Annotated in this window: 51 protein-coding genes (1 of these 51 running past the window's edge); 12 read left to right on the top strand and 39 right to left on the bottom strand. The window is 45.8% G+C overall.

Features of this window, described 5'->3' with window-relative positions:
• Window positions 1-48: 48 nt before the first annotated feature.
• The 10 genes from OXN25_22270 to OXN25_22315 form a co-directional block, all read right to left on the bottom strand.
• On the bottom strand, window positions 49-1,179 hold the full coding sequence (locus OXN25_22270) for a glycosyltransferase (protein MDE0427589.1): 1,131 nt from the start codon (window positions 1,177-1,179) through the stop codon (window positions 49-51).
• Window positions 1,180-1,197: 18 nt separating this feature from the next.
• A complete protein-coding gene (locus OXN25_22275; protein MDE0427590.1) occupies window positions 1,198-2,250 on the bottom strand; it encodes a glycosyltransferase in 1,053 nt (350 codons plus the stop codon).
• A gap of 7 nt (window positions 2,251-2,257) precedes the next feature.
• Entirely contained in the window at window positions 2,258-3,790 is a 1,533-nt protein-coding gene (locus OXN25_22280; protein ID MDE0427591.1) for a nucleotidyltransferase family protein, read from the bottom strand.
• 91 nt (window positions 3,791-3,881) lie between these two features.
• Window positions 3,882-4,688, bottom strand: coding sequence for a CYTH domain-containing protein (locus tag OXN25_22285; GenBank protein ID MDE0427592.1), 807 nt, complete (start codon window positions 4,686-4,688; stop codon window positions 3,882-3,884).
• A gap of 145 nt (window positions 4,689-4,833) precedes the next feature.
• Window positions 4,834-5,499, bottom strand: a complete 666-nt coding sequence (locus OXN25_22290; GenBank protein MDE0427593.1) for a hypothetical protein — start codon at window positions 5,497-5,499, stop codon at window positions 4,834-4,836.
• A gap of 181 nt (window positions 5,500-5,680) precedes the next feature.
• Window positions 5,681-6,766: a sigma-54 dependent transcriptional regulator gene (locus OXN25_22295; GenBank protein MDE0427594.1), complete on the bottom strand. Its 1,086-nt coding sequence runs from the start codon at window positions 6,764-6,766 to the stop codon at window positions 5,681-5,683.
• 309 nt (window positions 6,767-7,075) lie between these two features.
• Window positions 7,076-9,034 carry a hypothetical protein gene (locus OXN25_22300; protein ID MDE0427595.1) on the bottom strand — a complete coding sequence of 653 codons (1,959 nt, stop codon included), beginning with the start codon at window positions 9,032-9,034 and terminating at the stop codon, window positions 7,076-7,078.
• 687 nt (window positions 9,035-9,721) lie between these two features.
• Window positions 9,722-9,961: a hypothetical protein gene (locus OXN25_22305; GenBank protein ID MDE0427596.1), complete on the bottom strand. Its 240-nt coding sequence runs from the start codon at window positions 9,959-9,961 to the stop codon at window positions 9,722-9,724.
• 15 nt (window positions 9,962-9,976) lie between these two features.
• Window positions 9,977-10,756, bottom strand: a complete 780-nt coding sequence (locus OXN25_22310) for a hypothetical protein (GenBank protein MDE0427597.1) — start codon at window positions 10,754-10,756, stop codon at window positions 9,977-9,979.
• A gap of 78 nt (window positions 10,757-10,834) precedes the next feature.
• Window positions 10,835-11,092 (bottom strand): hypothetical protein, encoded by a 258-nt coding sequence (locus OXN25_22315; protein MDE0427598.1) that lies wholly within the window; start codon window positions 11,090-11,092, stop codon window positions 10,835-10,837.
• Between the two features lie 917 nt (window positions 11,093-12,009).
• On the opposite strand from OXN25_22315, the gene OXN25_22320 reads away from it, so the two are divergent.
• Complete coding sequence (locus OXN25_22320) at window positions 12,010-14,949, top strand: sigma-70 family RNA polymerase sigma factor (GenBank protein ID MDE0427599.1); 2,940 nt, start codon at window positions 12,010-12,012, stop codon at window positions 14,947-14,949.
• Here OXN25_22320 and OXN25_22325 read toward each other — a convergent pair.
• The 18 genes from OXN25_22325 to OXN25_22410 all read right to left on the bottom strand — a co-directional run bounded on the left by OXN25_22325 (window position 14,946) and on the right by OXN25_22410 (window position 31,826).
• Window positions 14,946-15,623, bottom strand: coding sequence for a sugar phosphate nucleotidyltransferase (locus OXN25_22325; protein MDE0427600.1), 678 nt, complete (start codon window positions 15,621-15,623; stop codon window positions 14,946-14,948). The two genes, OXN25_22320 and OXN25_22325, sit on opposite strands and share 4 nt — an antisense overlap.
• Before the next feature lie 98 nt (window positions 15,624-15,721).
• Window positions 15,722-15,952: a hypothetical protein gene (locus tag OXN25_22330; protein MDE0427601.1), complete on the bottom strand. Its 231-nt coding sequence runs from the start codon at window positions 15,950-15,952 to the stop codon at window positions 15,722-15,724.
• A 37-nt stretch (window positions 15,953-15,989) separates the two neighbouring features.
• Complete coding sequence (locus OXN25_22335) at window positions 15,990-17,840, bottom strand: multiheme c-type cytochrome (protein MDE0427602.1); 1,851 nt, start codon at window positions 17,838-17,840, stop codon at window positions 15,990-15,992.
• Between the two features lie 2 nt (window positions 17,841-17,842).
• On the bottom strand, window positions 17,843-18,991 hold the full coding sequence (locus tag OXN25_22340; protein ID MDE0427603.1) for a hypothetical protein: 1,149 nt from the start codon (window positions 18,989-18,991) through the stop codon (window positions 17,843-17,845).
• Window positions 18,992-19,337: 346 nt separating this feature from the next.
• The gene (locus OXN25_22345) at window positions 19,338-19,604 is read right to left on the bottom strand and encodes a hypothetical protein (GenBank protein ID MDE0427604.1); all 267 of its coding nucleotides are present in this window, start codon (window positions 19,602-19,604) and stop codon (window positions 19,338-19,340) included.
• 233 nt (window positions 19,605-19,837) lie between these two features.
• A complete protein-coding gene (locus tag OXN25_22350; GenBank protein ID MDE0427605.1) occupies window positions 19,838-20,647 on the bottom strand; it encodes a hypothetical protein in 810 nt (269 codons plus the stop codon).
• A 354-nt stretch (window positions 20,648-21,001) separates the two neighbouring features.
• Window positions 21,002-21,598, bottom strand: a complete 597-nt coding sequence (locus tag OXN25_22355; protein MDE0427606.1) for a DPP IV N-terminal domain-containing protein — start codon at window positions 21,596-21,598, stop codon at window positions 21,002-21,004.
• A gap of 150 nt (window positions 21,599-21,748) precedes the next feature.
• Entirely contained in the window at window positions 21,749-22,720 is a 972-nt protein-coding gene (locus tag OXN25_22360) for a DPP IV N-terminal domain-containing protein (GenBank protein ID MDE0427607.1), read from the bottom strand.
• An 88-nt stretch (window positions 22,721-22,808) separates the two neighbouring features.
• Window positions 22,809-23,735, bottom strand: a complete 927-nt coding sequence (locus OXN25_22365) for a hypothetical protein (GenBank protein ID MDE0427608.1) — start codon at window positions 23,733-23,735, stop codon at window positions 22,809-22,811.
• Between the two features lie 13 nt (window positions 23,736-23,748).
• Window positions 23,749-23,997 carry a hypothetical protein gene (locus OXN25_22370; GenBank protein MDE0427609.1) on the bottom strand — a complete coding sequence of 83 codons (249 nt, stop codon included), beginning with the start codon at window positions 23,995-23,997 and terminating at the stop codon, window positions 23,749-23,751.
• A 157-nt stretch (window positions 23,998-24,154) separates the two neighbouring features.
• Window positions 24,155-25,123: a DUF5050 domain-containing protein gene (locus OXN25_22375; GenBank protein MDE0427610.1), complete on the bottom strand. Its 969-nt coding sequence runs from the start codon at window positions 25,121-25,123 to the stop codon at window positions 24,155-24,157.
• Between the two features lie 149 nt (window positions 25,124-25,272).
• The gene (locus OXN25_22380; protein MDE0427611.1) at window positions 25,273-25,545 is read right to left on the bottom strand and encodes a hypothetical protein; all 273 of its coding nucleotides are present in this window, start codon (window positions 25,543-25,545) and stop codon (window positions 25,273-25,275) included.
• A 141-nt stretch (window positions 25,546-25,686) separates the two neighbouring features.
• Entirely contained in the window at window positions 25,687-26,622 is a 936-nt protein-coding gene (locus OXN25_22385) for a hypothetical protein (protein MDE0427612.1), read from the bottom strand.
• Window positions 26,623-26,713: 91 nt separating this feature from the next.
• Window positions 26,714-26,983, bottom strand: coding sequence for a hypothetical protein (locus tag OXN25_22390; protein MDE0427613.1), 270 nt, complete (start codon window positions 26,981-26,983; stop codon window positions 26,714-26,716).
• Window positions 26,984-27,058: 75 nt separating this feature from the next.
• Complete coding sequence (locus OXN25_22395; protein MDE0427614.1) at window positions 27,059-28,705, bottom strand: glycosyltransferase; 1,647 nt, start codon at window positions 28,703-28,705, stop codon at window positions 27,059-27,061.
• 9 nt (window positions 28,706-28,714) lie between these two features.
• Window positions 28,715-30,424 carry a glycosyltransferase family 4 protein gene (locus OXN25_22400; GenBank protein ID MDE0427615.1) on the bottom strand — a complete coding sequence of 570 codons (1,710 nt, stop codon included), beginning with the start codon at window positions 30,422-30,424 and terminating at the stop codon, window positions 28,715-28,717.
• Window positions 30,425-30,675: 251 nt separating this feature from the next.
• On the bottom strand, window positions 30,676-30,960 hold the full coding sequence (locus OXN25_22405) for a thermonuclease family protein (protein MDE0427616.1): 285 nt from the start codon (window positions 30,958-30,960) through the stop codon (window positions 30,676-30,678).
• A gap of 341 nt (window positions 30,961-31,301) precedes the next feature.
• Window positions 31,302-31,826, bottom strand: a complete 525-nt coding sequence (locus tag OXN25_22410; protein MDE0427617.1) for a hypothetical protein — start codon at window positions 31,824-31,826, stop codon at window positions 31,302-31,304.
• A gap of 129 nt (window positions 31,827-31,955) precedes the next feature.
• On the opposite strand from OXN25_22410, the gene OXN25_22415 reads away from it, so the two are divergent.
• Window positions 31,956-32,900: a D-2-hydroxyacid dehydrogenase gene (locus OXN25_22415; GenBank protein MDE0427618.1), complete on the top strand. Its 945-nt coding sequence runs from the start codon at window positions 31,956-31,958 to the stop codon at window positions 32,898-32,900.
• Window positions 32,901-32,983: 83 nt separating this feature from the next.
• Here the strand turns inward: OXN25_22415 and OXN25_22420 are convergent, their stop codons facing one another.
• From OXN25_22420 to OXN25_22435, 4 genes are read right to left on the bottom strand one after another with little or no spacing between them, the layout of a single operon-like run.
• The gene (locus OXN25_22420; GenBank protein ID MDE0427619.1) at window positions 32,984-33,997 is read right to left on the bottom strand and encodes an NADP-dependent oxidoreductase; all 1,014 of its coding nucleotides are present in this window, start codon (window positions 33,995-33,997) and stop codon (window positions 32,984-32,986) included.
• A gap of 26 nt (window positions 33,998-34,023) precedes the next feature.
• A complete protein-coding gene (locus OXN25_22425; GenBank protein MDE0427620.1) occupies window positions 34,024-34,749 on the bottom strand; it encodes a phytanoyl-CoA dioxygenase family protein in 726 nt (241 codons plus the stop codon).
• Between the two features lie 48 nt (window positions 34,750-34,797).
• Window positions 34,798-35,835 (bottom strand): alcohol dehydrogenase catalytic domain-containing protein, encoded by a 1,038-nt coding sequence (locus OXN25_22430; protein MDE0427621.1) that lies wholly within the window; start codon window positions 35,833-35,835, stop codon window positions 34,798-34,800.
• Window positions 35,832-37,607, bottom strand: coding sequence for a long-chain fatty acid--CoA ligase (locus OXN25_22435; protein MDE0427622.1), 1,776 nt, complete (start codon window positions 37,605-37,607; stop codon window positions 35,832-35,834). The genes OXN25_22430 and OXN25_22435 overlap by 4 nt, the downstream gene beginning before the upstream one ends.
• A gap of 304 nt (window positions 37,608-37,911) precedes the next feature.
• On the opposite strand from OXN25_22435, the gene OXN25_22440 reads away from it, so the two are divergent.
• The 8 genes from OXN25_22440 (at window position 37,912) to OXN25_22475 (ending at window position 50,428) form a co-directional block, all read left to right on the top strand.
• The gene (locus tag OXN25_22440; protein ID MDE0427623.1) at window positions 37,912-40,707 is read left to right on the top strand and encodes a TonB-dependent receptor; all 2,796 of its coding nucleotides are present in this window, start codon (window positions 37,912-37,914) and stop codon (window positions 40,705-40,707) included.
• Window positions 40,708-40,831: 124 nt separating this feature from the next.
• The gene (locus tag OXN25_22445) at window positions 40,832-41,395 is read left to right on the top strand and encodes a c-type cytochrome (GenBank protein MDE0427624.1); all 564 of its coding nucleotides are present in this window, start codon (window positions 40,832-40,834) and stop codon (window positions 41,393-41,395) included.
• Between the two features lie 69 nt (window positions 41,396-41,464).
• Window positions 41,465-42,535, top strand: coding sequence for a Gfo/Idh/MocA family oxidoreductase (locus OXN25_22450; protein ID MDE0427625.1), 1,071 nt, complete (start codon window positions 41,465-41,467; stop codon window positions 42,533-42,535).
• Between the two features lie 3 nt (window positions 42,536-42,538).
• Window positions 42,539-43,264 carry a phytanoyl-CoA dioxygenase family protein gene (locus OXN25_22455; GenBank protein MDE0427626.1) on the top strand — a complete coding sequence of 242 codons (726 nt, stop codon included), beginning with the start codon at window positions 42,539-42,541 and terminating at the stop codon, window positions 43,262-43,264.
• A gap of 43 nt (window positions 43,265-43,307) precedes the next feature.
• On the top strand, window positions 43,308-44,162 hold the full coding sequence (locus OXN25_22460) for a sugar phosphate isomerase/epimerase (GenBank protein MDE0427627.1): 855 nt from the start codon (window positions 43,308-43,310) through the stop codon (window positions 44,160-44,162).
• A 33-nt stretch (window positions 44,163-44,195) separates the two neighbouring features.
• Entirely contained in the window at window positions 44,196-45,002 is an 807-nt protein-coding gene (locus OXN25_22465; GenBank protein MDE0427628.1) for an RraA family protein, read from the top strand.
• Window positions 45,003-45,391: 389 nt separating this feature from the next.
• Window positions 45,392-49,057, top strand: a complete 3,666-nt coding sequence (locus OXN25_22470) for a hypothetical protein (protein MDE0427629.1) — start codon at window positions 45,392-45,394, stop codon at window positions 49,055-49,057.
• Window positions 49,058-49,321: 264 nt separating this feature from the next.
• A complete protein-coding gene (locus tag OXN25_22475; protein ID MDE0427630.1) occupies window positions 49,322-50,428 on the top strand; it encodes an Rpn family recombination-promoting nuclease/putative transposase in 1,107 nt (368 codons plus the stop codon).
• A 16-nt stretch (window positions 50,429-50,444) separates the two neighbouring features.
• On the opposite strand, the gene OXN25_22480 is transcribed toward OXN25_22475, so the two are convergent.
• The 7 genes from OXN25_22480 to OXN25_22510 form a co-directional block, all read right to left on the bottom strand.
• Window positions 50,445-51,221 carry a methyltransferase domain-containing protein gene (locus tag OXN25_22480; protein ID MDE0427631.1) on the bottom strand — a complete coding sequence of 259 codons (777 nt, stop codon included), beginning with the start codon at window positions 51,219-51,221 and terminating at the stop codon, window positions 50,445-50,447.
• Between the two features lie 39 nt (window positions 51,222-51,260).
• The gene (locus OXN25_22485) at window positions 51,261-52,364 is read right to left on the bottom strand and encodes a Zn-dependent alcohol dehydrogenase (protein ID MDE0427632.1); all 1,104 of its coding nucleotides are present in this window, start codon (window positions 52,362-52,364) and stop codon (window positions 51,261-51,263) included.
• A gap of 28 nt (window positions 52,365-52,392) precedes the next feature.
• Window positions 52,393-53,193 (bottom strand): TIM barrel protein, encoded by an 801-nt coding sequence (locus tag OXN25_22490; GenBank protein ID MDE0427633.1) that lies wholly within the window; start codon window positions 53,191-53,193, stop codon window positions 52,393-52,395.
• Window positions 53,194-53,256: 63 nt separating this feature from the next.
• Complete coding sequence (locus tag OXN25_22495; GenBank protein ID MDE0427634.1) at window positions 53,257-54,111, bottom strand: hypothetical protein; 855 nt, start codon at window positions 54,109-54,111, stop codon at window positions 53,257-53,259.
• A 36-nt stretch (window positions 54,112-54,147) separates the two neighbouring features.
• Window positions 54,148-54,960 carry a PfkB family carbohydrate kinase gene (locus OXN25_22500; protein MDE0427635.1) on the bottom strand — a complete coding sequence of 271 codons (813 nt, stop codon included), beginning with the start codon at window positions 54,958-54,960 and terminating at the stop codon, window positions 54,148-54,150.
• 44 nt (window positions 54,961-55,004) lie between these two features.
• Window positions 55,005-55,337, bottom strand: a complete 333-nt coding sequence (locus tag OXN25_22505) for an L-rhamnose mutarotase (GenBank protein MDE0427636.1) — start codon at window positions 55,335-55,337, stop codon at window positions 55,005-55,007.
• Complete coding sequence (locus OXN25_22510; GenBank protein MDE0427637.1) at window positions 55,334-55,756, bottom strand: NUDIX hydrolase; 423 nt, start codon at window positions 55,754-55,756, stop codon at window positions 55,334-55,336. The genes OXN25_22505 and OXN25_22510 overlap by 4 nt, the downstream gene beginning before the upstream one ends.
• Window positions 55,757-56,037: 281 nt before the next feature.
• Between OXN25_22510 and OXN25_22515 the strand changes: the two genes are divergently transcribed.
• Both OXN25_22515 and OXN25_22520 read left to right on the top strand, forming a co-directional pair.
• Window positions 56,038-57,120, top strand: a complete 1,083-nt coding sequence (locus tag OXN25_22515) for a VWA domain-containing protein (GenBank protein ID MDE0427638.1) — start codon at window positions 56,038-56,040, stop codon at window positions 57,118-57,120.
• A 38-nt stretch (window positions 57,121-57,158) separates the two neighbouring features.
• Window positions 57,159-57,671: the 5' portion of a hypothetical protein gene (locus OXN25_22520; GenBank protein ID MDE0427639.1), read on the top strand. Its footprint extends 1,029 nt past the window's final position; only the first 513 of its 1,542 coding nucleotides appear in the window; its start codon is at window positions 57,159-57,161; the stop codon falls past the right edge of the window.

Here is a 57,671-nt window from a genome sequence, read left to right on the forward strand (position 1 = left end):
CGCTCTTAGGCAACGCTTTTAGTAGTCGGACCACAACTTTGATAAATGTCAGTTAATATATTTCAAAGCAAAGAAAAGTGCCTTTTCGTACTTTTTGTCTTCCAATGCCTTCTCTGCAAGGGAGGGCAATTGCCAGAATTCTTGCCGGAGTGCCAAATTAAAACCCCGCGTTTCGAGCCGGTGCTTTAGAAGGTCTTTATAATCTGAGAGAAGTTGACAACCTGGAACCGTCTCGGCTAACCCACAGTAATCTTGGACGATTGCACTATAGTCAACAATGTTGAGACCGTCATAAGTTTTTCGCCAATAAAGGAAGACTGCAACGTCTGGATGCTTTTTGCAGAAGTATTGATAGTTTATCAGTTCGCTTTCGCGTGCTTGGACAAAGTTTCTTGAATGAAACTGGTGGTAACTTATTGCGTCTCGACAGAGCTTATATTCGATTCCGTGTTTATAAAGGCGGTAACCCATTTCGTAATCTTCAATACCCCAGCCTATGAAATTTTCATCGAATAAACCGAGTTCAAGTAAATGGCTTTTGCCTACAGAAACATTGCACGTAACAAAGAAAATCCAAGGAATAAAGAACCCTTTTAAATCTTCTCCATATATCCTACTTATTCTTTCAAAATTGACATCCATCCCGTAGGAAAGGCGAGTCACTTGATTGAAATCAGAATTGATGTCTTCTGCTGCAATCAAAGGATCTTCTGACCGTAGATCGGATAGGTTTTCTTGCTTTGGAAACGACTTTTGCAAATAGGAAAGAATCGCCCGTGGTCTCAGCGCGTCTGGGACAAATGAGAAAACATGTGCGTGGTAACCCCCAACAACCAGATTCCGATTTTGCTGGTGTGGCCTCAGATGGCTCTCAACGAACTGTGAAGGAACTATTTGGTCGTCGTCGATAAAAATGATTGTCTCCCCTTTCGCCCTTAGGATTCCTGCATTTCTCGCGGCGGAACGTCCAGCGTTCTTCTGCTTGACATATACATGCTGAAAGGGAAAGCGTGTGGATGTAGAAAAAAGTTCATGAGTCCCGTCCGTCGAACCGTCATCAATGATAACTACTTCAAAGCTTTCATGTGGATACGTCTGATGGATAAGGGATGTTAGTGTTAACTCCAGAAACTTTTTTTTATTATATGTTGGTATAATAAGGCTTGCATCTAATGTCATTGAAAGCTCCTTTATGTTTTAACCATCGTTAGTTCTTCTGTACTCAATGTCCCAACCGTAAGATTCACACTCGTGTTTGACTAAGTTATAATAATCATCTGCTATGAACTTTGCGATCTCGAGCAATTCATAATATTGACAAACTAACGCATTGTAAGTCAATATATCCACTTGGGATGTACTTAAACGCCAATGGAGGTAGACTTCAACATCAGGATGCTTTTGGCAAAAGTGGGTATAATTCTTTACTTTGCTTACCACACGATCTTCCGTCACGTTATCCCAATGTATTAGTCGGTAAACAAAGGATGCTTTGTCAAGCACGAAATTGAGTCTTTGCTTATATAAGCGATATCCGAATTCAAAGTCTTCTAATCCCCACCCCTTAAAACTCTCATCGAATCCACCGATCTCTACGCAGTGGTGCTTGCTCACGGAGAAATTTGCTGTTGTCAATAACAACCATGGAAGGCGGAATCCATTCAGTTGAGGGGTGTGAATTTCATAAGTCCTTTCCCATCGATCTCTTTCACCGGCATAAGATAAGTGGGCGAGTTTGTCAAATCCATCAGAAAAGTCTTGAGGATGGATTAACATTGTGCCAACGGGAATGCTTCTTAAGTGACGCAAAGCCTCTTGGCGGCTTAACGTTTCTATCAAGAGCCCCTTACGAGGAGAGTCATCTGGGAGCATCTGAGAAAAAGTTAAATATTTGTATCCCAGAACGACAGAATTGTCCCCCTTTTGATGATTTTCCATGTGACTTTCTATGAAAGTTGGGGTCGGAATGCAGTCATCATCAATAAAGATAATCGTTTTGCCGGATGCCTTCTCTATGCCACGATTCCTCGCGCCCGAATACCCTTGGTTTTCCTGATGTGTATAGTTAATTTGATAAGGCACCTTGAGAGACGAAACAAGCGTCTCTGTCCCATCCGTTGAACCATCGTTGATAACAACAACCTCGTACTTTTCTAGAGGATAGGTTTGGAATCCGAGTGCTGTTAAAGTGATCTCAAGAAAATCTTTTTTATTATAGGTTGGAATTACAACACTTACATCAACAGCCATATCCACCTCACTTTATAGAAACACTGCCTATTGAATGAAATACTTCAACGCGTTTCGCTTGAATTGCCCCTGCTTGCTTCAATTGAGCAGTCACTTCACAAGCCACTCGTTGCATATCTTTTAATACCATTTCACCAATATCCCCATTGTAGGCACTTTGCGTATAAAAACCTTCGGGGGTCAGAATAAGTTCATCAGGATGACCGTTGTTCCAGACAATGGTCTCATCGCTGATGCGTTCTACTGAAACTCCCGATTTTAAGGCAAATTGCTCGACTTCCGGAAGATGAATTTTCTCAAGATGCCAACACACTTCATCCGTCGTTGTCTCAATAGGAATAATAACCATGCGTCGATTGGAACGCAAGGACTGAATTTCGCGTGCATCCCATAGCCGATAAGGACGCCCGCTTTGGAATAGGAAATACAATCCAGAAATTGCCTCTCTGAGAGCCGTGAAGGGACCAACTCGGTCCCGATAATAATCGTACAAGAAAGAAGCCTGCAAAAAACGTCCAGCAATCAATTGCCGACCTCCATGAAAATCTGGATTTTCTCTTCCCGTAGAAAATAACATCTTTGAGGTTAGACTCCCCAACCTTTTTGGTTTCAACCTTGATTGGACTCCACTGGGTAATTTGACCTCATAGTCCAGCTGCAGTTTTGCCAATAAACCACAGAAAATTGCTTGGAGTGAATTTTTTTTCAAAGAATGAAATAAGTAGCTCCAATCTAAGTTATCGCCAGCATTTTCTAAACAAGCACTCATATCGTTTAAATCTTTCAATTTCGCGTAGCCGTGACGACTGATGTGTGAGCAGATGATAAGAAGGCAATCCTCTAGCGAAGGCATCAAGACTTCTCGACTACCAACCTTCAGAGAAAGTGCTCGCTTCCATATATCCAAATCAAGAAGTCCATCACCACATCCTGGAAATGCCCCTAGATGTAAATCAAAAGGATAAATTTTTAAATTTCCATCTAGTTCAAGCATCTCGGCGATTCCCAAGATGCCCTTTGGACGCGTTACTGAATACGGATAACTCTCCAAACGGATGCGCTTGGGACGATACCCAACCTGCTTAAAAGCATCAATGACTTCCCATACAACATCTCCGAGAACCACCAAATCTATATCAAACATAGGTCGAAAAGAACCCACCGGATACAAATCTTTAAAACACGCTCCTTTAACAACCATAAAACTGTCTGCGATCCCTTCAGCTGTCCCCGCAAATAACTCCAAATCTGCGAATAACTTCTTTTGATACTCTTTCATTTTTTCTAAGCCTGACCGCGCTTGGACAAGGAAAGCATTGAAACAAGAAATTTCAAATCCGCGAGTTTTAAGGATTTGGAGATTGTGATAAATTTGCGGAGTAACTCCATGAGTTCTAGCAACATTCAACAGATCCATGGCATCAAAATGTCTAACCCCCTGAAGGAGATTTTCCATCTGCTGTATATCCTTTTCCGAGAGAAACAATTTTCCAAGGCATCTTACAAGTTTACTCTGCAAGGTTTCAGAATCTAGTAACATAGATTTTCTCCAAACATCTTTCGTCCATGCCAGTATCGCCCCCAAGACGAACGACCGACAACCCCTGCTTTAAACCACTTGAATATTTACTTCAATCATTTACTCTGTTTGGCTCAAGACAGTCCACTATCTTGTCATAAGCAATAGGCAAGAGATCGTTGTTGAAGTCTAATAAATTTTTTAGGTTCCCTTCATCTAGTAATCTTTCAACAACCTTACCAATAGCCACTTTACTGTGAATCCATTTTCGCAGCGCAGGTTTATACATTCTGATTAAATGTTCAACCAAAGTTCTGAGTTCTATGGATCTATGCTTTACTTTCGCTTCGATTTCCATTTCATGATGGTGAACTTCTAAATTCCGGAAATGGTAGGTAACAGAGTCAATCGTTAGTTCAGCAAATACAAGACCGTCTCCTTCATGTAAAATAATATGTCTAACTTTTCTGTCAATTGTACGGTTCTGAACTACTATTAAGTTTAGATTCTGCATCACAATTTGAGGGGAAGCAAGATCGAAATTGGAACTCTGGTACCGTATGTTTATGCCCCTGTCCATAAGCTCTTCAACACACCTAACTAAGGCATCGTGAGACCAGGGCAATTCAACTTCAAATCGTTCTACGCCTCCCCAATCCGATGATTGTGCGCGATCTTTTAGCGTGAGAAAGAAGTTTGTATCAACCGTTCTAACCCTCAGAGCAAGCAATTGATTCTCTAACAGCTGATCGGGGGTATCAAAGTAAAAATCATGAATAGTTTCAGAATTCCGAGGTACCAACCTATACCTTCCGATTGAACGCAAAAGACTGATCTGATCTATAATTCCCCGCGGCGTCTCTGAACTAACAACTAAGGTCATCTCACGCTCTATTGAGTCCTGAAAGCCTGATGTCATCAAGTTTAGTAATATCCTCTAAAATATTCTGGACCAATTCCTTATGACTTTGACCCAGAAAACGTATTTAGTAAATCCTATGAGTAAATTCCAATAGGAGTAAACTGTTATTTATGAATTGTGTAATCCATTTTCAGATAACCGCTTAGGAATTCGGGTGCCTTGAAAGGATATACTCAAAAATCAAATGCGACATTTCATCTGCAGTCGTTCCATCTGTGTGATAGACTACGAACCATCTCCGTTCTTTGGCAAATTGTAAAAGCGTTTGACGGATTTGTGCTTGGTACTTGCAGTATGATTCAAAATCATCACCGCTAAATCCATCCCATTTCCCCATTTCTATGTTTTTAAATTTTGATCTTCTTTTCCAAGCGAGCTGCGGATCTATATCAAGCATAACAACAAGGTCGGGCTCATCAGTGGCATCAAAAATTGAAAAGAGCCACTCCTTATCAAAACCTTTATTTATGAATTTTGCGACAAAACGGTAATACCAGCTGTCAAATAGAATCAAGTTCCTCTGAGACCGATCACTTTTCAACCTAACACTCTGTATTGAAAACCAAGCTGCCATTAAAAACAGCCAATAATAATCCCCAAATACATTGTGCTTTTGTTCACCGAGGTTGGGGGGCCATAGAACTTCCCGTAATTTCGATACCTGATCTCGTATGTAAGGATGATCGAAGTCCGTAGAAGACTTTTCATGATATTGAATCTGCGGAATTCTATATTTTAGTTTTTCGTAAACCATCCTTGATATTGTGGTTTTTCCTGACCCATCAATACCCTCAAATGTTAGTAACATTTTTATTTCTCACTTTCATTGATTTAGTATAAGTCTTCATCAAACGCAACCTTGGATTAGTGTTTATACGGATCGATTCTTTGCTGGAAGTAGATAAAAATCATCAGTTTCATCTCTCCCAACAAATTCCCACCAGAACTTCAATCTACATAAGGTCTTAGACTTAAAAAAGACGTGCTTCCTAATCTTTCAATCTATTGTGCAATGTCCGTACGCTAATCCCTAATATCCTCGCCGTTTTCGTCCGATTTCCGTTCTGCCACGCCAAAGTGTCGCGGATGAAGGCTTCTTCAACAACCTTGAGGCTTGTACCGAGGGGAATATGGGTGGCTTGTCGGCTTTCAGATGCAAGTGCTTCTTGTGGAACGTTCGCGGGTGGCTGTCCAAACGCCAAAATTTCTTCAGGCAGATGTCTGGGTAGGATAACCTCTTCGTCGCTCAGGAGCACTGCACTGATTAATGCGTTTTCCAATTCTCTGACATTTCCTGGCCAGGGATAGGTTTGCAGACGGTCGAGTGTCTCTGGTGCCATTTTACGCACCGGCCGGTTGTAAGTCTTGCAATGTTGTTTGACAAAGTATTCCGCTAACACGCGAATGTCTTCTCGCCGTTCGCGTAAGGAGGGTAAAGCAACAGAAACAGCCTTCAGGCGATAGTAAAGATCTTTGCGGAAAGTGCCATTTTCAACCGCTTTTGCAAGGTGACAGTGCGTCGCTGCAACAACGCGAACATTCACTGGAATAGGCTTCGTTCCGCCGAGACGTTCAATCTCGTTTGTTTCAATAACTCGTAACAACTTTGCTTGCAAAGCAAGCGGCATATCCCCAATTTCATCAAGGAAAAGTGTGCCGTTGTGCGCCCTTTGAAATCTGCCGATATGTTGTGTTTTCGCGTCGGTAAACGCGCCTTTTTCATGTCCAAACAATTCACTCTCAAGCAGCATATCGGGAATCGCTGCGCAGTTGAGAGAAATCATCTTATTTCGCGCCCGCTCGCTGTTCTGATGTAAAGCACGTGCTATCAACTCTTTACCCGTCCCTGTTTCACCACAAATCAGTACTTTCGCTATTGTATCTGCGATTTTATCAACCTGTTTGAGAACTTTGAGCATCTGTGGACTTCTTCCAATAATGCTCTCGTAATTGCCGCGTAATGTATTTTCTGGGAGTCGACGAGAAGGGGCAAATTGCGGGATTCTGGGTTTTGTAATTGAGTGCGGTCCGTCTACGTGCTGTTGCGATGTATCTCCTTTGGTTCTATGAAGCATTACTTTTCCTATCTTTTTGAATTGAAATGTGGACGCTATCTATCTTATACCAATTCTAATTGATAATTCCTCTTAAAAGGTTGACTATTTTTCAGCGATGCTCGGTGCGGTTAGAAACCGCACCTACCGGGTGTGGTGTGAGTGGGTTCGGTTAATGCGAGATAAACTTTTAGAAATGGTATTACCTACCTTTTATACAATTTTCTACATCTTGTGGACCTCATAATATAATAACGCGGTTGAAGTGAAGTAAGGTTGCATAAAATGCATTGGACTGGAAAAAAGTGCGCTAACCCATGAAAAACTGTGTTAATTTTCGGTTGGATAGTAAATTTCCCAGACTTTAACGAGTGCCTTCGTAAAGTTTTCTGTCGGATAAATAGGCAGAAACGCGCTGCTGGGTTCTCCGCGTAGAAACGGTGCCGTAGCGGTTTCTTTACCCGTCAGCATGAGATGGGTTGCGGCGTGAGATTTCAGAAACTCCAACGCTTCGCGTTCAGTCTCAGCGAAATTAACGTGCTGTCGGTAGAGTGCTATCCGATGAGGCATGTAGTGGTCCTGATCAACAATAGTTTTAACCCCAGCGAGTACATTGAGCTGATTCCCGTGGTTCCAGTCGGCAGCTACAACAGCAGTGGAAGGTAGATTGTGCTTCATCCAAGCGAACGCCTGAGCGAGGCTGCCTCTTCCGGGTGTTGCTCTGTGAGATTTGATGGCAGTGGACATGGTACGATTTGCGTGCCCACCGACAGGTGCCCAGAACAGAATCAAGGTCAGCATTAGTGCGGGAATCGCTGTTTTTAAGAGAAGTTGGGGTAGGCGGTGTTTTACTTTAGCGGCATAAAAAGTGGTAAGGAAAAGGATAAGGTCCGCGGTAAAGAAGGCAATGGATACCCCAACAAAAAAGTTGAAGCGTTCTGCATCGCGTGTGAGTGCGATCCAGAAGAGCGACCATACGGCAAAGGTGATGTAGATGAGTTCATTCTCAACGGCAGCTTTTCGTTGCCATGCAAGCACAAGAAATCCGATGAGACAGGTAGCAATTGCGATACTGAATAAGAAATTGCCAACGAATACCCCAAAAAAGGAATCAAGTACGCTCCGATAAAAGGTTGTTCCGGTGAAGAGTATCAGCGAAACCGCAAATACCACTCCTTTCATTCTCCAAAATCGGAAGACTAACATGATAACCCCAAGACTCCCCAACATAAAGACACTGCCGTAGTGGGTCATCCAATACATCAGAAAAGTGCTTTGCAGTTCCTCAATACTCTGCATCAGCGTGCTTTGACTGAAAGGAACGGTGGTATCGGCAAAAGTGCCGCGTTGTATAAGGATATAACCGAGGCCGAGGGCAACACTTGCGAGGGTTAATCCGAGTGCGAGGGTGCGAGCGTGTCGTCGGAGATTCGCGGCAAAGGGGGACCTTGTGATGAGAAAATGCCGGAGGTAACGGATACCCAAAAGTGCAATCGGTGGTACGAGCATCAGGGCAGCGATGTGTGTCGAAAAGCCTTGCCCACTTCGATACGCCGCGGATGCAAGGTAGAGCAGTGGCACAAAGATACATACCCAGAGTAGATAGAATTCCAACCCATCTTCAGTTTCGGAGGTGAGAAATCGCCAGATTTCAATACAAAGGACGATGCTGAGAAAAACACCAAAGCCTTCCCAACTGAGCCCTCCAAGGAATACAACAAAACCGCTGGCGATTGTCCATAAAAGACGTTTGCGTGGATGATGCGGCTGTAGCGAGGTAAGATAGGTTGTGACAGCAAGGATACCGAGCATCAGGCACCAACTGTCTCTATCTCCAAAGCCAGCCGTACTCCGGGCGATCGCACCTGGGAGGGTCGCCAGAAGCACACCAACAATGCTCGAAAAAAGGACCCCAAAGGTTCGGGAGAAAAAGAGGCAAAGCACCCCAAGCCCTATGCAAAAGCAGACAACAGGCATATAAACGGTAACATGATACAGGGTGACGCTCGGAAATATCCACGCGACCGCTTTGTGAACGTAAGCGAGGGCATAACTGTAGAGATTGAGGGTTTGCCCTAAATCTCTACCGAGGGGCAGCCATCGACGCATATCCCGCTCTGGCAACTGCCCGTGTTCAGAGATGAGTTGCGCTTGCCGATAATAGAGATAACCATCCGAGCCAGTTAGCTGCCCCGATGGAACATTCGTGATGCCTTGGAAACGAATGAACGCGGCAAGGCATAAGATACTAACAATCAGAAGGGTAATACTTAATTTTTTTATCTTCATAATATAGTAAAGCCGATAATTACTTATACGCTGTACATCAGCGAGGTTAGGAAATCTCGCCTACCGTAGGTCGGGAGTGCAAATTTATTTTTAGAATGCACTATAATACTGACAAGTTTGACAAATTAGCAACTTATACCAATTCTAATTGATAATTCCTCTTAAAAGGTTGGCTATTTTTCAGCACTGCTCGGTGCGGTTAGAAACCGCACCTACTGGGTGTGACGTGAGTGGGTTCGGTTAATGCGAGATAAACTTTTAGAAATGGTATTACTTTACAGTGAAACCTGAAAATAATACCAATTCTAATTGATAATTCCTCTTAAAAGGTTGACTATTTTTCAGCACTGCTCGGTGCGGTTTCTAACCGCACCTACCGGGTGTGACGTGAGTGGGTTCGGTTAATGCGAGATAAACTTTTAGAAATGGTATTACTTTACAGTGAAACCTGAAAATAATACCAATTCTAATTGATAATTCCTCTTAAAAGGTTGACTATTTTTCAGCACTGCTCGGTGCGGTTTCTAACCGCACCTACCGGGTGTGACGTGAGTGGGTTCGGTTAATGCGAGATAAACTTTTAGAAATGGTATTACTTTACAGTGAAACCTGAAAATAAGTTGACACTTCACGATAGCGAACCCAGATCGCTCGCTCGTAGGGGCTGGGTAACCCAGCCCCTACGGTTCACTGTGCAGCAGCCTTTTGGCGTTTACGTTTCTCCATAAACTCTCGGAACTTTGCGAGACGTTCCTTACAGCAGCTGCACCCTTTCTTTGTTTTGATAGCGGTGTTCCCAATAGGTGCTGTTGCTATTTGTCGGGGTGTATCAGTTGGCAGCGTGTCGGTTGCATAACCAACGAAAACGGCGGAGATTGCAACGACAGTGAGTATGATAACAGTGAATAGAATATATGTATCTTTCATTTTTGGTTAGTTCTCCTATCTTTTCTGGAAGAGATTTTTGACATAAGTTGCGATTCCTGGAATAGCAGGCTCCTTGAGCTCAGGGACGGCATTGACATCCTCCACATCTGTAACAATACGTACAGCATTTTTCCGAATCTCCTGTGCCCATTCCAAGTCGCCGACGTATCCGTTGAAATACCCACGCATCCAGACGCGATGTGCTTCATCTTCGGCTCGGAACTGTGCTATTACGTTGAGTGTTCCGCGGACACTTTCCGCATCCGTCGCCGTAGTAGAAAGTCCTGCCTCCAGAAAGAGTTCAGCAAGGCGTTTTCGCATTGCAGGTTCATAATCGGCATAATCGCCAGTTGGAAAGTGCTCGCGGAACCTTTCTTCTTGCGCCATGCGTCCAGAACTCAGGCCTTTCGATTCAAGGAAGCTCCACCAGAGGTCGAGATCTATTCCAATCCGTTCATCTTGCTTCTTTTGGTATTCCATATACTCTGGAGAGTTAACGGCTTCATGGAGTAATCTCCAATAGGTATTGTTTTCCGTGTCAACCCCCGTAAACTCCATCATTGCAAGGAAGGTCTCTTTTCCTTTAAGGGCGCGTTCTTCTGGGGTGAGTTCTTTTACTTGTTCTATGGGTGGATCTGTTTTCAAGACCTGGGTTATGTTATCTGCATTAGGAGTCGTCTCGGTGGACTTTTCCATGGGTGCAATCTGATCTAATTGAAGTACGAACCATACACCAATACCGATTACAACCATTATTGCAAGTACACTGAGTGTATATATCATCTCGGTTTTCATTTTTCGCATTCCTAATATAGTCAATATATGAGAGGCTATAGCTGCTTCTTTGGTAAGCAGCTACAGCGACCAATTGTCTTAAAGGCACTTACTGCGATAATCGCTACAAGTTTGCATTGCTTCGGCTTGTGCGTTTTCACACCGTTCTACATTACCACTGGCACAAGCAGTAGATGCACTCTCTTGCGCATCACTACAATCATCTGCAAGTTGCTTACAATCATCACTATCACTCGCTTCTGCATTCTGGACCACCACGTGAAATGTTCCGAAGCCAAATACGAGTGCAAAGAGTACGACGAGGGCTGGAATACTTGCGACTAAAGTAGATTTCATTTTTAATTCTCTCCTTTTTTGCTCCTTGACAGAGCTGGACTTTACAAACACCCTAAGTGGGCAATTTTCTTAAATTTCTCACCCTCTCAGGGAAGTGGATTTTCAAACACGCTAAACATGTATATATCAGGACTTACGCAATCTTGACCGTCGGGTACCTTGTTAGATGGGGTTCTCTGAAGAACATAGACGTTTGAGTGGCACAACCTAACAGGTTATGCTACAAAAGAGCATCCTGCGTAAACCCTATCTATAAAGAAGCAATTTACGTGCCAATCGTAAGATCCCATACCGTTAGGGATTTCATCAAAATACAACTCTGCATATTTTACGCACTCGGCAAATTTTGCATACCTAACTCTGCGTATTTTGCATAAAGCCAATGGATAGTCTGAAACTGAACTCCACTGACCGTGGCACAGGGTCATTCAGTTTTCCAATAATTTACGTCCGGAAGCCCGAACTTGTTCGGGAAAAGTGTGCTGCCCCGAATAAATTCGGGCTTCCATCAAGAGAAATCCTTTACGTAGGTAAACTTATCTCTTAAAACTAAACAGCCCTGGACGGTGGAACTAAAGTCCTTGCAAAAAATGAGCGTCTTTAGTAAACTAATACCAATTCTAATTGATAATTCCTCTTAAAAGGTTGACTATTTTTCAGCGATGCTCGGTGCGGTTAGAAACCGCACCTACCGGGTGTGGTGTGAGTGGGTTCGGGTAATGCGAGATAAACTTTTAGAAATGGTATAACAATGGTGCGGAAATAAGACTTTCATTATGTTTGCGGATAATAGATTTGGGAAATTGTCGAACTGTTGGGATATTTTTCGTAAAATCGCATTTTATGCAACCTTTGGGTCTCACATACGCGTTATTATATAATAAAGCCTTTATCTTTATTTTTTGGAGCGAAGCGAGATGCAAACCCATGATTATGACTTAATTCGGCGTGTTTTAGATGGAGATGAAAATGCCTTTACTGTGCTGGTCAAGAAACACCAGAAGTGGATTCACACACTGGTGTGGCAGAAGATAGGCGACTTTCACATCGCCGAGGAGCTCACACAAGACGTTTTTTTAAAAGCATACAAAAAGTTGCCAATACTGAAACCGCCGTATAATTTTGCAGGATGGCTTTATGTAATTGCGACGCGTCGATGCATCGCTTGGCTACGAAAGAAACAGCCTCGCACGACCTCTTTGGACGCAATGCCAGCGGCTCAAATTGAGGAACTTTCTTATGTCGAATATGACGGGAGATGCGCTGAAGATGCGGACCTCGAATTCAAACGTGCCGCCGTTAAACGTCTCCTTGAGAAGCTGCCGGAGAGCGAACGCACCGTCGTAACAATGCATTATCTATCAGAAATGCCGTGTGAAAAGATTAGCGAATCCTTAGGTGTATCACCGAATACGGTTAAGAGTCGCCTCCATCGTGCGCGCAAGCGCTTAGCGGGTCAAGAGGCACTGCTTCATGATGCCTCGGGTGTTTTCCAAGTTCCGCCAACCCTGATTGCGAATATCATGCAAGAAGTGGCTCGTATCCAACCGACTCCGCCGCCTATGGGTAAACCTTGGTCCCCATGGGTTTTCTCCTTCGCATCAACGTTTCTTCTTATTCTGGTGACAGGTTTCGGTACCCGGGCGTTATTTCGTTTCCAGCAGCCCTACAGTTTAGATGCGACAGCAGAGATGACGATTGAATTGGTAGAGGCACCCGTTGTGCTTCCGCTGAAATTGAAACCCGATACGCGAACCCAACTCGGAAATGTTGATACCCTTGGTAAGAATAGTGGATCTGGTCAACAACTCGGACTGAGTTCGGTTCCACCCTTGCTGCCGAAAGAGGCAAACGTTCCCGCGACAGAACTGCAATGGACTCAGGCGAAAGGTATAGGATCGGTCTCAGGTGCTGGGCTCTTTCTCGCCGCCGACCAATCACTCTACGCTGCTATGAAAGCCGGTCTCTATCGTCTCACAGCGGCAGCAGACGCTTGGAAACTCGTCAGTGCCAGCGGTCCCGCTCAGGAATTCGGTCGGATCATGGCAGCGCGCGGCGATACGTTTTATATGGTTACATCCGACGCGCTTTTAGCCTCAACAAATAACGGTAAAACGTGGACGGATCTCGGCTCCCGCCCGGAAGGGCAGGCAGTTGCCTTGGTTATTACCGATGGATTTCAAGCACAGGGTCCACAGAACGCCGATAAGACCCTGTATCTGATCCTGAGAACAGAGGTGTTTCGTTCTCAGGACGGCGGTAAGGCATGGCAACCTATTGGGGAGGTTTTGCAATCCGATACTGCGCCGGATGTAGGCACTCTCAATTTCCGTATTTGGGACGCGCTTGCCGTTGATAACACCTTGTTTGTTGGAACAAGTCGAGGGCTCTTCCGGTTTGCTAATCATTGGAAAAAATTGCCGGTCCCTACAGAACACAGTATTAGTTCGTTAGCAGTCTCCGAGGACAGAATCTACGTCGGGACAAACACAGATCTGCTGCATAGCCCCACGGCACAAGCCTTCTATTCGACCGACTTTGGTAATTTATGGACCGATATTACACCCAGTAACCAAGAATACCCGACTAAGATGACGGCCTCAATCAGGGTCGTTCCGGTCGGGAAGAGGCTTATATTGATGGGTTTTAGTGGAGTGTTACGCTCCGATGACGGTGGCGAGACGTGGATGGATCCTGGAAAGGACCCAAACGCCTTTGGACCGGTTCCCACTATAGCGTTGGATGAGAACAATTTTTATAGAGCTTATCATGGTGGAATAACACGCTCAACAGACGGCGGTCTCACCTGGCACCCTTTTATGACAGGAATCCCGAATTCCGATATCCGAGATATAAAAACTGTTAAAAACGTTCTCTACGCAGCCACCGCTGGAAACATTGCTAAATCAAAAGACGGTGGTGAATCTTGGGAGCCCGTTAACATGGTCGATGGATATAAACTTGGGGTTCCGAAGATCGAAGCAACCGCTACGACTCTTTATGTAAGCACCACTCTCTATATAAGCCCCGGTTATGATCGTCGAACGCAACTTTTTCATCTCTTGGTTGGAGACGATACCCTCAGACATGTCCAAGATATGCCAGATTTTGAGGAAGACTACCTACAAACTGAATGGCAGAAAAGGGTCCAAAGCGCAAGGGAAACAAACGTCAAGGTTCATGAAACGGAACAGTTATGGTGGAAAAATAGGTCTCTTGTCCTTCAAGAAGATGCTGCCAACGGTGGTTTCACGCTTGCCGGAGAAACGGTTTTTATGGAACATCGGCGGAAACTTTTCAGGTGGCATCCCAGCGAGACAGAATGGTATTACACCGGTTTAGAAGATCAGGGAGAGCCTCTGCCTACGTACGGAAAAGGCTTCACGCTTGGTGTCTCGCGAAATGTTGTTTACGCGGGTAAGCGGGACGGACATCTCTTTCAGTCTTTAGATAATGGAAACACTTGGAGCGACATCACCGAAAACCTTGGGTTTCCGTTTACCTACTTTAAAGAGATTGTAGTCGTGGGTTCAACTGTCTATATTTCAACGGATGCGGGTGTGATGAATTCTTACGATGCTACAACCTGGCACGCTCTCGGTGATACTGATGGGCATATACTCACTATGAATCGGATTGCGACAGATGGTTCGAGACTTTACGGTGTGTGTGATACCGGTGTCTATCAGGTAAACAATCATACAAACACGTGGCGGCAGATTACTTCAGAAGTCCCATCCACCACAGTCACCTCCCTTGCTGCGACTGGTGGCACCCTCTACATAGGCACAGAAGATAATGGGGTGTTCCGCCTCCAGCACATCTATCCAGAGCTCCGTGTATCAAATTTACCTTAAAAAAGCTGTTGTGCTGCTTGTAGACGTTCAGGTGACCCGATATCTATCCAACCGGCGTTGGCCTTAAGAACATAGAGGTTTTCTAATTTGGGAAGGACATCGTAGGAGAGAGAGAACACATCGTTCTCAGGAAATTTATGAACGATTGTACTGTTGAAGAGGTAGACACCGGCATTGATGTATCCGCTTCGTAGCGCGGTGGGTTTTTCCAGAAATGCTGTAATTTGTCCTGCGTTTGAAGAGATAATTTCGCCGTAAGGGCGGGTATCATCTACCCAGACACCCAATAGTAACCCCTCCATGTTTTCTCGAAAGGTAGATACCATTTGCTTGAGGGAAAAATCACGCCATAAGACATCTCCATTCAATACAAAGAACGGAGAATCGTGTATATGCTGCATTGCATTTTTGATGGCACCGCCGGTGTCGAGTTTTTTGTTTTCTTTGCAGTAACGAACAGGAATCCCTTCGTAAGCCTCGCCAATAGTGTCTCGGAGTACATCGTGGAGGTGTCCGGTAGCGAGGACGAGCTCCTGGACCCCAACCTCTTTTAGCAAATCGCACTGCCATTCAAGAATAGAACGGTTTTTGACTTTCAGGAGGAGTTTCGGGGTTCGTTTAGCGGTTGCTCCGAGACGTGTTGCACTCCCACCACATAAAATAATTGCTTGCATATTGTATCCTTCTCAATTCTTATCAGAACAAACGAAAAATCCAAGCGAATCAACTTCGTGTCAGAAGGATAATCCTTCTGACACGCCATTGCTCGTTTCTAAAGCGGCTTCGGTTTCGGGTTTTCTCCGGGATCAGGCATTGGCTTGGGTTCTGGGATTGGATCTGGCTGCACGATGCTGAGGTCTGGAATTTCGATGTCTCGCAGTCCGGAAACGTCATAGAGAGAAGTTCCCATCTCTTGGGATATTTGCCCTATCTTTGCCTTGGAAGGCGTTACAATGAGGAAAAACAAACACCCTAAAGACAATGCGTAATGTAACCATTTCATAATTTTACCTCCTTTCTAAAATGTCTGTTAGTGGACATTACTGGCAGGGCGTGCCGCTTGCTCGTAACAGATGGTTTGCTCGAAATTGGTGGTTATCGACTAAAATGGTTGGAGAGGCTCTAATACCCAATTCAGCGGCACGCTTAATGTTTTCTCGAAAGAGTTGTTCGGCTTCCGGGCTATCGAAAAGCGTCTGGATTTTCTCGACATCAATGTCAAGTTTCTGCGCGCACGCCTCCCAGCTTTGATTCAGTTTTTTTCCACGGCATAGAATATAGTCCAGATACTTATCAGGGTATTCTTTCGCTATTAGCAACTGCCGAATATTCTCTGCGACTTCGGGGTATCCGTGTAAACTGGTGAAGGGTGTTATATCTTTCAGAGAAATGCTCTCCTTCTCTTGGGCAATAAATCGGAGTTTGAAGTCAATTGTGTCGCCAAATTTCTTGACAATCGGGATCAGTTTCTCCTCCGCCTGAACCCCGTAAGGGCAGTAACTCATGACAAACAGTTCCAACGTCGGTTTCCCCATGCGTGAGACACGAGATGCTAACAATTCCTCAAGGTTCATCGGTTCTCGACTGTGGTCTACATCTTTGGTGTGCAGTGCGACAACCTCTGTGAATCCGGGAGAATGTTTTGTGTCATGACATTTAAGACAAAGGGAAGTCTCAGCAGCGAGCCGAATATTCGTCTTTTTGGGATTACCGACGTGTTGTTTACCAGGACCGTGGCAAGTTTCACATTGGACTCCTTTGAACGCTGATTTTTCGTCGCCGATTTGGAACCCTGTTTGGTAACCGAAGCCAGTGGTATGGCATGAGACGCAATTTGGATCGAAGTAGCGCTCCTTTTTCAAAAGGGTTTCAAAGGCGAAAGCGTGCCGCGTAGCAGACCACTGAAGGTATTCTTGCTCATGGCAGTCCTGACACGCCGATGCCGACACATATCCGTTTTTTGTCTGCTGCTCCAGCAGTTGATCAGTGAAAAGTGGCTGATGTTCAGAAGATTCAGCGACTTCGCGGTAAAAGTCGGTTAACAACTGGCGCAGGGATTCATCTTCTGGAACATCGCCTGTCAGTGCAAGTTGCGTGGGGTGGTGTCGCGTGAGTTCACCTTCTGAATTCACCCAGAGTGCCAAAAATCCCAATGTTTTCCCTTCGGGGGTCGAACCTACGTAAAGTGTTCCGTCCGCTTGTTGTCCGAGTTCTGCTTCTTCAGGACTGATGACAACGTCAATCTCTCGTGGTTCTGCCGATGTCTGCTCTCCCAAGGCAATGAGAATATCAGCGTCTGGCAGTTCACCGTTGTTTGAAGCGTTTATAAGGGCAACAGTGGTCTTACCAACAGTTTTTAGCACAAAGGGTCGCGTATGAATGTGGCCCTCGCCGAGAAATGGGAATGATGCAGCATCACGATGTTCACTGATATAAGTATCACCGTAAGCGAGGTCACTTTGACTCAATGCTACCGCGTCGTATCCCATCATAGACATCGCCTTGAGATTTATCTGACACCGTCGTGTGTCTATGGCCTCGGTGCCATCAAAAATATTCCCGGCATCAACCAAGAGCGCGGGGATTCCATATTTACGGATTTGCGAAACAAGGTGGGCGCGTCTCGGTAATCCACCTGACTGTTCCTGATAGCATCCACAAGGCTCCAAATGGCTTTTGGTGCCACCGGTGTACAGGATAATGACAGAAGGAAGCTCTTCGCCTTTAAGGATTGAAAGTGTAGTTTCAAGGGTTTCGCCTATCGGTTGACGCGCATGTTGCTTAATTTCTTGAATCTGTTGCTGTCTACGAGACTCCGCCCAATGCGTATACAGCGGCGGAACCCCTATGACAAGCGTTAGTAGAATTAAAGTGACGATAGCAAGTTTCATTATTAAAAAAACCTATTTAAAAGGGAGATTATCCCGAGGTGAAAGGGGCCCTTACAAAGCACCGTCAACAATCCCCCGAATACAATGACGGGTGCGAAACGAATGGCAGGCTGGATCCGAATTCTGTTGTCGAAGTGTGCAAAGGCATTCTGTTTGACTAAATTTTGTAATTTACGAATTGTTGCCGCGGAGAGTCCGACTGGGTCGGTCGTTATCAACTCAGTTCCTTGGCGTTCCTTTTTGTCTACTTGCTTATCATAATGAACACTCCCGTCGGCCTGCTCCATTTTGAAGATGTATTCGCTGAGAATCATCCCGACCTGGAGGTTTGACACCTCGACTATCCGATCAAAAGCGATACTTGCTAACTGAAGCACGAACTGTTTCGCTACTACAAAGATAAGCAAATAAAAGATGAAGAAAAAGGCGAGTCCACCGAGCAGCAGCCCGATGGAGGGTGCGTTTTTGAACATTAGCCAACCGCTGCCAAACAGTACAATGACGACAGATGTCGGTGTTTTCAAAAAGGGACCTAATACTTTCTGTACGCCGCCAAAAATAGCCAACGCCAAGATAAGCTGCATCACCCGATCTAACTGCCATTCTATAATTTCAAAAAGATAGGTAAGTCCGGCACCAATAAGAATAAACTGGAGTAGTCCGAACAATTTCTCCAACACCGCATCTCGATTGAGAGATGCCTTGATGAGTTGGATGATCATCGTACCAGTTCCACGTACCCGGATTAACTGGACGATGAGATAGCCTATCGCTATGATCGTGTAAGGGATGATGATATTGAGTGCCAATGCTATAGGCGGGAATATCAACGTCTCTTGGATATGTCCAAACCACCATGGCGGTAGTATTAAACAGAGTCCCCAAAAGAACTTAGAGTCACCCGGCGAGAAGATACCAAACGTATAGAACGCGATGGCAATTGCACCACTCACCGCGAATGTGATTGCAATATTCACGGGTGTGGTGAGCCCAAGGAACCAACCCATTAGTTGCCCGAGAGTGCCAGCATAAATGAGACACATCGAACAAAGATTGGGTATCTTATGGGTTTTTATATCCGTATAGCAAGCATAACCACAAAAAGCAAATGCTATAGAGAGTAAGATGATTTCGTACGTAAATGTGTTCACAGAAACTCCCAGTAATAAATTTAAGTGAATTCTTTAGTCGTTTACTATTGTTATACCAATTCTAATTGATAATTCCTCTTAAAAGGTTGGCTATTTTTCAGCACTGCTCGGTGCGGTTAGAAACCGCACCTACTGGGTGTGACGTGAGTGGGTTCGGTTAATGCGAGATAAACTTTTAGAAATGGTATTAGTTGGAAGTTGTCTACAATTGATGAGGACAATACCCCAGATACTGTTAGCAGCCATTTCTATGCGTATATCCCTTAGGAAGGATTAACCTTTGCATGGACTTATGATTAACTCCATGCAAAGATTAGATTAGGATATGGAGTAGGTAGCATTAAACTTACTCACATCCCATACCCTCTACGCGACAGGTCCAGAATCCGTCGCCCCAATCAACCCACACCCAATCAAGACACTTCCATACACACTGCTGGTCACCATCACAGTCAGCGTTGTTAACACATGCGTCTGCGTCAGGTGTGACAACGAACGCTTGTGCAAGCATCAGCCCACCTGCGGCGACACCGAGGGCCAGAGGCGTTTTCACACCGACACGACCTTCTTCGGAATCGAGGAAGTCTCGGATTTTCGACTTGAGATTTTTCATTGAGGTTCTCCTTTCTTTATACCGGGAAATCTCTTGTGCCCGGCGGGATTTGCTCGACCTTGAGAGGCGATCCCATTTTCAGATCGAAATGGTTCGCTCTGAAAATGCCTGAAAACAAATTCTACTTCAGCAGATATATGATGTTCGGACAATACCTCTGCTAAAGTGTTTTCAAGGTATTCAAATCGGTTTGTATATCTTAGATTCACATAGGTGGTGTTCACAGAAGTACGTTATTTCCTCTTGAGTTTCCCCCAAAGTGTTGTCAGAAGATTCGCTTGCGGCTGAACAGGCAAAGTTTTCGGATCAAACCAATCGCCCGCATAATTTCGACCTTCATGTGTGAGTTGTTTTGATGTACGACTCCACAAACGGGTTTTGAAAATGTGGGATTTTCCATGACCTCTATGTTCATAAAGAAGTTCGTCACCGTGGGGAGACCAAACCGGACCATCAGCCCAAAAGGCCCGAGCTGGTTTTACAATTCGCTTGAGTTGACTGCCATCAAGGTTCATTATGTAGACGGTCAGTAAGTGAAATATTTCAGGGTTGAACCAAGAGAAAGCGAGTTTTGAACTATCTGGTGCCCATGAGAGCGAACTAATCAATGGTCGTCGAGGATTTTCGAGAAACATTCTTCGTGTGCGTGTCCGGAGGTCAAAAATCCCGATTCCAAACTTTCCTCCTTCACCTGGTGGATCCAAAATGAATGCTATCCATTCTTCATTGGGCGACCAACGGGGATATATCCCTTTTGTAACTGATGCAACATTCTCGCCATCCCGGGTAGCAGTATAAACAGTTCCGTTTTGTGAATAAGCGATTCTTTCTCCATCGGGAGCCCAAGATGGGTTGGACCTTCGTGCGAGATCCTTAAAGATTTTCTGCACATTTGTTCCATCCGCCTCCATAATGTACAGATCCCACGCGCCATCTCGGTTAGACGTAAAAAGGATGTGTGTGCCTGTAGGCGACCAGATAGGTCCAGCATCGCCTCCAGGGTGGCGGGTGAGGTTGACAGGCTCACTTCCGTCAGGATTCATTACATAAATGTCAAAATCTCCTTTGCGGTTTGATGAAAAGACGATTTTGGCGGTCTTTGGAACTTGGGCATAAACTAAAGAAATGCCAAAAAACAAAAATATGGAAACAAGAATAGCCAACATACATGTACGTTTCATTACCATTTTAGGATCGAACCTCCACATTTATTTAACTTTTAACTCAAGAAAATAGATTCATAAAAGCCTGTTACTTCTGTTTGAGTTTACCCCAGAGCGTTGTTAGCAACGCGGCATTGGGCTGCACAGGAAAGGCCTTCCGTTCAGGGACCCAAGCAGGACCCACATGCATTGACAGTTCATCTGTTAATTGACGAAGCTCTCCGCTGACTACATTCATGACATAGATAGCATTTGTCCATCGGCATCCATCACGTAGAGGAATTGTTCTCGGATACCGTCCTTATTACGCCAAAAAGAATTAAAAACGATCGACTGACTATCGGGGGACCAGGCTGGACTTGTATTTTTTCCCGGGAGCCTGGTCAACCGTTGTAGGTTCTTACCATGCACATCCATCTTGTAGATTTCAAACGCACCTGAACGATCTGAGCAAAAAGCAATCCACTGTCCATCTGGTGACCACGCAGCCATTACGTCACTTCCAGGATCTTTTGTCAATCTATGATTTTTTTTTGTTTCAACATTCATGACATAAATATCAGAATGCCCATTCGGATCCGAACTATAAGCGAAAGAGTATCCGTTAGGAGACCATGTCGCTATGATGTCTGATGTCCTTCTTCGACTGGTAAGGTTATGGAGATTTTCACCATTTATATCAATAGTGTAAATGTCCCAGTTTCCATCTTGATTAGAGCTAAAGGAAATATACGGAACTTCAGCTGGATAAGCCAAGGCACTCAGCAGAAGTAAAAACAGGCTTACCACAAAGACCGTTCTTAGATATAAGATCCACCTTTGATCATTCATTTATTTTCCTCTACTAAAAATTTACTACCCACAGCGGAATGATTTAAAAAACATAGGTTTCCAAAAAACGTTTGAGGCAAGCGTGACAGTAAAAACTGCCACTCAGTATGTCTATCTCAGATTTACAAGGACAGTATGCATCGAAGTATATTACTTCTGCTTTAGTCTGCCCCATAGGGTCGTCAGCAACGTAGCACTTGGCTGAACAGATAAAGCACTTCGCACCGGCACCCAAGCGGGGGACCAATTCATCGAGAGTTCGTCTGTTAATTGACGAAGTTCTCCGCTGGTTGTATTCATGATGTAGATACCACTTGTTGCATTCTGTCGAGGTTCCCGTGCCTCAAACGTAATCCACTGGCCGTCAGGTGACCATGCCGGTCCCATCACCCATTTAGGTTCATTTGTCAACTGACGAAGATCCTCCCCACTCGGTCTTACGCCGAAGAGGTCAAAGGTCCCCTCTCCGTCCTCACCGTCTCGCGTCGTTGAAAAGAGGATCCTGTTTCCGTCTGGAGACCACGATGCTCCACTTGCTGCAGCTTTTATGAGCTGTCTTATATTTTCCCCATCGGCACTCATCACATAGAGGAAATATTGGCGGAAACCTTTCTCATTACGCCACAGAGAACGGAAAACGATCCATTGACTGTCAGGCGACCACGCCGGGCTTGTGTTACTTCCTGGGAGATTTGTCAACCGTTGCAGGTTCTTACCACGGATATCCATCTTGTAGATTTCATTGGCACCCGAACGGTTTGAGCAAAAAGCAATCCATTGTCCATCAGGCGACCACGCAGCCAGGAAGTCAATTCCAGGATCCTTTGTTAACCGGCGGCTTTCTTCCGTTTCGATATCTATGACAAAAATATCGGGATTTCCATTCGGATCGGAAGTATAGGCGAGAAATTGACCATCAGGGGACCAAGTTGCGTAAGCATCATTTGTCCGGTGCTGGTCAGTGAGATTGCGAAGATTTTCGCCATTCGTATCAATGATATAGACATCAGAGTTTCCTTCTCGGTTAGAAGAAAAGGAAATGTATCGAACGTCTTCAGCGTATCCGCAGACGTTTATTAGGATCAAGAGACTGTTTAGCAGAAATACTCCTTTAATAGACATAAGATGGGTTCTCCTTAATTTTTTGCTTGAAGTTTACCAGTGCAAAGGGATATTAGCAAAAGGTGAATTTCAATAGTGTTAAGGAATCTTATTTCTCTTTTAATTTACTCCACTGCGTTGTTAACAATTTTGGGTTGGGTTGAACTGGAAGAGTCGCTGGATCAAACCAATTAGGCTCAATATTGATTGTCCCAGCTCCACCTGTGAGTTGTTTAGAGATGCGACTTTCCAAATTGAAAGTGAAAATTTGGCCTCGCTCTACATAAAGCAATTCATCGCCCCGTGGTCCCCAAGCGGGAAACGTTCCAGCAGTCAATTTTTCGGCTTTATTACTACCATCAAGGACGTAAATACCCTTTTTCAACCAACTAAATGCTATTTTTTTTCCATCCGGAGCCCAATCCGCATGAAATAATGAGGCAGGTTCATCAGGTTCAAAAAGCGTAGTTTCTGCTTTAGTATTGATGTTTACAACACGAAGAAAAGCGGTACCACGAGCGTGTTCAAACCTAAAAGTAAAGATAATCTCTGAACCGTCGGGAGACCAATCTGGAAAACCTGCCAGAGGTCCCGCGGATGCGATATGCTCTTCTCGCTGTTCCTCTATATGAGCAATATAGATTGCTCTTTCATCTCCATCCCAACGATAATAAGCCAGCATTTTTCCATCTGGGGACCAGGTTGGGAATTCTCTATAGACCAAGTCCTTAAATAACTTTTGGACGTTTTTTCCATCAGCATCCATAATGTAAATATCCCGCAGGCCGTGCCGATCAGAGTGAAAAGCAATGCCTTCACCTGTCTGGGACCAGACAGGTGCTCCATCCCGTGCGCTGTGCTGCGTCAAGTTCTTTTGTTCGCTTCCGTTCACATTCATAATATAAATCTCGCTATTACCATCGCGATTAGATGTAAACACGATTTTTGCGGTTTTAGGTGTTTGGGCAAGAGCTGAACAAACACCCTGACCTAACAATATGGAAATAAGGATAACCCACAAATGTGTGCGTTTCATGATTACATTTCTCCTAAATCTTAGATTGAAAAAGAATTTCTTCCCCTGTAGGTGACCATATTGGAGAAAAATCACCTGAAGGGTGCCGGGTTAAATTTATTTGTTGACTTCCATCGGGGTTCATCAAATAGATATCATCATTGCCATCACGATTAGATTGAAAAGCGATTTTTGCGGTTTTAGGTGTTTGAGCAAAAGCTAAATAAACACTTTGACCTAACAAGATAGCAGCAAGAATAATCCACAAACATGTGCGTTTCATGAGCCTATTTCTCCTAAACCTTTATTTTCTATAAGTTCATCAACAAACCTATATCGAAACGCTGAATATATGGTAGATTTTAGAATTACTTGGGTGCTGCGCACCAGGGAGACTACAAACCCCACTACCAAGTAAGCGATATATTCATAAAGATTTGTTATTTCTGTTTGAGTTTACCCCAGAGCGTTGTTAGCATTGAGGCATTTGGCTGAACAGGAAAAGTGCTTCGCATCGGTACCCAAGCGGGGGACCAATTCATCGACAATTCTTCTGTTAATTGACGAAGTTCTCCGTCAGCTGCGTTCATAACATAGATAGCACTTGTTTTGTTCTGCCGAGGCTCTCGTGCTTCAAATGTAATCCATTGACCATCGGAAGACCATTGTGGAGCCAATTCCCATTTAGGTTCCTGCGTCAACTGACGGACCCCTTGATCATTCAGATTTATAACAAAGAGGTCAAAGGTATCCTCTCCATCCTCATCGTTTCGCGTTGTTGAAAAGAGAATCTGATTTCCATCGGGAGACCAAGAGGGACCGCCAGAGGCAACTTTGATGAACTTTCTAAGATTTCTCCCATCAGCACGCATCACATAGAGGAAACTTTCCCCGTGCCCTTTCTCATTACGTTGGGAAGAAGTAAAGATAATTTGTTGACTGTCAGGTGACCACGCCGGGCTTGTGTTATTTCCTGGAAGCCTTGTCAATCGCTGCAGGTTCTTACCGCTGGCATTGATTCTGTAGATTTCAAACGAACCTGAACGATTTGAGCAGAAGGCAATCCATCGTCCATCTGGAGACCAGGCGGCACACGCGTCAATTCCAGGATCTTGTATCAACCGGCGGTTTTTCCCTGTTTCGATATCCATTACATAAATCTCAAAGTTTCCATTTTGATCGGAGCTATACGTTAAAAAACGACCGTCTGGGGACCAGGTCGCGTCAGCCTCATTCGTCCGTCGATCAGTAATGTTACGAAGATTTTTGCCGTTTGTATCAATAGTATAGATGTCGGCGTTTCCTGTTCGGTTAGAAGAAAAAGAGATAGACCGCACGTTTTCAGCGGCGTATGTCCAAACGCTTGTTATGATCAAGAAACTGATTGTCCAATACACTATCTTAAGCATAATATAGATTCTCCTTCATTCTTCTTGATTTCTTCCTTAGCGGTTTAACACCCATAGAGGAATATTGTTAGGAAAAAACAAATTTCAAAAATGCCCTTGAGGTAGGTGTGACGGTAAAACCGCTACACCTGAGTTAGCAATGAACTCCTTCAGATTTCAAGAAGATTCATTAACAATTTATTGACATTCTTTCCAGCAGTGTTCACCCCATGGTTCGGGACGCATCTTTCAACACACTCCTGAGCCCCTGGGCAGTCGGCATTTACAGTGCATCCTTGTGCTGCAGCATCTGGGATAACCACCATGGCTTGTGCAAGCATCAACCCACCCGCAGCAACACCGAGTGCTAATGGCGTTTTCACACCGACACGACCTTCTTCGGAATCAAGGAAGTCTCGGATTTTCGACTTGAGATTTTTCATTCAGGTTTCTCCTTTCTTTATACCGGGTACCTCACACCCAGCGGAATTGACCCAACCAGAACAGTTGAGCCTATTTCCAGAGCAAGAAAATTCACTTGTGCTGGAAACGCTTGAAAACTGTTTCTATCTGAAAAAAGCAGACTACTGCCGCTTCAGTTCTCCCCATCGTGTTGTCAGAAGATTTGCCTGCGGCTGAACCTGTAGACCAACAGGGTCAAACCAATGAGCATCAGAATTGAAGTTCCCCTCGTGGGTGAGTTGTTCTCCTCTACGATCCATCAAACCGATTTTGAAGATTTGAGACTGTCCATTTGCCCTTTGCACATAAAGGAGTTTATCGCCTCTGGGGGACCAGGTGACCGCTTCTACCCAAAAGGGTGCCTTAGGTTTTAGAACTCTTTTAACCATTGTTCCATTACGATTCAATGTGTAAATAGTCTGCTGCTGCCAGAAAGCTCTGTCAATTCCAGAGAAAGCAAGGTGATGACCATCCGGTGCCCATGAAACATCTTCTAACCTGCCCCCTAATTGGATTCTAAAGATCGGTTCTTGTTCTCCAGTTTCGGTGTTAAGTAACCGGATTTCGACAGGCGGCATAGGAATAAATGCTATCCATTCTCCAATCGGGGACCAGGCAGGTGCCCGACCCTGCACTACTTTTTTAATATTTTTCCCATCTCGTGTCGAGATGTAGATGGATCCGTTACTTGCGTAAGCAATCTTTTTTCCGTCCGGCGACCAACTCGGACTGTTTCTGTTTCTCCTTTCTCGAAAGATTGCCCTTACATTTTTTCCATTGGCAGCCATAAGATATAAGTCAAATTTGCCATCACGATTAGATTGAAAAAGAATTTCTTCTCCTGTAGGCGACCATATTGGAGAAAAATCACCTGAAGGGTGCCGGGTTAAATTTATTTGTTGACTTCCATCGGGATTCATTAAATAGATTTCATCATTGCCATCACGATTAGATTGAAAAGTGATTTTTGAGGTTTTTGGGACTCTGGCAGAAAGCGTACAAATTTGTTGACATAATAACACAAAGATCAAGGCGCATAATCCATATATCCGTTTCATGAGTGTATATCCTTTAGCTAACGGGGGTTTGCATAGGTTTGTAAACAAACCTATGCAAAGCAGTTAAAGTTATGGGATAGGGTCTACATCATTAAACTTCCACACATCCCATGCCCCAAACGCGGCAAGTCCAATACTCTTCCTCTGCAACCCAGACCCAGTCAAGACATTTTTCCATGCAAGTTTCATTTCCCGCACAGTCGTCTGCCTGGGTGCATGCATCAGCTTGAGGTGTGACAACAAATGCCTGTGCAAGCATCAGCCCACCCGCAGCAACACCGAGTGCTAACGGCGTTTTCACACCGACACGACCTTCTTCGGAATCAAGGAAGTCTCGGATTTTCGACTTGAGATTTTTCATTCAGGTTTCTCCTTTCTTTATACCGGGTATCTCAGCCCCGGCGGGATTAACTCAACTCAGTTTAGACTTGAAAATCTAAACCTTACAGTTAAGTCCATTTCCAGCGAGAAATGAGTCGCGCTGGAAATGCTTGAAAACAGACGCCACTTCAGCAGGTGTATGATGTTTAGATAATATCACTGCTAAAGCGTTTTCAAGACTGTCAAAGCGTTTTGTTTCTTGATTATATGCTCTTGGATAAGTCCTGCCGGTTCGCGGATCGTAATACTGACAAAAAATTGGTGGAAGCAGGTTTGGCATTGTGGGTTGAGGGCGCGTCTTGGCACGCGCAGCACTCTGTTTAAATAATTGAACAATTTCCATTGCAGTACGATCCCATGTGTACTTTGCCGCAAAACTTCTTGCTATCTGTTCATACTTCCCCCGCCGCTTTGTGTCTTTTAGGAGTTGATTTATCGTTTTTGACAACTGCCGCATCGGAATCTCCAAGTCGTGTTCCTTGCTAAAGGAGCATTGAACAAGAATCCCCGCACCTTCAATTTCAGGCGGGAGTCCATATTGTGAGATAACAACTGCCGGGGTGCCATAAGCCATTGCCTCCAGAACCAACGACGGAGAAGTCCCCGAGATGGCTGGGAAACAGACGATATCCAACGCTTGGAAAAATATCGGTAACACTGATCGCGTATCTTCATCGTCCGCGCTGAAAAGCACGACATTTTTGGGTTTGTTGTTATAATGTTCCGCCAAAATCGAATCATAGACGAAAAAGGCAATATGTGGATTGGATGTCGCCAATTCTGAAATTACCCTCACTGCCATATTAGGTTCAAACCCAGAGATAATGCCGACTACGGGTTGTTGTGAAAATAATGGGTTTTCTGTAAGCGAGGCAGTATATTGCTTTGCCAATGCCTTTCCAATAGGTTCAACGACATTGATGCCTTCTGAAATTGTATACATTCCGGCAGGATTTACCCCGAATTCCGAAAACCAATCGGTGAGCCACGATGCTTTTGGTAAAATTAGATCCGTAGGTTTCTGAGCGGTAGAGTGTTCTAAGGTTTTGTCAAGTACCAGATCCCGTAGCCTCCGATCGCTCTCCGCGCAGTAAAGGATAGGGACTTCTTGTGGATAACACAAAGTATCATACCATAGAACTTGACTCAGGAGGAGAATGCCATCGTAACCCTTTCCTACATACCACGGTAAGGGAAAACTTCTTTCATTTTCTTCTGGTTTCTTTATCGCTCGAACAGACACAAAATCAAGGATGTCAGGTGTTTCATCACCGGTCACATCAATAGTTTCCAATTCAGTATATTTCGAAAGTGCTTTCAGTAGGTGATACCGATTCTCGTTTGTGATAGTATCAAGTGTGTTTTTTTCTAAGGCGAATTGGAATGGAACAAGGAGCTTAAGTTTTGTCTCTGGATTTCGAGTATGCTCTTCAATTACTCTACTAATTGGGCTTAACAGACACCTACGCTGAGAAAGACTTTCTAACCGTTCGATCCCTTCAAAAATCTGCTCTGTTTTAAATTGGGATTTCAAACCCTCAACGGTTGCATAAATTGTTTCCGCGAGGTCCCGATTAAGAAGTTCCCACTCTACATCGTTTATTTTAACAATGACATCGAATTCCATATCAGCGGCGTACTTTTTTCCACCGTGCTCAAATTTGTGGTGTTTATGTACTCGGTATTTTGTTTGAACTTTCATTATGAAACCTCATGCTGTAGCTTGAATGAAACCCTGACACCTTGCCAGTATAGTTTTGGCGGCATTCTCATCTTCCATAAGTTCCGTGAGAACCGCTTCCACTTCCCTGATAGTATGCGTTTTGAGGAGAGTGAGGACCAACCCATCTTCAACCTGTTGGTTGAAGACGTTGAGTGGATTCACCGGTTTCTCGTATTGCGTGTTCAGATTCAAAAGGACAGACTTTTGCTCAATTTGTTTCCGATAGGCATTCCAATAGGGGGAGAAAAATGGGAGAAGGCGATTTTGAGAGACGAGTTTCTTTTTTCGATTCAGTTCCTCAAATAGTGAGAGGATCCGCTGCGCATTCTTTTCCCAAGTGAACGTTTGCGCACGAGACAACGCCTTTTTCGCATAGGCATCCCGTAGTGAATTATCATTTAGCAATAGATTTATCTCTTGGGAGAAGTCTAACGGCGAGGCGTAACTAGTGATGGTAGCAATGTCTTGTTCAAAATGCACGGCTGGAACGATTAAACCAGCGTCTCCGACAACAGAAGGAACACCATCGAAATCGGAGATAACGGGAGGCACCCCACATGCCATCGCCTCAAGGACTGTCAATCCAAAAGTCTCTTCACCAGACACAGATGGGAAGCAATAAACATCAAAAGCATTGTAAATTAGTGGTAGTTTCTTACGCGGATGGAATCCAACATAGACGAGATTGTCTGGCATTGTTCTGTGTGCATATCTGCCTTGATTCCAACCCGCCTGCAAAAAGAGTATGTGTGGATTGAGTTCCGCCAACTTTAGATAGATAGAGGCTCCCTTTTCAGCTTGAAGGCGGGAGAGATAACCCACTGTGGGCATCGTTTTAATCCGCTCATCTCCGACGATTTCTGCAAGTTCATGCTTCGCTTGTTGTTTATCCATTGGGCAGAATAAGTTTAGATCCACACCGTTTGGTACGGTGTTGAAAACACTTTTATCCCAGACGAAGCGAGAATAGAAGTCCCCAACAGAATCCGAAGGAGTAGTAAAGGCATCGCAATCTCGCAACGCTGCATAATGAAGGAGTACAGAACGAATACCCGTGCCGCCATGCCCACGCACAGCATGGATTTGCATCAGGATTGGCGGAAGCTCAGGACATCGGAAGAGAGAGAGAACCGATTCCTCATTCAGTTCCCAATGAAGTGTAAGAATACCGCTGTATTGCTCTGCCACCTTTTCAGGGGCGCGCAATATGTCGTGCAGATTCAAATCAATTTCGTAGAGATTCTCACTGAGTCTTCTGTTTTGTGTGCCAGCAAAGTAGAGAATAGCACACTCCTTCAGTGCCTGAATAGCATACGCGAGCGCGATGTTAGTTCCGGCACTGGTATTTTCTATGTCTGAAAGGGTGTCAGCGTTGAATCCTGGCAGGACCAATAATAGATGTGGTGAGTTGTCTTCTCTGGAAAAGGGGGTTGTAGGATTTTCTCCACGATTAAACAGCAAACCTTGTCGATCATGTTCAGTTAATGCCTCGAATGCTTGTGCAATCTCAGCCGTATCATAGATAGTTTTCAGGGCATCTGTGATCGCCTCTGTAGGCTGTGTCTCCGCGAGTTTCAGGATATGAGCAACGACAGCAGAGATTTCGACAAGCTGTGCCTTATCAAGATCAGCGGCGTAAAGTTTACCCTCTTCTTCAAAGATATGGAGTTGATGTAGAGATTTCGGAAAATTAAGCACTTTTTCATCCTTGTAAGTGGTAGTATAACAAACCAGTTAAACATCGCTTGGCATATTTCATATAGTGCAATTCTCGTGCCAATTGGATAAACCTTATCATTAGCGGATTTTCGCAAAATATCAACTACGCAAATTTTTCGCAGTCGGCAAATTCTGCATACCTTACTCTGCAGATTTTGCATACTCCTAAAACAACAGCCTCAGCGCACGATACTTCGGAAACCCAACACCAACAGCCATAAGACGGTAATTTACACCCAAGCAGCATGTCCACTATCAACCATCCTTCGATTAACGTACAAGCCATCTGGATACCGCCACACATGGGAGACTGCGCGACCGTAAAGATCAATAGCTACGGGTTTGATCCTGACGCGTTTCTTTCCTATGAGGAGCTTCAGATAGACAGTTGCGCTTCGTCCTTGTGGTGTGCCGCTTTCGGGAGCATTTATATTTGCCAAGCGAATTATTTGAGTTGAAGCTGTAAAAGTATCACCATCAATCACAGACGTAACATGGGTTGAATATTCATTCATCTCTTTACCCTTGCCTTAAGAATAGACTGTGCACCTTCATGCCGTTTGGTGAAAGATAAAGGTCTTATAGTATAATAACGCGTGAGGAAAGGTAAAAGGTTGCAGAAAGTGCAATTCTTAAATAGGACTTACGCAATTTTGACCGTAAGGCATTCTATTAGATGGAAATGCTTGGACGCACACGGTTTCCTTTGGAACGCACAACCTAACAGGTTATGCTACAAAAGAGCATTCTGCGTAAGCCCTATTTAAAAGAAAAGGCGCGTAAGGGACGCGCCAATGGTTATGCGAATTTTAAATCTTGACAGAACGGAATAGAGGTGTTATGATACCGCTGAAATTTAGTTGTTCTCGGCACCTTCGTCGATCCAGTCGATGAAGAGTTGGACCTGATCGGCATCAAGCGGGGGTGGGATCGGAGGCATACCACCGCCGTCAATACGTCTAACAACAAGGCTGCCTTTACCGTTGCCGGCGTTGAAGGCTGCGCCACCGTTTCCGCCTTTTTTGAAGGTGTCATATTGCGTGAGGTCAAGTCCAGCAACACCCGGTGCAGCGTGGCACCCTGGAATGGCGCATCGTTCAGCGAGGATTGGCTGAATATCGTCCTTAAAAGAGACACCTTGTTCTTCAACTACAGGTGGCACCTCAACTTCGGCGGGTTGTTCCGCGGGGACGGGTGTCTGAGTAGCAGGTGGTGTCGTCGTGGGTTGAAGTACATCGGTTGTCCCTGTGGTGTCTTCAGTGATGTCGCCTTCGTCGCCGCAGCTTGCAATAAAAATTGCAGCGAGAAAAATGCTGATAGCAAAGATAGGTATAGAAAAGACAGGAGACCGTCGGTTACGGACTAAAAATGAGTGAATCACAATAGAATGCTCCTTTGTTGTAAAGAAATGTGTCTTTTGGGGTAGTTTGCAAGCTAAAACTTGCTGGTTAATGTATAGGAATTTCGTTATTTTGTATATAGAATACCACGACAGAGAGGAGACTGTCAAATGAAAATTTTGATTAATACCGACATTACAGCAGAACAACAACATCAGATCGAATCGGTTTCCGACACGCTCTCGCTTGTCCGTCCACAGAATTCAGCAGAAGCACTGCAGGAAATCGCGGACACTGATATTGTATTCGGCGGATTTAACCGTTCACTTTTTGAAAATGCGAAGCAGTTAAAATGGGTGCAAGTCCTTTCAGCAGGTGTCGATGGACTACTGTTCCCCGAATTTGTCAAGAGCAATGTCATTTTGACAAGTGCGAAAGGATTCGTTGGACCGCATTTGGCAGACCAGACGTGGGCTTTACTGCTGGGTCTCCTGCGAGGTATCGGACGCTCCGTTCGCGAACGGACATGGGACAATCGGATGCCTATCCGTCTGGCGACATGGGAATTAAGCGAACGGACGCTGGGGATCGTTGGCCTCGGTGGCACCGGAATTGATGTCGCGCGTCGGGCACAAGGGTTCGATATGCGCGTTATCGCTGTCGATCCAGAGGCAGTTGAAGCACCGTCGTTTGTTCATGAAGTCTGGAAGATGGATCGATTCCACGACCTCCTCGCAGCATCCGATGTCGTTGCGATCTGCGCCCCGTTGACACCAGAGACCCACGGCATGTTTGACGACGCAGCCTTTGAACAGATGAAATCGCATGCCTTGCTTATTAATGTCACACGTGGGAAGATTGTAGACGGACCGGCACTGCTCCGAGCACTGACTTCGGGGAGCATTGGTGGTGCGGGGTTGGATGTCACGCCTGAAGAACCATTACCACTTGACAGCCCACTATGGGATATGCCGAACGTGATAATTACGCCACACGTTGCTGGCGGCTCACCGATTCGTTTAGACCGTTCAGTCGGGCTTTTCTGTGATAATCTGGAACGGATGCTCGTTGGCAAACCGCTCCTGAGCGTGATTGATAAGGAGAAGGGATATTAGTGGAATTGCGAAGTAAAAGTGCGGGGTAGGCACAAGACCTACCCCTACAGATTCTACACAGATGTCGTTATAGATTACTATAATCAAGAACTCGGGTCAGCGATCTTGACGAGTTGTTTTCCTATGTTTCCCCCTTTTAGCATGCTAATAAACGCTGCAGGGGCATTTTCAATGCCACCTTCCTCGATCGTTTCATGGTATTTCAACTTGCCCTGCCGCAGCCATTCTGCCATCTCAACGAGTGCCTCTGCATGCTGGTCAGCGAATTCAGAGACGAGGAAGCCTTCGATGCGGGCGCGCTTGGTAATCATAAACCAGAGGAAACGGGGTCCCATCTCTGGTTTCTCTAAGTTATATTGCGAAATTTGTCCACAGATAACGACCCGTCCTTTGATTCTTAAATTCGGGAAGACGGCATCTGTAATGCTACCGCCAACATTGTCAAAATAGACATCAATACCATCAGGCAGCAGCCTCTGAAGTTCATCGTTATAATCGTCAATTTCTTTATAATTAAAAGCCTCATCAAAACCGAGTTCATCAACAATATACGCGACCTTTTCATCAGTTCCAGCGGAACCGACGACCCGGCAGCCTTTAATCTTCGCAATTTGTCCGACGACAGAACCGACGGCACCGGCAGCACCAGAGACAAAGACGGTTTCACGCGCTTGAAGTTTCCCAACCTTCAGCAAGCCAAAATAGGCTGTTAAACCCGGCATACCGAGAATCCCTGCACCTGTAGAGATAGGGGCAATTGCCGGATCAATTTTTCGCAGTCCATCGCCAGCAGCGACACCGTGTTCCTGCCAACCGATACCGGCGTTGACGATATCACCAATCTCAAAATTCGGATGTTTTGTCTCAATCACTTCGGCGATGACGCTACCGACCATGACTTCATCAATCTCAACGTTAGCGGCATAAGACTTCGCAGCATTAATCCGTCCGCGCATATATGGGTCAACGGAGAGATAGATGGTTTTTACTAATACCTCTCCGTCTTTAGGTGTTGGAATTGGCACCTCAACCAAGTTGAAATCTGACGCTTTCGGATACCCTACGGGCCGAGAGGCGAGGGTAATTTGACGATTCATTTATCGTTTCTCCTTACGAATAATAATTAAGACCTTTTATTGAACTGAACGGGGTCTTTGCCGTGAATGACGATGAGCTCATGTCGTGGTGCATCCCAATCAAAAACCTTAACGATAGGCAAAATAACGCGGACAGCCAAGCCGATACGCCGTTTGGCGGAGCGGTTCGCCTCTGAGTGATGTAGCGTCCGTTCATTGAAAAGGACGAACTCACCGGGTTGCATCTCTAAGTTGACAACATCGGTTGTATCAACGAAACCGAGGTCACCCATTTGTCCGAATGCCATGTCTGAAGTCGCTTTGACGTGCGGTATCACTTTGCGATGTGAACCCGGAACGATCTGGAGGCAGCTATTTTCCAAGGTCGCCGAATCCACAGCAATCCACGCCGAAATAATAATCGGCGGTTCAAGGGGCCAGTAGTTGAAATCTTGATGCCACGGAATCTCCTTCGCCCCCGGCTCCTTAATGAAAAAGTTCGTCCGCCAGAGCAGGAGATCGGGACCGTAGAGAGACACCATTCGTTTGACGATAGACGGATGCGTGGCAAGATTGTGAATTAGCGGGGAATCAAGGTGGCGGTTATGCCCAAACTGTTGGTGATCCGGCGGCGCGGTCTCAAGGATCTTCTCGATTTCCGAGTGCATCTTGAACATCTCTTCCGAACTACAGAGTTTGTAAGGACCGAGATAACCGTGCCGCCAAAATTGTTCCCTTTCTTTGTTGCTTAACGTGTGGTTCCCATTTTGCATTGTGTAAAAAATCCTTTTTTATCGCTGCCTGCTATTTCGCTGAGGACGCTACTCCTGACAGACATGCACCTTAACGGCTCCAGATGTCTTATCAGCGGACACGCGAAACGCTTCGCTAATCTCCTCAAGCGGATAATAGTGCGTCACGAGTTTTGTGGCATCGACCCTGCCGGAATCTATCAACTCAATCGCCGCTTCAAAGTCGGTTTCCATACCGCTATAACCGTAGCAGTTAGAACCTGTGACGAAGGCTTCCGACCAGACGACACGGGAGAGATCTACCTCAAGGGGTTTGTAATATCCGGCGACAAGGACAACGGCACCCTGCTTCCGAACGATAGTCATAGCGGCATTGAAGTTCTCCGCACCACCCACCGTTTCGATCACAGCATCAAAACCGATACCGTTCGTGACATCCTTGACGTATTCCGAGACATTGATGTCACTAATATTGACGACATGATCCGCCCCAAGTTGCTTTGCCAATTCTGCCTGTTGTTCGTACTTAACAGTGATGAGTGTCTCCTTAACGCCCGCTGCAACGGCATCCGCCAAAGCGAATTGACCGATAGTACCACCGCCGATAATCGCCACTGTGTCTCTGAAATTGGCACCTGTCCGCGCCACAGCACGGTGTGAAACAGCCAACGGTTCGACGAGTGCTCCCTGCTCAAACGTCATGTCCTTCGGTAATTTGAATAACCCCGACTGGTGCGTCGAAGTGTATTCAGCGAATCCACCGTGCATACTCGGAGAGATGCCGCCCCTATTGAAACAGAGATTGTACTGCCCCGTCTCACAATACCTACACGTCCCACAGTGCGAGAAACATTCCACAGCCACCTTGTCCCCAATCTCAAACTTTGTTACACCTGCACCGAGAGCTGTGACAACACCACACGTCTCATGTCCTGCAGCGTATTCATGGGACTGTCCCCAATGCCCGAAATAACTGTGCAGATCGCTTCCACAGATACCGGTCTGCTTCGTGTCAACGAGCACAAAGCCTGGAGGCGGTTCGTTTCGCTCAACCTCTCGAATCGCAATCTGTTCAATGCCTGTGTAGATAGCAGCTTTCATTTTCATGAGATGTCTCCTTTCGGTTCCGAGGTGTCGGAATCTTTGGCTACCCATTTACCATTGGATAGAAACATTTCCCTTTCTTCAAGCAAGTTTTGGCTTGCAAGCCGCTCCAAAAGGGCACGTTTATCGGACTTTCCAACGCTTGTTTTCGGGATTTCATCAATAAAAACAAATTGGTCAGGAATCCAGAACTTAGGGAATTCTGAGGTGAGATGTTGTATGAGGGCACCCGCGAGGTCCGTATCGGTGCGGTTAGAAACCGCACCTACCGGTTTAAGGGTATCGGTGCGGTTAGAAACCACACCTACCGGTTTAAGGGTATCGGTGCGGTTAGAAACCGCACCTATCGGTGTGAGGACAACAACAGCGATTGGACGTTCCCCCCATTTTTCATCAGGAACACCAACTACCGCCGCCTCAAGTACCTGTGGATGTCGCAATAGCACTGTCTCTAAGGCAATACTCGAAATAGACTCTCCACCGCTACGAATCAACGCCTTCGCGCGGTCCACAATTTGCATATACCCTTCAGGGTCAATCGTCGCAAGATCACCTGTCCGCAACCACCCATCGGCAGTGAAATATTCCCTTGTCGGTTCACTCTTATAGTAGCGACTCGCTGTCCACGGACTCCGTACCTGAACCTCCCCAACCGTCTCACCATCCCAAGGGAGTTCAGTGAAATGGGTAGGTGTTCCAGACGTGAGCCGAAGTTCAACGCCCGGTACGGGTCTTCCCTGTTTTGCCTTAACGCGCCACTTTTCAACGTCTGAAAGTCCTTGATGTGCGCTGCGCAATTTCGAGAACGTCCCAGTCGGAGACATTTCAGTCATTCCCCACGCATGGCACACCTCAACACCGAGATCGGCTTCATAAGCTTCAATGAGTGTAGGTGACATCGCTTCGCCACCGACTATCAATCGCCGAAACGACGAAAGTTCCTGTCGCCTTTTCCGTAATTCCGGGTAAGCCGCTGCCCAAACCGTCGGCACCCCTGCAGCGACAGTAACCCCGTTTTCAGCAATAACATCTGCAAGGCATGTAGGTTTCGGTCCCGGCAATACCATATCAGCACCAGCGAACATACAAGCGTAAGGCAAACCCCATGCCATAGCATGGAACATCGGCACAAGCGGCAGCACGACATCCATCTCCGTTAATCCGAAGACATCAGCTTGATTGACCGCCAAAGTGTGGAGAAACATAGAACGATGTGTGTAAAGAACACCACGAGGCTCTCCTTGCGTCCCACTGGTGTAGCAGAGCCCCATTGCCCAGTTCTCATCCCGGATGTCATAAGTATATGCCTCTTCAGCTTCACGGAGCAGCTTTTCATAAAGCGCGCCAGTATTCGTAGACATTAGATCGAAATGGACAACACGTTTACAAGTAATCCTATCCCGAAGTTCTTCAAATCGTTCAGCAAATGCCCCTTCGACAAAGATGAGTTTGTCCTCGGCTTCGTGAACAATCTTGGCTAACTGTGCAGCGGAGAGGCGAAGGTTGAGTGGGTGGAGTACAGCACCGATACACGGAATGGCATAGTAGAGTTCCAGGTGTTGATAGGTATTAGAAGCATAAGTCGCAACCCTATCGCCGCGCTGAACCCCTAATTCCGTGATGGCGTTTGCGAGCCGTTTCACACGTTCATATAGCGCAGTATAGGTATAACGATGCACATCGGAATTAGGCAGCAACGTTTGGACACACTTATCACCATGAATTCGGTGCGCATGCTCTAAAATCTGCGCGAGCGTCAATGGATAGTTCATCATCAAGCCGTGCATGCTTTACAACAACTCGGTTTTTTCGTTTTTGGCAGTGGAAAAAGTCATTCCGACGTATATCATCAACGGGTAACAATCAAACGCTACTCAAAAATCATTACAGTTCCAATCATTTTAGCACAAAAGCAGACTTTGTGGTGAAAAAACTAAATATTCTATATCCAGTCATTTTAATTTGCATTTTATAAAAAAAATAATAGATAATTAAAGTATATTGTAAGCCAAAACCTATTTGGAAACTTCATATTTCCGCACCATATTCTTTATACGACCAGATACAAAAAGGAACCTTATGTCAATTTCAGACAACAAACGGTATTTCTGGAGTCTCGTTGCCATTTTATTCGGCATCGTATCAGTAATACCAACAACCAGTGCCGAAACATTCGAGGTGCTCGTCCAAGATCAGAACGGAAATGCTATCCCTGAAGCAAAAATACAGATAGGCGATCAGGAACAGACCACTGACGAATCCGGAACTGCCGCGTTTAGTGACGTAATAAATGCCCAATCGCTAACCGTAATAGCGATTGGATTTTCGAGCAAACGGATTAATATCACTGCTGACCAAACCGAAGCTACAGTAACACTTGCTCCCATCCAAACCATTGAATCCGTTGTGGTCGTAGGGACCCGCAGCATAGGGAGGAGAGCATTGCAAGCACCTGTTCCAATAGAGGTTGTCAACAGAGAGCAGCTCAGCCTTACAGGACAATCTGAAACGGGGCGCGTTCTGCAGATGCTGGTTCCTTCTTTCAACTTTCCAAGTTCAACAATCAGCGACGGGACTGACGCATTGAGACCTGCGACGCTGCGCGGTTTGGGACCCGATCAAGTGTTGGTATTAGTCAATGGCAAACGTCGGCACAAAAGTGCTTTGCTCCACGTAAATAGCTCCGTCGGTCGGGGGACCGCTGGAACCGACTTCAACGCTATTCCTGCTGCTGCTATTGAACGGATTGAAGTGCTTCGTGATGGTGCAGCTGCACAGTACGGATCCGATGCGATCGCCGGTGTTATCAACATTGTCTTAAAAGAGGATGTCAATACTGGGGACGCGAACATCTATTGGGGGGAAACCTACGAAGATGACGGGGACACGTGGATTGGAAATGGGAACTACGGCATGGAAGTCGGTGACTCCGGTTTTCTGAACCTAACAGTCGAATGGCGGGACCGGTACCGCACAAACCGCGCCGGACTCACCGGAACGCGACAATACGATTGGATAGACGTAGATCAAGGCAGACCCCCCGACGCAACGCTTGAGGTAAAAGACGCAAATGGAAACGTAACTGGTGAAAAACCCGTCTGGTTTGATCCACGCGAATATCATTTTAATCGAAAAAATTTCCGGGTCGGGGATTCTGATGCCTCACAAAAAGTTGGGGTTTACAACTTTGGCTTACCGCTGACAGAAGGATTAGAATTATATGCATTTGGCAGCTATTCCACGCGCCAAAATAACAGTGCCGGGTTTTATCGCAGAGCCAACCAAATAGAACGGACGGTGACCGAAATCTATCCCGACGGGTTTTTACCGGAAATTAACACCGATATTGGCGATACGTCGCTCGCTTTAGGGTTAGGATGGACCCATGAAGTGACAGATTTAAATGTCGATGTCAGCGTTAATCACGGGTTGAATACATTTGACTTTTTCGTTTCTAATTCTTTGAACGCTTCCTATGGTGCCAGCAGCCCAACCGCCGCAGATGCTGGTGGATTCGGACTTACGCAAACAGCATTCAACCTGGACCTTACCTACCCGTTGCAGTACCAATCCTCTTTAGTTAACCTCGCCGGTGGGATCGAATTTCGTAGAGAAGGCTACAGTATCCACGCAGGTGAACCCCTTTCATGGATTAACGCAGGACTCGGCGCGCCGGGTGCCGCGGGTGGTATCCAGGTCTTCCCCGGATTTCGACCTGACAACGAAGTTGATGAAAGCAGAACTAACGTGGCTGGCTATGTAGATTTTGAATCCTATCTCAGTGGGCAACCCGGAACCGGACTGCTCGTTGGTGCAGCTGTGCGCGGTGAACAGTATAGTGATTTTGGTGCCACTGTCACAGGAAAAGCGACTGCTCGCTACGATCTGACGGAGCAGATTGCATTTCGTGCTGCTGGCAGTACAGGCTTTCGCGCACCTTTACTTCACCAACTCTATTTCAACAATATCAGCACACAATTCAAGGCAGACAATAACAATGCCGATGGCGATGGGGACACAACGGAACTTCTACCTTTTGAGGTAGGGACATTTCGCAATGATAGTGATGAGGCGCGTGCCCTCAATATTCCAGTGCTTAAAGAAGAAGCCTCAATCAATGTATCGGGTGGTATTGTCGCTAAACCAATTCGGAATCTATGGTTGACGCTTGATGCATTCCAGATTGATATTGACGACCGGATTGTTCTTAGCGGTAGTTTCACGGCTGATGCTGTTCCTGCCTTAGCACAAGCGGGAGCAAATCAAGCACAAGTTTTCACGAACGTGGCACAAACCCGCACGCGCGGTGTTGATGTCGCTGCGGGCTACCTACACGCCTTTGACAACGAATCTCTCTTGAATCTCAAGGTCGCAGCGACTTGGACGGATACTGAAGTCATCGGTGATGTGCAAGCCCCTGGACCTATTCTAATCGGTTTTGAGGAGATTCTCTTTCCTGAACGTGAACGTTCTATCATCGAGGAATGGCAACCGAACACACGCATCAATTTTACTGCGGATTATATCATCGGTGCTGTTAAGATTGGATCTGCTTTACGCTACTTCGGAAGCTACACCGTTCAAGAAGGCAGTGGAGAAAGTGCCCAGCGACAAACCTACAGCGGAAAATGGCTCACTGACATCCAAGGGGCATATCAACTCAATGACGCTTTGGTGTTGACAGTGGGGATAAATAATTTCCTTAATCAGTTACCTGACCTGAACGAGGTTGGTCAAGCACGCGGCGGCACTTTAGTAGATAGTACAGGCACGGTCATTGCGGATTCGCCGGGGGTCTTCACGTATGATCGCAGGGCTGCGCCTTTTGGTTTCAATGGCGGATTTTACTATGCCAAGTTATCGTATAGTTTCTAAACGCCAAAAACGCATGGCAATTTTCCAATCGCAGCTTCTCATATTTTTATTGCAGCTACTTACAAGATGTGCTAAATTGTAGCGAGATTTGCACACAACTTGAACCTAAAGGAGAACTTATTGAATGCCTCGAAATTTCTTAATCTTCTGCACAGCGGTGTTCCTTGTAGGTGCCGTTATTGCGCTGAACATCAACTCAGTCGAAAGCCAGAGTGATATGGTGCAGCGTGGAAAATATCTCGTGGATGGAGTGGGCGCGTGTGGACACTGCCACACACCCCGTGCGGGAGCCGAATATAATATGGATATGTATCTTGCCGGACACCCTGCGAATGCGCCTTATCCACGCTACAATTTCAGCATGATGCAACAAGGTATTTTTATCCTTACATCACCTCAAATGAGCGCGTTCTCCGGTCCGTTCGGAACAAGTTTTGCCTCAAATCTGACACCTGACAACGAGACTGGATTGGGTGAATGGACAGAGGAAATGTTCATCGGAGCAATGCGGACAGGACACCATCAAGGCGATATGAACAATCGTCAGATCTTCCCACCGATGCCAACCAAACATTACGGTCAGATGAACGATGAGGATCTCAAGGCAATTTGGGCATATCTCAGGACTATTAAGTCTGTCAAAAACGAGGTGAGTCCTCCCTTGAACCAACGGGGTCGTCCGTATTAATTAGCCGTCAGCCCTCTTCGCGAACCGCGATACGCGATACGCGAACCGTTACATCAGGAGACACATTTTATGACATCAGAAGAAAAATCAGTACGCATAGCAGTTGTCGGTATGGGTATCGGCAGACCCAATGGAGCTGCACTCGCCAGCAATCCGAGAGGCAACGTCGTCGCGCTCTGCGACCTCTTAGAAGATCGGATGAAAGATTTCGCCAAAGACCTACCGGACAAAGTTAAATTCTACACAGATTATAAAGAGATGTGCCAAGATAGTGACATCGACGCGGTGTTTGTTGGAACACCGAACCAGTGGCATGTCCCGATAGCATTAGAGGCAGTGCGGAATGGCAAACACGTCATGGTAACGAAACCTCTCGCTGATTCCGAAGAAGCAGCGCAACAACTGGTCACAGAAGCAGAGGCAGCAGGTGTCGTTAATATGATGTCGCTTTCCACGCGTTTTGGGAATGACAGCCAATATCTCGGCAACCTTGCACGCGACGACTATTTTGGCGAACTCTATTACGCTCGGGCCCGGAGTGTTCGTCGTAATGGTATCCCGGCATGGAACCTTGGCTTCATTAAAAAGGGTGGCGGTGCGTTCCGGGATATGGGTGTCCACGTCCTTGACGCAGCGTGGTGGATTCTCGGACTGCCGAAACCGATCGCCGTACTCGGTGCTGCTGGTGCGAAGTTCGGGCCGCGCGGGCGAGGCTATTGGAACCGCAGTCAACCCCCAAAAGAGACCTACGAACAGTATGAGGCGGACGACTACGCCGGGGGTTTCATCACCTTTGAAAATGGACTTGGCTTACAGGTTGAAAGTTTCTGGGCATCACACCAACCCGACGAGTTCCAAATTGAATTATTCGGAACGGATGCAGGCGCGACCCTAAAGCCATTGCGACTTTTTCGGACAGACGCATCCGGCACATCTGAGGACATAAATGTTAGCCTACCACCCGGTAAATATCAGAAATCGTGGGATGCCATCGCAGATCACTTCATTACGTGTATCTTAGACGACGTAAAGTGCAAGGCACCACTTCGCCACGGCTTGATTGTTCAGCAAATGATGGAAGGTTTGCTCAAAAGTGCTGAATCAGGACGTGAAGTTCAAATCGACGCATCTGAGGCTTAAAAAATGACTTTTGACATAGCAACACTTCGCAACGATTTCGCAAGAGATGGTTTCGCTATCGCACCGAACCTGTTCACACGCAGCGAAGTCCAACGGCTTAAATTAGAATGCATCGACATTCTGGAATCCGTTAAAGCAGAAACAGGCACAGTCGCTGGACACGGCGTTTATGTCGGTCTGGCTGTGCGGAGTCCGGTCTTTCAAACAGCAGTTGGTGATGCGCGGCTACTCGATATTTTGGAAGGGATTCTCGCACCGGATATCGAATTTCTGAGCGACAAGGTAGTTTTCAAGAGCGAAGCAATGACCTTCGCAAGCCCTTGGCACCAAGATTGGCACTATTGGCACGGCGCACATAAAGTCTCAATCTGGGTGGCTCTTGACGATGCGACTGTTGAAAACGGATGTCTCAAACTCTTCCCGGGTTCGCACAAATCTGCTATTGTCCATGATGGCGATGCCAGCGATGGACATGGGTTCGGAAACCGACTCCGCCCCGGAGTCGTTGATGAAGACCTTGCCGTTACAGCGGAAATTGAAGCAGGTGGTGCCGTCTTTTTCCACGACTTGACGCTGCATGCCAGTCATCCGAACCAATCTGGCGAAGAACGTTGGGTCTGGATACCTACATATCGCAACGCAAAAGCCGAGGACAATGACTATCCGTGGGCTGTTGCGGCGAAGGTTTTACGCGGCGAAAAATTAACTGAATGTAGCACAAACTGTTAGTTTGTGGCAAATGGAATCTACATAGGAAAAGGAAAAATTATTTATGTTTAAGAACCTGAGCACCGGTGCAATCGGCATCCGGGCAAACATGACAGAAGGCTTGGCATTAGCGAAAAATGCCGGTTTTGAAGGTCTCGACCTAAACATTGATGAAGCCAACCAACTCGCGCAAGAACATTCGGTTCAATACGTCAAAGACCTTTGGGCAGAAGCTGGTATTGCTATGGGTGGCTGGGGATTCGGGGTCAATTGGCGGGGTCCCGATGCTGACTATGATACCGGTTTAGCACAACTTCCCGAACGTGCAGCACTCGCCGCGGAACTCGGTTGTTATCGGACGACCACTGTCGTCGGACCCGCTTCAAATGACATGACCTTTCAGGAAAACTGGGATTTTTCTGTTAAACGCCTTCGACCTATCGCTGAGATTCTCAAAGAACACGGACACTCAATCGGGCTTGAGTTCATTGGACCGGCAACGAGCCGCGCAGGTTCCAAGTATCTTTTTGCTTATTCAATGGATGCGATGTTAGGACTCGCCGCTGCTGTTGGCACAGGGAACGTCGGACTCCTATTTGATACATGGCACTGGTACACCTGTCGTTCGGCTATAGACGATGTGCGCAAACTCTCTGTATCAGATGTCGTTTACGTCCACATCAATGACGCTCCAGCTGGCATTGACCCGTACGATCAGATCGACAACATCAGGTGCCTTCCCGCTGAAACTGGTGTAATCCCACTGACTGAATTGATGCAAATTCTGACGGAAATCGGTTATGAAGGACCCGTGACCCCTGAACCGTTCAGTCAAAAGGTAAACAACATGGAACCCGCAGACGCAGCGAAAGCCACAGCGGAATCGTTGGATCAGGTCTGGAAAAACGCAGGGCTGTAGGTAAATACATCCTCTGTTAGAAAGAGACTCAACATGAGACTTATTGATAAAGAGAGCATCCTCGCGATGACACACCTATGGGAAGGCGATCGGTTCCCTGATGGACGACCGCGCGTTCCCGATGATATTCTCCAACGCATGAAAGCGATTAGCATCGAACAGGCGTGGGGTGTTCTGAATGGCAATAACTATAAATTCCAATTCGCTGGCGATTGGATGAATCTCCATCCAGACCGAATTCTGGTGGGTAGAGCGGTGACGTGTGCTTTTGTGCCGATTCGACCTGACTTTAACGACGCTATCTCTGCACAAGGCGAAAAAGATGGATGCGTCGGTGGGCAAAACTCGTGGGTTATTGATACACTCGTCCGCGATGATGTCATTGTCGTTGACCTTTTTGGTAAGGTCAAGGACGGCACCTTTGCGGGTGACAACCTCGGCAATTCCATCTTTGCGAAAACAGGAACGGGGATGGTCATTGACGGCGGTATCCGCGACCTGGACGGCATTTATGAGTTACCTGATTTTGCGACGTTTGTGCGCGGTGTAGATCCGACAGGTATCGCAAACGTCACACTGACCGGTATTAATATCCCGATTCGTATTGCGGAGGCGACGGTTTTACCGGGTGACGTAGTTTTAGGGAGGCGCGGCGGGATTATTTTTATTCCGCCACATTTCGCGCAACAAGTCGTTGAACGCGGCGAAGAGGTGGCTCTCCGAGACCGGTTTGGACATCAACGGTTGCGTGAAGGTGTCTATACCCCAGGTGAAATAGATCGGAAATGGTCTGAAGAGATTGAGGCAGATTTTGCGAAATGGCGTGAGGAGCAGGAATGAGGTATGTCTGAATCAGTACTTGCAGGATTTTAGGATTTTCAGGATGAGAGGACGATTTGGATCGCTTCCGTGCCAAAAACCTGACACACCCATTCTTGACTTTTCATTAGGAATATTGCATTCTATTGTTAATGTAGGGGGTGAGGGCTTGAACTTTAAGCACTCCTGTTCAAAGCCTCATCCCACCTATTTAAGTAGGCGTTCGGCAGCAGTTTCCATAAAGTTATCTGTAATTTTTCTCCATTGAACCGGTGTAAAGGTGTCATATTAGAAGTTTTTTGCAACTTAGTGAACTAAAAACGAGTATTCGGTTTAGTAAGAGACCTTAGCGCGATATGAAATCAATGTCCGAGACAAATCAGGATATTTCATGAAAAGGGTAGACGATAATGACGATTAATCAATTATCTGAAATGCGTAAAAATGGACTCCAAGCACTTATTGACAACGAATGGTTTGAAGGCTTCAAACGTTTGCTTACTGATTTGTACCCAGACAATGCCCACTTTATTTATGAACTTCTCCAGAATGCTGAGGATGCGGGTGCATCAAAGGTTCACTTTGTTCTGAATACTGATAGACTGAAATTTGAACATAATGGGAACGAACTGTTTGATATAGACGATGTGAAGTCTATAACCAGTATTGGTACGAGTACTAAGGCAGACGATCCTACTAACATCGGTAAATTTGGTATCGGCTTCAAGGCTGTATTTGCCTACACCAACACACCAGAGATTGAGTCCGGAGAATTCCATTTCCGCATTCGCGATATGGTTGTTCCCGATACGGAAGGCCTGTCCCCAGGAGCACTCGGTGCGCGAAGAACTCGCTTTGTCTTCCCTTTTGACAATCCCGAAAAACCACCCGAAAAAGCATCAGCTGAAATAGAAAAGAATCTCCGAGAACTAAACGAAAATACATTACTGTTTCTGAACAACATCCATCAGATAAATTACAATTTATCTAATTCAAAGAAGGGATCTCTGAAGCGGAAAGAAAATGCTGATGATGGAAACCGAATTGAGATTTCTGTCAAGCATCCAGAAAGTAAATTACCCAAATCTACACACTATCTCCGATTTACGAAAAATGTTAATGTTCAGGACGAAAACGATAAACCTAAATGCTGTCAAATTGCGATTGCTTTTGGTATGGATACATCTAAAAGTGGGAAATGGAAAATCCTACCACTAAATCCTGGCCAAGTCTGTATCTATTTCCCGGCAGTAAAGGAACCTTGCAATCTACGATTTCACATACATGCCCCGTTTGCTTCGACCGTTGCGCGTGATAGTGTTCGAGAGTGTCTGGCTAACGACGAATTGCGAGATCGCATTGCAGATTTAGTTGCTGAATCAATGCATTCTATCCGCGACCAAGGATTGTTAGATGTGAGATTTTTGGCAACTTTGCCTAATGGCAAAGATAATCTATCTTCTCTTTGTGGTCCTATCCGTGAACGACTAATTGAAGAATTTAATCAGACGAAACTAACCCCGATGAAACAGGGGGGACATGCTCCAGCGTCGGAGTGCTATCGGGGTCAAAAAAAATTATCTGATCTGATCGACCATAAAGATTTAGCGATCCTCCTAAGTAAATGTTGTTCTCAGCCGTTGTGGATCGCGAACCCGCAACAAAGGAACCAACAAGACGATAATTTTTTATCCAGGTTGGATATTTCCGAGTGGACTGTTAAAGATTTGGTAAAAGCACTGGAGACCTTTGAAGATATAACAAAGTGGTTAAACAACAAATCGAATGCGTGGCATCAAAAACTATATGCGTTCCTTGGCGATTTTCTATCATCTGCCCAGTCAGATTCGGGCGTTCAGGAACGCAAGTACCAATTATCCAAACTTTGCATTGTTCGTTGTAACAATAAAACCTACAGAGTTGGCAGTGAATGTCGCTTTTCCAACGATGATATGAATTTTGATCCGCCAAAAGACGGAACACAGAAAAACGGTTTCCACTTCGTTGCTAAAGGAGTCTATTCCTATGGTAAGAATAAATCTCAACAGGAAAAGGCACGTATGTTCCTTGACAAGATTGGCGTTTCTGAATGGAATATTGTCGCTGAAGTTCTTGATTATATTCTTCCAAAGTATCGCAATAGTACAAGCGCGATTCCAAGAGTAGAGTTCAACAGAGATTTTACCAAAATAGTGAAGGCTTATAGGACAGATGATTCCGAAAAGAAGAAACAACAGCTATCGGAAGAGTTGATGACAGTCCCGTTTATTCTTACAAAGGACTCACGTGCAAGCAATCTGATCTATCTCAAACCAGATCAACTCTGTTTTGGAGTCGGAGACACTTTCTGGAGTAAAAACCCTCTCGGAACTTATTCCGCTGTGGCTGTCACTAAAAAGGTTCGTGAGTTTTTGCAGAAGTTGAAAATTCCTCAATGGGATATTGTTGACGAAGTAATTGAAACTATACTTCCAAAATACGAAGGGAATCCACCGAGAGTTTCTATTAAGGAGCACATGAATGATTTCAAAAAAATTACCCGCGCGTATAACACCTGCAAACAATCTAGGAAAATACAACTTAAAACCAAATTAAAAGCAACGTATTTTATCCTTGTGGAGAATCCAAATGCAGACTTTCCAATTTATCTTAAACCGGGTCTACTCTATTTCGGAACCAAAGACTTACGCACGTATTTTGAACGGGACAGTTTAATGCTTTGGATTGGAATTTTCAAGGATCCTATTACTGATTTATGGGAGTATTTCGCCAAACCAGATACTGGTGCTTTTGTTGATCTTGATAAGTATCCAAGTGCTGCCCGTGCGTTGTTTATAGATTTGGGTATTGTGAGTGATGTTCGGGTTAAAAGAGCAGAAAAAAATTGGCAAGGCTATGTTGTTGTTGAGAGGTCTCATGGTAGGCACCAGAGAGGACTTGATGGTTTTGATCCTAACGTACAGGTTGATGGACTGGCCCCTGCACTCGACTCTCCTACACGTGAAAAAAGTGCTTTTATATGGAATCATATCGCTATTCGCAATGTTAACTATATTAAGGGGGTCGTAGAGAAATCAAGGAGGCAGGATTACACTAATCCTGACTTTAAGAAAGTACGATCTCATTCTTTTGGCGATTTATTAGTTACCAAGGCATGGCTGCCTGACATTGATGGAAATATGCACAAGCCAAGTGAAATTACCCTTGCAGAACTCCCAGAATCATTTCAACGTGATGAACGATTGGCAGACCAACTCGGTATGAAAAAGGATGAGGTGGCTGAACTTGCAGAGAAAGCTGGTGTTCCAGCAAAGGTGATAAGTAAAATCAGCCAATACCCCGAACTACGCGCAAAAGTTGAGGAGTGGATAGCTGAACAAGAAACCTATGAACAAAAAGAGAAGGAGACTCCAGAACAACCTATTCAGGACGAGAATGCTCTTGATGATGAAACCCCAGTTGATACTTCCTCAATACCGTCTGAGCCTGTGACCGGTATTGGTGAAGATAACAGTAGTTTGACTACGAAGGATAGTGAAACACCCGAAGGCGATGGACATACTGATTCAGTAGGAAATAAATCAACACCTCACCCTTCTTCGCGCCCAAGTGTGAATGCTCCAAGTTCACGAGATAGTTCTCAAGAGGAGACATCTCACAAGAAAACTAGCGGTAGTAGCGGCAGGCCCGAAGGATACGGTAATGGAGTGGATACCTTGTTGCCGGAGGAAATTAGTGAAACCGAGGGTTTCTACGAAGGCGCGCGTAGACAAATTTCAGTAAATACTTATGAGCGCGATCAGACTGCTCGTGATAAGTGCTTGCAGCACTATGGCACACGTTGTGCAGTATGTCAAAAAGATATGTCAGAAATCTATGGTCCCGAAGCCGAGGGGCTGATTCATGTTCATCATCTTAAACCGTTGAGCGAAATTAAAGAAAATTATCAGGTAAATCCGATTGCAGACTTACGACCTGTTTGCCCGAATTGCCATGCTGTTATTCACCGAGGTAGACCTGTATTTAAAATAGAAGAGGTAAAGGGCTTTTTGGAAAAGGTAAGACAGGATGGATAAGGCAGCAGTTTCAATAATTGTTAGTACCATACCAGCAGGTATAGTCTTTTATCGCTTGGATAGAACATCTACCGCGATGTTGTCGTAAAGCATCGGCTAAAAGTTAAACTCAGATTGAAGACAGCTATTTCAATAGTTGGAAATAGCAGCGGGCTGGTAGACACCGCCAGTCCGTTTTTGTCGGTCAAGGTACACAGACAGCAGTGGGCTTCAGGGCAAAAACTCTGTTGATTTTCCCGACAAAACAGTGTATAATACCCCTATATGGTAGACATCAAAGAAATCCTCACTTTTTTCAAGGACGCGCTCGGACAGTTCGCAGATAGGAGTGCCAAATGGCTGTTAGCCAACCCAGATAACCTTCGCGGGCTCCTCGAAATTATCGGTGAAGACCTCGTCGAGTCGCTCGACTTCAGCAGAATCCAGCACGTCAACACTACATTTATCGCTGACAACCTACGCGAACAAGAATCCGATCTGGTTTTCCTCTTGCCGTTTCGAGATACCGATGAAACAGAGGTGATGATCTACATCCTCATTGAACATCAGTCCACAATAGACCCCGCAATGGGATTTCGGATGTTGGCTTATATGTATCACATCTGGGACCAGCAACGGCAGCAGTGGGTCGCCGAGGGTATCCCGAAAAGTCAGTGGCGATTTCGTCCGATCATTCCGGTTGTGTTTTATACCGGACAAGCAGAATGGCGATCTGTGATTTCAATGGAAACGTTGATGGATGTGCCGGAACCGTTGCTTAGGTTCGTTCCGAGATTCGAGACGTTATTTCTCGGCATCCAGACCGAACCCGATGCAAACTTACTGAAGACCGAAAGCCCGTTCGGATGGTTGATGACCGTCCTCAAGCGTGCAGACACACCCGATCCTACGGTATTCGTATCAGTGTTAGAGACGTTAGGTGATCATCTCAGTGGGCTCAGGGAGTCGGAGCGTGCCGCGTGGGTGCAAGTAGTCTGTTATCTTTACGCATTAGTTGTCCACAAACGTTCCGTTGACGAACGTGCCGATTTAGATCGGATCGTCTCCGAACACCAAACGACTTTGAATCTTTCTCAACAAGAGGTAAATCTCATGCAAACCATGGCTGAACACTATCTACAACAAGGCATCGCACAAGGGATCAAGCAAGGCAGAGAAGAAGGTAGAGAAGAAGGTAGAGAAGAAGGGGCGCGACAAATGAGCATTGAAAGCACACTCGCGACCCTCAACGCACGTTTCCCTAACGCAGATGTCAACGCACTCAAGCCAATACTCGAAGCCATCCAAGACCTCAACCATCTCAAGCACCTCAATCTTACGGCTTCTATCGTTGAGACGTTCATCGCATTCCGAGAACACTTAGAGGTATGATAAACCTCCAGAACCATCAGGACTTACGCGCCTTAACCGCATACATGGGCCAAGAAAAATAGAAATCATCACCCGCTGGATGAACTGTGTAGTGTTCTTTCGCCTCGTCAGGAGAGAGATTGGCGAACGCATCACGGATTTCCTGCACGACCTCCGGCGGGTTTTCCTCTGGACGCACCCACCACAGAAACGACATTTGGGCATTTCGGACGAGTGCTGTCTTTTCAAGGGACAATCCTGCATCCGCAATCATTGCATCCCACTCAGATGGCGGATACCCATACACATGAGAGTTGTCTCGGAGCCACTCCACCCGATTCTGCCATGCTATCAATTCCTTCGATTCAGGCACGACAGAATCCACCATGCAGAAGCGTCCATCCGGGCATAAAACCCGATGCACCTCGCTCAAAAAGGCAGGGACATCTTGGAAATGATGAGGGGCAATTCGGCAGGTTACTAAATCCAACGAAGCATCGGCAAAAGGCAAAGATTCCGCAGCAGCAAGAGAAAAAGAGATGTTTTTTATAGATTTTTCTTCCGCAAGTTCAGCTGCCTTCGTAAGCATCGCCGGTGTCAGGTCGGTGGCAATCACAGAAGCGACTTTTGGTGCGAGCTTAAACGCTGTGAATCCTGTTCCTGTCGCAATATCCAGCGTCCGTTCTGTGCCTTGCGGCTCGGCGAAATCGAGGATAATGTCTAAGGTATCCCCCTCAGCATGTGCGCTGCTCTGGGCATAATAGTTTGCATGCTGGCTAAACTGCTCTCGGACTGCGTTATGTACCGATTTCATAGTAATTGGCTGTCGGGGCGCTCTGCTAACCTATAACGGCTAATTAAAAAGAATAACACCACGCGCATTTTCACCCGCCTCCATGTCGGCGAACGCCTCATTAATCTGCTCAAGCCGATAGTGCCGCGTAATCAACTCATCTAACTTCAATTTGCCTTCCGTATAGAGATTAAGCAATTTCGGCATATCCACTTTCGGCTGACACGAACCATAAAACGAACCGATCAACCGTCTCTCCGTTGAGACGAGGTGTTGCGCCGGAATACTAACATCTGATTCATGATGTGCCATCCCGACAATGACAGCAGTACCAGCCGCCCGGACCATATTGTAGGCTTGCAAGATAGTTTTCGGATTCCCAATCACTTCAAACGCATAGTCTACACCGAGACCCGCCGTCAATTCACGCACGGCTTCAACTGGATCGGACGTTGAGGCATCAACAACATCCGTCGCGCCAAAACTTTTCGCAAAATCGAGTTTCCTCTCGGCAATATCAACGGCGATAATTCGCTCTGCTCGTGCAAGCACGGCACCTTGAATGGCGTTCAGACCAACACCACCCGTCCCGATAACCGCCACAGAACTTCCGGGTTCCACCTTCGCAGTATTCAACACAGCGCCGACACCTGTCGTTACACCACACCCCACGAGTGCTGCCTGCTCCAATGAATAGCGATCGTCAATCTTGACAAGGTTTTGCTGAGGGACAACCATGTATTCAGACATCGTCGCAATCCGCGCCATCTGTAGGATACCATCCCCCGAACTGTTCCAGAGGCGATAGGTGCCATCCAATTGAAAACCGCGCGGGACATCGTAACTCTCACAGAGACAGACTTTTTCCATCTGGCACATGCGACAACCGCCACAATAACTGACGAAAGATAAGATCACGTGGTCACCTGGACGAAACCCAGTGACATCGTCGCCAACGCGTTCAATAACACCTGCGCCTTCATGTCCAAGTGCCACAGCAGCATTGTAATAGATAGCCCCAGTGACGACCGACAAATCGGAATGGCAGACACCACTCGCCGCGGTCCGAACGAGTACCTCGTTCGCCTTCGGTTCATCTAATTCAAGTTCCTCAACAATAACAGGTTGATTATGTTCATACATAACCGCAGCACGCGTTTTCATTTTTCCCTCGCTCTACGCCGTAATAGGGTTACAATATAGACTCCATATAACTTCTCGCTTTTCGCATCGATTCAACCGGATCCGATTCACCTTCGTAGACAATAGATAGACATCCGTTATAGCCGACCCCGCGCAAAATGTCTAAAATACGCGGGTAATCTAACCACTCCTCCACGCCGCTATCAATCTGATAAAACTTCGTCCGGACATACACCGCATGCGGTGCCGTTTGTTCAATACTCGCATAACAGTCGTAACCTGGGTGTGACGAACCGCGATGTCCACTCGCGCCCGGAGAACCCGCATACTGTCCGGTATCTAAAATATGTGTAAAATAGGGATGGTCTGTCCCATTTAAAGCGCGTAAAACCGCCGCGCCGTCCCGCGTGACGTTGTTATGGTTGTGATTCTGTAACCCGACGAGGATCCCCGACTCATGACCGTATTCAGCGACCTCCTTGAAGGCTTCAATCATCGGTGGCCACAACGTCTCTTCATCTTCACAATCGTCAGGAACATAAGCAGCAAAGACTCTAACCAATGGGCAGCTCATAAAAGCCGCAACATCTATCCACTGCTTGATTAACGCGACTTGCTCGTGGTGCTCCTCAACAGGACGGCCGAAGTTATTGCTAATACCGATGTAACCTAAGGGTAATCCTTTCCGCATGAGATCCATCTTCAACCCACGTAGATAGTCCGCATCGGTCGATTCAAACGCACTTGAATGCAACTCAATCACATCAAATCCGAGATCATATACCAATTGTGCGAAAGCAGTAGCCGTAGTATTTCTCACATTTAGGGACATCGTACCCAATTTCATCATACCGAACACTCCTTTTCTCACCGGCATACAGGCAAAATCGCCTGTTAGCATTTTTCACAGGTATTACTCATTCATTGCAATCTCGTCATTTTCCTGCAGCGATACTCTCGTCTGTTGGTTCAATGCTATGAGAAACTTTCGTAAAGTTTGCTGAAGATCCTGGAGCTGCTGCCGATCTGCTTCAAGATACTGAATTCGGGGGTCCAAACCTTCTAAGCGGCTGATTCGGTTGAGAATCTCCTCAATGAGGTTATGTATCTCGCGGAACTGCTGCCGATCCTCCTCCAATTGCTGAACTTTGTTAATCACCACCCCGAGACGTTCTTGGGTCTGATCCAATTCTTTTTGGAGTTTTTGGGTAAAAGCGATTAATTTCTCGAGCGTACTCGTCGTTCTATAAATCGGTTGGTTTGGATTCTCAACACTTTTCTGTTCGGGTAGGTGCTGATGCCCACCTTCGGCATACGGTGTTGTAATTTGAGAGCGTTCGCTATCAGAAGGGTTCGCCTCTGATTGTTCCGAAACATCTAATAACTTAATTTGATATGAAAAGCGGGCATACGGTTCTTTCCGTTCGGTATAGGTTATCTGCACCCGAAGTTCTTGGTTAACCCGCAGTGTGTTCAAACGGCTATGGATATTCCGAATAACAACCTCATTGTAGTTAAAAGCCTCATTTTTCTTTGGATTCAAACGCCGGAGATAGCGGTAAAGTTCCAAGCCATCGGCACTTTCCCGCTCTAATCCCTCTGTTGTCAAAACACCGACGACTTCCGGATTGTCAGGGTCAATGGTCACTTGATCGTCAGGTATGACAATATCCAGCGGCACCTCGCCCTGAATCGCCTTCATCCCAATAATCCAATGGGTTGCTGATGTCCTACTGCTGTACGCGATAAAATCGTAATGGATCGCCATAAATCTCTCTTTTAATAGTTATCGGTTAACTATTTACTATATCTTTAACCTCAACAGCACTTGGGCGAGTTTTGGAATACAAGATGTTCCAATACCTTCCACAGCAAAAGAAGCGACACAATGTGCGAAGTTCAGTGCCCTCTCGACAGTCCGATTTTGATAATAGTCAATCAAAAAGGAGGTTGCGAAAACATCACCAGCACCCGTAGGATCAATCTCGGTTACGGAATACGCTGTGGACTCAAGTTGCGCGCCGTTTTGAAACAGCGTTGCCCCCCTTGCACCTCGCGTCAGCACAACGATTGGAGCCAGCTGGATATATCTCTCCAATTCATTTGGATAAGCACGGATGTCCTCATCACTGAGGATTAAGACATCAATGTAGGGCAAGATTTGCTCAGCTGTCGCCCAACGTTTTGCTTCAACCCTTCCACTCGCATCCCACTGCCGGAGCCAACCCTGCGGTGTGGCACCTATCAATGTATCCTTGCTAAAACAGTGAACAAGTTCCGCGGAAACTTCATTGGCAATCGGACACAAGTAAACTATATTGCTTGTACGCCACTCAACAGGAACATCGGCTCCTTTTAGTTTCCTTGCCGAACCCAAGATAAACTGCTGCCTATGTCCTTTTTCGTCGTATTGGTTATCAAAAATCGTCGTTTCAGACGATTCACAATAAACAGTTTTTATGCCATCCAATAGCGGGTTTTGCCGGTCAAAATTCGCACCTACAGCCGTGATAGCACGGGCGTGATGCCCCAGATTTCGTGCAGTTAGTGTCGAATACGAGGCGGATCCACCAAGAATATAGCCATTTGGCGAGACATCATAACAAAAATGACCCACTGATAGAAATGTTACCGCCATCGAAGAAATATATCCCTTTCGCGTTACAATTCAAAGACAGGTTCCATGCACGCCCACCATTCGTCTGGCTGTGCTTCCGCCACAGGTTCCTGGAAAGTTCGCATCAATTCATCCCACGCTTTGCATCTCGGATTCTCTTCAAGATAACGTGGAAAATCCCGTTCTATATCAAAGTTATCAACCGTTTCCATCGCCATAAATAGACGGCAACCTAAAAGATAGATATTCATCTTCGTTATACCGACTGCCTTCAGAGCCTCAACTACTTCTGGCCACGCATCCCGGTGATATTTTTTATATGCTTCAATCACATCTGGATTGTTTTTTAGGTTCAAAGTTAAACCATAATGTTTCATTTAGTTGTTTCCAATGCCTTTTGGATTATTTCTGCGTGATCAAATGCAAGTGCCGGTAAATTAGTAGTTGAAAACCACGCCACTTCGGCTGCATCGGAACCAGCTTCAACTTTTAACAACCGTTTCTCAAGGACAGCAACGTAGGCGATGGTAATTACACGCCCGCGCGGATCGCGAGCGGGGTCCCCAAAAGCACCTATCTCGGTTAAGGTCACATCCGAAACATCGGTTTCCTCTTCTAACTCGCGCCGTGCGGCTTCCTCAAGCGATTCATCCATCTCAACAAAACCGCCCGGCAATGCCCAATACCCTTCAAAGGGAAGATGCTTACGTCTAATCAACAGCAGCTCTGGATCCTCACCGGCGAAGATTACAATATCAACGGTAACGGCAGGCCGTGGGTAATCGTAACAAAACATCTTATATTCCAAAAAACCCGCTTCAATTGATAATTTGCCACAAGACACATAAGCAAACCGACGTTATCACACCGACTGTAAGAGAGCAAGTGAAACGTTGTACGCTCTGATTCCACATAGGTTCTATCTTATAGCATACCAAATTTTAACATTTTCGTCAACTTTTTTCTAAATAATGCGTTCTCTGCTTGTAATAACCACAGAGATAATGCTATAATAATTTCCGTTACCATGGGCTTTGCAAAAACTGAAGCATAATTGCATGACCGCACGGAACAAAAATGAAAGTCGTAATTAGCAAAAATATCCCAAAAGCCCTCGTTATTTCCATTGGGCTTCATATTTTATTGTTTCTGACGCTTGGAGCCTTGTACCGACAAAGACCGGATCGGTACATTGAGACAGGCACTGCGTTTGACATCGCCAAAATCCACTTGAGGACACCGCGCCTCCCGATGAAAAGAATCCATCAGATGCCGCTGAAACCGATGGTGACGCCCGAAAGTATGCAACAAACACAAGTTTTAGAAGTCAAAACGCCATCGCTTCAACCGCCGGTAACATCTGTATCCCATCAAGATGTTCCTCTCGAATTGGAAACACCAGAACCCTTTTCAGCAACCCACTCAACGGCATACAGCCACGGTAAAGGTCTGCAAGCCAAACCTGTATCTGGTAGTAGTAGCGGAACAGGCATTGGATTAGGTTCAGGGACCTTTGGTAGCGGCAGCAAACCGAGTAGACACACCGGTGGATTCATAGCAGAAACCAACGGGCAGGCTACCTCGGATCTTGGTGGACTCACACTTCCTGACCTTGCGCTAAACAGGATCGCCAAGCATATTATCGCCAGCAGGCGTACAAATCTTGTCGATATCGTCTTCATTATTGACGGTAGTGGAAGTATGAAAAACGATGTTGACGCAGTGCGTGAACATCTCAATAGTATGACCGACCAATTTGCGAGTGCCGGGATCGATTTCACTATCGGTATCGTCGCCTTTCGCGCAGGAACTGGCTATAGTCTCCTTGGATTGGACTTTGAAGTGATTCCGCAAACCCGCTCAACCGAGCAGGTGAAAAAAGTCCTCAGTCAACTCAAATTTCGAGGAGATGAGAGGGGTTTGGACGCACTTATCCGCGCCGCCGATGAGGTAACATTTCGAAGAGACGCTGAAGTCCATTTCATTTTTGTAACGGATGAGTATGTAAGCGGTGCCTACTCTTCAATAGATGTAATGATGAAGATGAAGACTGCAAGAATTAAGGTAGATGTTATCGGACGAGACGAGCCTTTCCAGAAATTTATTGCCAAAACTACCGGCGGCTTATGGCTGCCTATTTCAAGCCTCGCAATTCAGTAAGAGCATAGAGGTGCCTCGATTCAAAGATCGCGGCTGTAATGATGCGTAAAAAGGAAACACACTACGCACTCGGTTTAGCGTTCCTTTTCCTTGCAATAGGTGCTTATACAACAAGCCACCATGAGATGTGGCGTGACGAGATTCAGGCATGGCTCCTTGCCCGGGACAGTGCCTCGGTCTTTGAACTTTTCGCGCACCTCAAATATGAAGGACATCCGGGGATATGGCACCTCTGTCTCATGCCACTCACCCGTATCACACATTCCCCTGTCATCATGCAGGTGTTTCATCTTCTGATTGCAACTGGCACGGTCTATCTATTTGTTCGTTACGCACCCTTCAATCGCTTCCAAAAATTTCTCTTCTGTTTTGGCTATTTTGTGCTTTATGAATACGCTGTTCTTGCGCGAAACTACGCGCTTGGGTTGCTACTGATAATTGTTTTCTGTATTCTTTTCAGTGAACGTTACAGACGTTTTATTTGGATCGGTTGTGTATTATTTTTCCTTTCGCATACGAGTGTACACGCGTTAATTCTTACCATAACGATA

The organism is Candidatus Poribacteria bacterium, assembly GCA_028820845.1.
Classification (GTDB): domain Bacteria; phylum Poribacteria; class WGA-4E; order WGA-4E; family WGA-3G; genus WGA-3G.

Bases quoted from the DNA above. Each gene is read 5' to 3' on its own strand.
- OXN25_22510 (MDE0427637.1), bottom strand. From the start codon at position 55,756: ATGTTTTGTTACGATTACCCACGGCCTGCCGTTACCGTTGATATTGTA.
- OXN25_22385 (MDE0427612.1), bottom strand. From the start codon at position 26,622: ATGAAACGGATATATGGATTATGCGCCTTGATCTTTGTGTTATTATGT.
- OXN25_22290 (MDE0427593.1), bottom strand. From the start codon at position 5,499: ATGTTACTAACATTTGAGGGTATTGATGGGTCAGGAAAAACCACAATA.
- OXN25_22505 (MDE0427636.1), bottom strand. From the start codon at position 55,337: ATGAAACATTATGGTTTAACTTTGAACCTAAAAAACAATCCAGATGTG.
- OXN25_22315 (MDE0427598.1), bottom strand. From the start codon at position 11,092: ATGAAATCTACTTTAGTCGCAAGTATTCCAGCCCTCGTCGTACTCTTT.
- OXN25_22350 (MDE0427605.1), bottom strand. From the start codon at position 20,647: ATGAATCCTGACGGAAGTGAGCCTGTCAACCTCACCCGCCACCCTGGA.
- OXN25_22395 (MDE0427614.1), bottom strand. From the start codon at position 28,705: ATGAAAGTTCAAACAAAATACCGAGTACATAAACACCACAAATTTGAG.
- OXN25_22330 (MDE0427601.1), bottom strand. From the start codon at position 15,952: ATGAAATGGTTACATTACGCATTGTCTTTAGGGTGTTTGTTTTTCCTC.
- OXN25_22515 (MDE0427638.1), top strand. From the start codon at position 56,038: ATGAAAGTCGTAATTAGCAAAAATATCCCAAAAGCCCTCGTTATTTCC.
- OXN25_22465 (MDE0427628.1), top strand. From the start codon at position 44,196: ATGAGACTTATTGATAAAGAGAGCATCCTCGCGATGACACACCTATGG.
- OXN25_22370 (MDE0427609.1), bottom strand. From the start codon at position 23,997: ATGAAACGCACATGTTTGTGGATTATTCTTGCTGCTATCTTGTTAGGT.
- OXN25_22435 (MDE0427622.1), bottom strand. From the start codon at position 37,607: ATGATGAACTATCCATTGACGCTCGCGCAGATTTTAGAGCATGCGCAC.
- OXN25_22345 (MDE0427604.1), bottom strand. From the start codon at position 19,604: ATGAAAAATCTCAAGTCGAAAATCCGAGACTTCCTCGATTCCGAAGAA.
- OXN25_22480 (MDE0427631.1), bottom strand. From the start codon at position 51,221: ATGAAATCGGTACATAACGCAGTCCGAGAGCAGTTTAGCCAGCATGCA.
- OXN25_22295 (MDE0427594.1), bottom strand. From the start codon at position 6,766: ATGCTTCATAGAACCAAAGGAGATACATCGCAACAGCACGTAGACGGA.
- OXN25_22360 (MDE0427607.1), bottom strand. From the start codon at position 22,720: ATGTCTATTAAAGGAGTATTTCTGCTAAACAGTCTCTTGATCCTAATA.
- OXN25_22310 (MDE0427597.1), bottom strand. From the start codon at position 10,756: ATGAAAACCGAGATGATATATACACTCAGTGTACTTGCAATAATGGTT.
- OXN25_22475 (MDE0427630.1), top strand. From the start codon at position 49,322: ATGGTAGACATCAAAGAAATCCTCACTTTTTTCAAGGACGCGCTCGGA.
- OXN25_22375 (MDE0427610.1), bottom strand. From the start codon at position 25,123: ATGCTTAAGATAGTGTATTGGACAATCAGTTTCTTGATCATAACAAGC.
- OXN25_22420 (MDE0427619.1), bottom strand. From the start codon at position 33,997: ATGAATCGTCAAATTACCCTCGCCTCTCGGCCCGTAGGGTATCCGAAA.
- OXN25_22270 (MDE0427589.1), bottom strand. From the start codon at position 1,179: ATGACATTAGATGCAAGCCTTATTATACCAACATATAATAAAAAAAAG.
- OXN25_22455 (MDE0427626.1), top strand. From the start codon at position 42,539: ATGACTTTTGACATAGCAACACTTCGCAACGATTTCGCAAGAGATGGT.
- OXN25_22365 (MDE0427608.1), bottom strand. From the start codon at position 23,735: ATGAAACGCACACATTTGTGGGTTATCCTTATTTCCATATTGTTAGGT.
- OXN25_22415 (MDE0427618.1), top strand. From the start codon at position 31,956: ATGAAAATTTTGATTAATACCGACATTACAGCAGAACAACAACATCAG.
- OXN25_22495 (MDE0427634.1), bottom strand. From the start codon at position 54,111: ATGGCGATCCATTACGATTTTATCGCGTACAGCAGTAGGACATCAGCA.
- OXN25_22430 (MDE0427621.1), bottom strand. From the start codon at position 35,835: ATGAAAATGAAAGCTGCTATCTACACAGGCATTGAACAGATTGCGATT.
- OXN25_22390 (MDE0427613.1), bottom strand. From the start codon at position 26,983: ATGAAAAATCTCAAGTCGAAAATCCGAGACTTCCTTGATTCCGAAGAA.
- OXN25_22325 (MDE0427600.1), bottom strand. From the start codon at position 15,623: ATGCAAGCAATTATTTTATGTGGTGGGAGTGCAACACGTCTCGGAGCA.
- OXN25_22275 (MDE0427590.1), bottom strand. From the start codon at position 2,250: ATGGCTGTTGATGTAAGTGTTGTAATTCCAACCTATAATAAAAAAGAT.
- OXN25_22425 (MDE0427620.1), bottom strand. From the start codon at position 34,749: ATGCAAAATGGGAACCACACGTTAAGCAACAAAGAAAGGGAACAATTT.
- OXN25_22355 (MDE0427606.1), bottom strand. From the start codon at position 21,598: ATGAATGATCAAAGGTGGATCTTATATCTAAGAACGGTCTTTGTGGTA.
- OXN25_22320 (MDE0427599.1), top strand. From the start codon at position 12,010: ATGCAAACCCATGATTATGACTTAATTCGGCGTGTTTTAGATGGAGAT.
- OXN25_22280 (MDE0427591.1), bottom strand. From the start codon at position 3,790: ATGTTACTAGATTCTGAAACCTTGCAGAGTAAACTTGTAAGATGCCTT.
- OXN25_22440 (MDE0427623.1), top strand. From the start codon at position 37,912: ATGTCAATTTCAGACAACAAACGGTATTTCTGGAGTCTCGTTGCCATT.
- OXN25_22405 (MDE0427616.1), bottom strand. From the start codon at position 30,960: ATGAATGAATATTCAACCCATGTTACGTCTGTGATTGATGGTGATACT.
- OXN25_22490 (MDE0427633.1), bottom strand. From the start codon at position 53,193: ATGATGAAATTGGGTACGATGTCCCTAAATGTGAGAAATACTACGGCT.
- OXN25_22450 (MDE0427625.1), top strand. From the start codon at position 41,465: ATGACATCAGAAGAAAAATCAGTACGCATAGCAGTTGTCGGTATGGGT.
- OXN25_22300 (MDE0427595.1), bottom strand. From the start codon at position 9,034: ATGAAGATAAAAAAATTAAGTATTACCCTTCTGATTGTTAGTATCTTA.
- OXN25_22380 (MDE0427611.1), bottom strand. From the start codon at position 25,545: ATGAAAAATCTCAAGTCGAAAATCCGAGACTTCCTTGATTCCGAAGAA.
- OXN25_22470 (MDE0427629.1), top strand. From the start codon at position 45,392: ATGACGATTAATCAATTATCTGAAATGCGTAAAAATGGACTCCAAGCA.
- OXN25_22460 (MDE0427627.1), top strand. From the start codon at position 43,308: ATGTTTAAGAACCTGAGCACCGGTGCAATCGGCATCCGGGCAAACATG.
- OXN25_22445 (MDE0427624.1), top strand. From the start codon at position 40,832: ATGCCTCGAAATTTCTTAATCTTCTGCACAGCGGTGTTCCTTGTAGGT.
- OXN25_22335 (MDE0427602.1), bottom strand. From the start codon at position 17,840: ATGAAACTTGCTATCGTCACTTTAATTCTACTAACGCTTGTCATAGGG.
- OXN25_22485 (MDE0427632.1), bottom strand. From the start codon at position 52,364: ATGAAAACGCGTGCTGCGGTTATGTATGAACATAATCAACCTGTTATT.
- OXN25_22285 (MDE0427592.1), bottom strand. From the start codon at position 4,688: ATGACATCAGGCTTTCAGGACTCAATAGAGCGTGAGATGACCTTAGTT.
- OXN25_22305 (MDE0427596.1), bottom strand. From the start codon at position 9,961: ATGAAAGATACATATATTCTATTCACTGTTATCATACTCACTGTCGTT.